The sequence below is a fragment of the Acinetobacter sp. P1332 genome, assembly GCF_044057475.1.
In the GTDB taxonomy this organism is placed as follows: domain Bacteria; phylum Pseudomonadota; class Gammaproteobacteria; order Pseudomonadales; family Moraxellaceae; genus Acinetobacter; species Acinetobacter johnsonii.
Window position 1 is genome coordinate 2,875,530 of record NZ_CP171157.1, and the last position, 57,671, is coordinate 2,933,200.

Genomic DNA, 57,671 nt, shown 5'->3' on the forward strand with positions numbered 1-57,671 from the left:
TCAAAAAAACCAGCACTTTTTCTTTCAACGTACACAGGATTTTTGTTATATCCGTGATGACGAAGAAATAGACATTTCCAGTAATATTCAGCCAAGCTCAGAACAAAAAGAAGCATCTTTTAATGGCGGACTCATTGGATTCGTCAGTTATGATTATGCCGCCCAGCAATACGTTCCGGTTCAAATTAAGTCACAGCCGAGCCTATTTTTAGGTTTATACAGCAGTTATCTACAATGGACTGATGCAGGCTGGCTATTTTGCAGTAGTGATTCACAAGCCGAACGCATTTATCGCAAAATTGAATCGTATTTATTCCAGCCATCTGCCTTAAGCCATCCACTCCAACTCACATCGATCTGCCAAGCACGCTGGACTGAAACCCAATACAAACAAGCCTTTCAGCAAGTACAGGAATACATCAAAGCTGGGGATTGCTATCAAATCAATCTGACACAAGAGTTCACTGCCAAGGCACACGGTCAACTCCTAAGTGCAGTTGAAGCATTTTGGCAATTGACCGATGCACCTTACTCAGGCTATCTCCGTATCGATGATTTTGAACTCTTAAGTTGTTCGCCCGAGTTGTTTATTGATTTTCAAACCCATCGAAAAATCATTACCAAGCCGATTAAAGGCACCATGCCGCGCTTTGCAGATCCAGTCTTAGATGAACAATCTAAACAACGCTTAATGGCTTCGGAAAAAGACCAAGCTGAAAATGTGATGATTGTCGATCTACTGCGTAATGACTTGAGTGTTTATGCAGAAACAGGCTCCGTCAAAACACCTAAACTGTTTAATATTGAAAGCTTTAATCAAGTCCATCATATGGTCAGCGAAGTCGAAGCAACACTGAAAGCAGAAGTTCATCCCTTTCATGTGCTGCTCTCTGCGCTACCTGGCGGGTCTATTACAGGCGCGCCTAAAATTCGAGCAATGCAGATTATTGAAGAACTCGAAGGTGCACCACGTGGAGCCTACTGTGGCTCAATGGGTTATTTTAATCTCGATGGTACTGGTTCTTGGAATATTCTGATTCGTTCTATTCAAAAATTCCAAGATGAGGTTTCGCTTTGGGCTGGCGGTGGAATTACCATTGCATCAGAGTGTGAGGCTGAATACCAAGAATGTTTTGACAAGGTCTCAGCACTGCTTAATTTACTCAATACTTTTGTGCAAACGGACGCTGAATAGTCTCCAAAATAAAAAAAGTGAACCTTCATATTAATGAACGTTCACTTTTCAAAGATCAAAACTATTGAAAGTTTATTTTAAAATATCATTTTTCAATGTATCGACTAAGCGTTGATTTTGTTCATCAGTTCCAACTGTGATACGTAAAAACTGGTTAATACGCGGTTTATTGAAATAACGCACAATAATACCCTGTTCACGTAATTCAGCCGCTAATTCACCTGCATCTTTGCTAGGCAATGATGCAAAGATAAAATTGGCACTCGATGGCAAAACGTTAAAGCCCAGTGCGGTCAATTGTTCAACCAAATGTTCACGGCTTTGAATTATTTTTTGATTTTGTGCTTCGAAGTAAGCTTGATCTTCAAATGAAGCGACCGCAGCAGCTATCGCAAAACGGTCCATTGGATAAGAGTTAAAACTATTCTTCACCGCTTCAAGTGCCGCAATCAAATGCGGTTGAGCAATCGCAAAACCAACCCGTAAACCGGCCAATGAACGAGACTTAGACGTGGTTTGGCACACCACCAAGTTCTCATATTTTTCCACCAAACTGACTGCCGATTCAGCACCAAAGTCTACATAAGCTTCATCAATCACCACCACTGAATTTGGATTGGCCTGAAGTACTTCCTCAATTGCTGCCAAACCAATATCTATACTGGTTGGCGCATTTGGATTGGTGATAATTATGCCGCCATTGGCTTGTTTATAGTCATCCACCACAATTTCAAAGTCATCATTGAGTGGCAAAATTTTGGTTTTGATCCCAAAGAATTGGCTATAAACAGGATAGAAGCTATAGGTAATATCAGGGTAAAGTACAGGCAGCTCTTGCACAAAAAATGCTTTAAAAATATGAGCTAAGACTTCATCTGAACCATTGCCGACAAAAACATTTTCAACCGCAACATTTTGTTGTTTCGCAATCGCCTGCTTTAAAGCAGAAGCATCTGGATCTGGATATAAACGCAATACATCTGCGGAGTTTGCCAAAACCGTTTGAACAGCCTCCACCACTTTTGGTGAGGGTGGATATGGGTTTTCGTTGGTATTGAGCTTCAATAAATTTTGAATTTTCGGTTGTTCACCTGGCACATACGGTTCTAATTCACGTACTTCAGGACTCCAAAAACGCATTTGTTCTGTAGTGATATTTGACATTGACTATCTCATTTATGCACTCAACTTACTTGTATGTAAGCCCTCTCCTTCTAGGAGAGGGTTTGGGAGAGGTTTATGATGTCCCAAACTGAATTAAATATTTTCCTCTCTCCTAACCTCCCCCATAGGGAGAGGAACATTCATTACTGAACACATGAGAGATCTAAATTTATATTATTGATAACGATAACGTGCCGAACGCGCATGCGCATCTAAGTTTTCTTGTTGCGCTAAGATATCCGCGGTTTTCGCCAAAGTTTTCACACCTTGCTCAGAGCACATAATCAAACTTGAACGTTTTTGGAAATCATATACACCCAGCGGCGAGGAAAAGCGTGCCGTACCTGAAGTTGGCAAAACGTGGTTGGGCCCTGCACAATAGTCGCCGATTGCCTCTGGGGTATAACGCCCCATGAAGATTGCGCCTGCATGACGAATATCTTCAGCCATTTCCTGTGCTTCATCTAGGCAAAGCTCTAAATGCTCAGGCGCAACTTGATTAATCAGTTCAACTGCTTCAGCGCGGTCTTTCACAAGCACTAACGCGCCACGATTCGCTATTGAAGTACGCGCAATCTCCGCCTTAGGTAAAGCTTGTAAATGCGCTTCAATAGCCAGTTCTACTTCATTTAACAACTGCTCATCTGGTGTAATAAACACTGCTTGTGCCACAGTATCGTGTTCAGCTTGGGACAATAAATCCATTGCCAGCCACTGTGCGTTATTCACGCCTTCGGCATAAACTAAAATTTCAGATGGCCCTGCAATCATGTCGATACCGACCTGTCCGAATACCGCACGTTTCGCAGCCGCGACAAAACGGTTACCTGGTCCTGTAATCTTATCTACTGCTGGAATCGTTTCTGTACCATAGGCTAAAGCTGCAACTGCTTGCGCTCCACCAATGGTAAAGACACGGCTGACGCCAGCCAAATAAGCAGCTGCTAATACCAATGGATTCAACTCACCATTCGGTGCAGGTACGACCATAATAATTTCAGGTACACCCGCCACATGCGCAGGCACAGCATTCATCAGTACAGAAGACGGATAAGATGCCAAACCACCAGGTACATAAATACCAACGCGATCTAAAGGCGTTACTTTTTGCCCAAGTGTGTTCCCTAAGGCATCCACATAGGTCCAGCCTTCTTGTTTTTGCGCTTGGTGAAACTCACGAATGCGGTTTGCAGCAAGCTCTAACGCCTCGCGGACTTCGGTACTCAAACCCTCAAAAGCGGTTTTTAATTGCTCTTGGGTCAGTTCTAAATCTGAGAATTGATGCGCGGGATGTCGATCGAACTGTTGAGTGAGTTTAAGAACATGAGCATTACCATGCTGACGAACATCAGCGATGATTTGATCTACGGTTTTTAAAAGTTCTGGGTCACTCACGGTTTCAAAAGCCAACAAATCAGCAAAGACTTGTTTAAATTTCTGATCTTGAGTCGATAAACGTCGCATCAATTTATCCACAATGAAAATAAAGGGAAGCTTTAGTTTACCTTGTTTCCTGTATTTTGTGGGCAACAATCCTCCAGCTAAACACAGAGTGTAATGAAAAATTACTTTTAACTTCATCGGGAAATGAATCTGATTCAATATTTTTAAACTAGAATCATTAAACATGACTAAAAAACAGGCAAAACAAGATGGCCCTTACGGACATAGCCACCTACTTTTCAACGGGGCAATTTAGCCGCATCCAACAGCATTTTTCACAAACCATTACATGGGAAATTGTGGGTGAACAACGTCTTTCAGGTTTTGATCAAGTACTGAAGCATTGCCAGTCTATCGAACATTATTTTACGACGGTCGCGCATGAGTTCCATATTCAAGCAATTCATCAAGCGGGTCATCATGTGATTGTTCAAGGTGAAGCACAATTTCATGACACCCAGCAGACATCGCGAATTTCTGCTTGTGATGTCTATACTTTTAATACTTTAAATCAACTGGCTCAAATTAAATCCTATTGTATTTCAACCCAATAAAAATATTAAAAAATGAGCAGGTACAAAAAAACCGCCATCATCGATAGCGGTTTCTTAAACAAAAAAGATGAACTTATTTGTTTTTTAACGCTTCACGTTCAGCGACTGCTGTTTCTAACTGTGCAAGAATTGGGTTTAACAATGCTTGCTTACGTTTGAAACTTGCCTTGTTCACGATCAGACGTGAAGACACTTTACAAATTTCTTCCAAAGGTTCTAAACCATTGGCACGTAAAGTATTCCCAGTATCGACCACGTCAACAATGTAATCGCCCAAACCCACCAACGGTGCAAGTTCCATTGAACCGTACAACTTAATTACATCGACTTGCTCACCTAAGCTTGCATAGTACTGACGGGTTAAGTTTACGTATTTAGTGGCAATTTTTAAACGCCCTTTGGGACGCGCCATGCCAACTTTGCCTGCAGTCATCAGTTTACATACTGCGATTTTTAGATCGAGTGGTTCATAAACGTTTTGCGCGCCATGTTCCATAAGCACGTCTTTACCCGCAACACCGATATCAGCCGCACCATTTTCCACATAGGTGGGTACGTCAGAAGCACGTAAAATTAAAATACGGACTTGTTTATGGGTGGTTGGGAAAATTAACTTGCGTGACTTATCAGGATCTTCCAGTAAGTTAATTCCAGCCGTTTCAAGTAAAGGCAGGGTTTCTTTTAAAATACGACCTTTACTCAATGCCAATGTTAAACCATGATCAAAATTGCCCATTACGTCAAAATTTGGATCATCGTTTCTCATATCGCTCATGAACTTACTCGCTTAATTTGGGCGCCTATACCTTGTAATTTCGCTTCGACATCTTCATAACCGCGATCAATATGATAGATACGATCAATCAGCGTCTCACCATCCGCAGCAAGCGCAGCTAACACTAGCGAGAAAGAAGCGCGTAAATCTGTTGCCATCACAGGTGCAGCAGAAAGTTTCTCTACACCGGTCACAACAGCATCATTACCTTCGACCTGAATATTGGCACCCATACGTGACAATTCAGGTACATGCATAAAACGGTTTTCAAAAATCGTTTCAGAAATGGTGGCAAAACCACGACCAATGGCATTGACTGCCATAATCTGTGCTTGCATATCAGTTGGGAAATCTGGATGTGGAAGCGTTTGGAAACTCACTGCTTTCGGGCGTTTACCCATCATATCCAGTTCAATCCAATCATCACCACGGGTCACTTCCGCGCCCATTTCTTCAAACTTTTCTAAGACCGATTCCATCAACGTTGGATCAGTATGTGTGGTTTTTACACGACCTCCGGTAATGGCCGCAGCAGCCAAATACGAACCTGTTTCAATACGGTCAGCAACCACAGCATATTCACAGCCATGTAGTTTTTCAACACCTGTGACCACTAGGGTATCTGTGTCTAATCCTTCAATTTTTGCACCCATCGCGATCAACATTTTCGCAAGGTCCGTAATTTCAGGTTCACGTGCCGCATTACGAATCGTGGTCACACCTTCTGCCAATGCCGCAGCCATTAAGATATTTTCGGTACCACCCACGGTCACCATATCAAAAATGACTTCGCCACCTTTCAGACGTCCATCAACTTTAGCATGTACATAACCCGCTTCAACTTCAATCTCTGCACCTAAAGCTTCTAAAGCTTTTAAATGTTGATCGACTGGGCGCGAGCCAATCGCACATCCACCCGGCAAAGACACTTTTGCACTACCATAGCGCGCCACCAATGGGCCCAGCACTAAAATAGATGCACGCATAGTTTTCACCAGCTCATACGGTGCAAACTGATTGTCCAGTGTTGAGGTATCCGCAGTAACCGTGTCACCTTCATAGGTCATGGTAATACCTAGACCACCAATCAACTGCACCAAAGTATTTACATCTTTTAAATGCGGTACGTTGGTGAGCTTGGTTGGGGTTTCAGGCAAAATCATTGCTGCAAGCAACGGCAAGGCAGCATTTTTAGCACCCGAAATACGAACTTCGCCTTCGAGCTTCGTGCCACCTTGAATTAAAAATTTATCCATCTAATTTTAAGCTCCGAATAAGCTTGCTTTACGCCATTCTTCTTTAGTCATTGCACGAATAGTCACCGCATGCACTTCGCCACTTGCGATATAAGAATTTAATGGTGCATAAACAGCTTGCTGACGTGCAACAGGGCGTTTGCCTTCGAATTGGTCGTCGACAATACGTAAGTCAAACTTTCCGCCTTGCCCACTAACTGCAACTTCAGCTTCAGGAAAAGCAGCTTTTAAAATTTCAGTGAGCTGTTCACTATTCATCACAAAGACCTCTTATAGGACCAACGGTGTAAAAACCTGCCATTTTACTATAAATCTGAAAAATAAATCATAAACCCGCACACTTTATATATAAAAAAAGAGGTTTTAAAAAACCTCTTTTTGCATAAAAAACAAACTAAATGGCAATAGGTTGGTAAACCTGCTGCATTTTACGGTGCTTATCGAGCTGTCTTTTTAGTTTTTCTGATAATTTTTTAATCGACGTATACATATCATCTGCTGAAGCCTGAGCAAAAAATTCAATGCCTGGTAAACGGATAATTGCTTCTGCAATATGATTGCTACTGCCTTTTTTAGTATGTTTATCGACCTGATGATCCTTGGTTAATTTCACCTGCATACTGTTCACCTGATCAATATGCTTGGTCATTTCTGCAAATTTGCAGCGAATGGTATCTTCAATAGCTGGGGTAATGCTCAAATGATGTCCACGAATTGTTATTTGCATATATCTATCCCTCACCTTCATTAGGATTAATGAGGAAAAGCCAAGACGATTTAATGACTACAAAATAACCAGCACGCATAGAAACATCAAATCATTTTAGCCATTCCTTAAAGAAAAAAGAGGTTCATTATGTTGTCATAATGAACCTCTAGAATAGTCAGATTTTAAATTTTAGATCAAGACTTTTCGTTCAGAAGATGACGGAATATGTAACGATTCGCGATACTTTGCCACTGTCCGACGCGCTACATCAATTCCATCGTCTTTTAAAAGATTGGCAATTGCGTTATCAGACAAAGGTTTACGTGCATTCTCTTCAGCAATCAATTTTTTAATCTTGGCACGAATTGCAGTTGAAGATGCCTCACCGCCTGAAGTAGTCCCCACATGGCTTGAAAAGAAATATTTCAACTCGAACAAGCCTCGTGGCGTCAGCATATATTTGTTGGTTGTCACCCGAGAGACGGTCGACTCATGCAATTCAACTTCTTCTGCAATATCTCGAAGTACCAAAGGCTTCATCCCTTCAGCACCAATTTCTAAAAATGCACGCTGATGTTCAATGATACACGTCGCCACTTTCAGTAAAGTTTTATGTCGTTCATCGACACTTTTAATAAAGTTTTTCGCATCCAACATCTGATTACGTAAGTACTGATTATCTTCACTTTGATCAGCACGCTTAATCATATTGGCATAAAACGAGTTCACACGAAGTTTTGGCATCACATCAGGATTTAAAGCCACTTGCCATTGTTCGTTTTTCTTCATTACCACGACATCAGGAATTTGATAATCCGAGTCTTTATCTTCAAATTCAAGTCCTGGATGCGCTTTTAGCGTTTTCAATAAATCAACCGCACACTTGAGCTGCTCTTGATTTAAACCTGTTTGTTTAATCAGTTTCGCCAGTTCATTGCTGATCAATAGTTCATAGTTTTTCAGCAGATTCATGGCATCATTTCGACATGCGGTCTGCATCGGCAAGGCTTCCAACTGCACCATTAAGCACTCTGCAAGATTCCGCGCCCCAACGCCAAGTGGGTCTAAACGCTGAATATGCTTGAGCACCACAACCACTTCGTCATCTTCGACTTCGTCGTCATAGTCCATGCTTGTTAAAAGATGTTGAACTGAAGTCGTTATTTCTGAAATATCACTGTCTAAAAAACCTTTATCGTCCAACGAGTCAATAATGCAATAAGCAATCAACATATCTACTTGCGAAAAATGCAACAGATTGATTTGCTCGAGCATATGCTCTTTTAAGCCCAAATGACCTTGGCGATTATCTTCTCGTTCTTCAAACTCTGCTGCGCCCAAACTGGTCGGTTGATGGGTGTAAACATCATCCCAGTCGGTATCGACCGGTAAATCATCGGGTAAATGGTCGGCGTTGAGTTCGTTGGTTAAATCTTTCTTATCCTGTTCTTGCTCTTGCACACTGGATAAGCTTTCGATAGATGACTGTTCTTCTACTTTTTCTAAGAGTGGATTGCTGTCGAGTTGAATCTGAATTTCCTGTTCAAGTTCAAGGCTCGATAATTGAAGCAATCGAATAGCTTGTTGTAATTGGGGGGTTAGCGACAAAGAGTTCGAAACTTTCAATCCAACCGATAACTTCATAAAACTCTACTCATCAATACAACTATTTTTAAAGCACGCTTTATAAGCAATTTTTGTGCCGTTTTATTTTTTATAGCATAGAAAATTCAAAAAACCTACATTTTTTGAGCAGATTGTTTTTCATTTCCTACCTAGTTTTAGATTTTATGGATGTATTAATGCATATCAATTATTGAAAAGGCTCATTAAAACCTTCACACAGTCTAAAGTTACACGAAACACTGCATCGGCTACTTTCACTTACTTACAAGAGTCCGTTAAATCAAAACATCGGTATCATTCTGCTTTGTTAGGCTAAGCATAGACATTTTTTAGGTGATTTACATGACTCAAAAAGTATTGTCCATAACCTCAAATATAGGCGTAGAGCATGATGAGCTAATTCAGCCTCTCCATTTTCTACAGTCCAAAGGCATAGAATGCATTCATGCCGCGATTGAAGCTAGTGATGTTCGAACTGTCAAAATGGACTCAGACTCGGCAGCAAGCTATCCTCCAGACGTCGATTTGGATCATGTTCATTATGACGACTACGACTTGCTGATTATCCCCGGCGGTGCAGTTAATGCCGATCTATTACACCAACATCCCAAAGCGCTCGAAATTATCCAAAGTTTTAGCAACCAAGCCAAACCAATCGCTGTGATTTGTCATGCGCCTTTAGTTTTGATTAAAGCTGAACAGATTAAAACTAAGCATCTGACTTCGCATAAAAATATACGACTCGATCTGGAAAATGCAGGTGCTATATGGGTCGATGAAGCCGTTCACACATGTAATGCAGGTGGTTGGACGCTCATCAGCTCACGTAGTTCAGAAGATCTTCCCGCTTTTAATCAAGTGATATTGAAAGAAATTGAATCCAATTCGTCCATTTAAGATGCCATAAAATAAAAAGAGCCTGATATTGATCAGGCTCTTTTATTCATTTTTTAAAAGTCACAGACTTTTTAAGTATTCAATAATTTCTACTTGTTCCGCCATTTCAGCCAATTGAAGCGCAGTGTATTCACCTTTGTAGTGGACATTCGCACCTTTTTCAACCAATAGTTTCACCACTTCTAGATAGCCATTTTCAACCGCTGCTTGAAGTGCGCTATAGCCTTCATCATCGGTCGAGTTCACATCTACACCATTGGCGAGACTTTTTTCTACTTCAGCGAGTTCACCTAAAGAAGCCCAATACACCAGTTCAGGTAAATGCAGTTCATCATCGTTTTCAGGAATTGGGGAGAATGTGTTGAGTTTCATAATAAGTTACCTAATTAAATCGAATTTCAGACCAAAGTGTAATCCTGATAACTGTTCAGATAACTCTTTTAGAACTTCATGAATCTCACTTAACACTTCATTATCGCTTACGTATGATTCGATGATTTCATCGTTCCCATTATGAACAAGTAAGAAAATCTTAGATTTTGATTCACTTTTCGACTCTTTTGGAGTTTTTCCTTTAACAAGATTACATTTTTTAAAAGTAGATTTTTGATAATCTAAATTTTTATCCATACTAATAGGATATCTAAACATAGTTGAATTACTATCATATTCTTCTAGTTTATTAATTAATATAGGTATTTCTTCAGGAATGTCAAACCAGTTACATCCTGTTCTACTATATATAGAATCACGGTTATTTTCTAAAATAATTAAAAAATTTTCAAATAAAGTTCTAATTGAATGGACATTAAATATTTTTTCTCTTTATCATTTTCAACTAATTTTGGGAAATCATCATTTCCAGTTTTTGATTTTTTAAGACTGATCTCATATATGAAAGTAATTGCTGATTTTAGATATAGTTCAATCGAATGCCTATAAAGATATAGAATTGGTAATTTACCTCCACCGATACCAAAACCATTTTTGTATCTTGATTATCATCTAGTGCTTGTGCCGCATAATAGAAAGAATCCGCTGTTGCCTCCAATCCTAAATCTGTCTGCAAAGCTAAAGGTTTTAAATAATCTTCGATCATAATTTCAATAATACTTAATATTTATAATCGATAATATACATCTACTAGATAAGAAAAGCCTACTTTCGGAGGCTTTTCTTTTTAAAGAATCACAACTTATGCTTTAGCTATAGATGCGTCTTTAAGATCAATCTTATCGCTATCACTATCATGCATAATCAGTGCAACCGCAATAGCAGTAATCAATACAGGTAAACCCACAGCAATAAAGTTAAAGTGTGCAGGCAAATTCATCCCCAACAAACTCCCGATTAAAATTGGTCCAATGATTGCACCCATACGACCAATCGCAGACGACCACCCAATCCCAGTTGAACGAACAGCAAGTGGATAGTACTGAGCGACATAGCTATAAAGCAGCATTTGCGAACCAATGGATGCAGCACCCGCCAAGAATACTAAAATATATAAAAGGAATTGATTCGATTGGAAGCCCATCAAGCTCATTACAACAGCACCCATCATGCCCAAGCACATCAGCACAGGTTTCAAATGGAAGCGATCAGCCAAGATCCCTCCACCCACAATACCAATCACAGCACCAATGTTCATCACCATCATAAACATCAAGCTATTGTCCATTGAGTAGCCTGCTGCCATCATTAACTTCGGCAACCAACTGCTTAAAGCATACATTGTCAGTAAGCAGGTGAAGAACGCCACCCAAAACAATAAGGTATTTACCGCACGCCCACGTTTAAATAAGCTCACAACATTTGCAGACTCTGGCACATCAACCTGATGCAACTCAAAAGTTGTATCTTCTTTTACTGTCACCGTTGGTGCTAAACGACGAACAATTTTACGTGCTTCCGCCTGACGGTTTTGTTGCACAATAAAAGTCAAAGACTCGGGCAAAAACTTCCAAATAACTGGTAACAACAACAAAGGAATACCCGCAATAAAGAACATAATTTGCCAACCAAAACTTGGAGTAAACCACGCACCTAGTAATGCAGCCATTACACCACCCACAGCATAACCACTAAACATTGTGGTTACTAAGGTACTACGCATTTTTTGTGGTGCATACTCAGATGTCAGCGCAACAAGGTTTGGCATTACTCCACCAATTCCTAGTCCCGCAAGGAAACGGAGAATTGCAAATTCCGTTGGGTTTGATGCAAAACCACCTGCACAGGTAAGCCCGCTAAAAAGTACAATACAGATCATAATGACTTTTTTACGACCAATTTTATCCGCCAAAGAGCCAAATATCATTGCACCAAACATCATGCCTGCTAAAGCAGTACTTGCAAGCATACCCGCCTGTACAGCACTTAAGCCCCAGTCTTCCATTAATAATGGCAATACCACACCATTAATTGCCAAATCATAACCATCAAATAAAATAATTAGCAGACACCAAGCAACAACTTGAAAATGGAAACCCGAAAATTTTGCACGATCAATAATATCATTCACATTAACTGCTTTAGCTGACATTATTCACCTCCTATGAGCTATTGTTTCATTGCACTTTAACTAGCGCCCTTCAGTTTTTATAATGTGCTAATTCAGCCCAAACAGAAGTCATTCACCAAAGTAATTTGGTGTTATATTCACACAATTTATAGTGATATAAAAATTCAACATTAGTCTAAATAAATGATTTAATTCGCATTAAAAATAAATAAAACCAACCATTAACACTTGTCTTTCTGATATGAAATAAAATAATAATTAACAATAAAGGCCTAATTTAAATTAGATAAAAATATAGTATTTAGTTGATAGTAAAAATTAACTGATAGTAAAAAAGAAAAATAAGTATAGAAAGGTTTATTTAAATAATAATTATGACTATTTAGGATGTTTTATTTAATTACGATAAACCTCAATTAGACGATTGATTCATTTATTATTTAAATCTTTTCAGCATAAAAAAATCCCCCTATCTCATTTGAGATAGGGGGATTTAGAATTAATGAGCTGGCGATGACTTACTCTCACATGGATAACTCCACACTACCATCAGCGCTAAGAGGTTTCACTTCTGAGTTCGGGAAGGGATCAGGTGGTTCACTCTTGCTATTGTCGCCAGCACAACTGTTTATGACTATTCGTTGGGTCTTATTTACACATTGTGTATGCCTAACTTTCATCAAATGAGTTATTAACAGGTATATTTGAGTTGATTTTAACATAAAGCATAGCTTTATGTCTTGCGCTCGGACAAACATAATTAATGTTTGTTTATTCCTCGCTCATGTATCTAGCTTTATAACTAAATCAAGTTGTTTGCAGTGATTTGAACCACAACACCAACTGTTTGGGTGTTGTATAGTCAAGCCTCACGAGCAATTAGTATTGGTCAGCTTCACATATCACTATGCTTCCACATCCAACCTATCAACGTCGTAGTCTTCAACGGCTCTTTAGAGGACATAAAGTCCTAGGGAAATCTTATCTTGAGGTAGGCTTCCCGCTTAGATGCTTTCAGCGGTTATCCCTTCCGAACATAGCTACCCGGCGATGCGACTGGCGTCACAACCGGTACACCAGAGGTTCGTCCACTCTGGTCCTCTCGTACTAGGAGCAGATCCTCTCAAATTTCCAACGCCCACGGTAGATAGGGACCGAACTGTCTCACGACGTTCTAAACCCAGCTCGCGTACCTCTTTAAATGGCGAACAGCCATACCCTTGGGACCTGCTTCAGCCCCAGGATGAGATGAGCCGACATCGAGGTGCCAAACACCGCCGTCGATATGAACTCTTGGGCGGTATCAGCCTGTTATCCCCAGAGTACCTTTTATCCGTTGAGCGATGGCCCTTCCATACAGAACCACCGGATCACTAAGACCTACTTTCGTACCTGCTCGACTTGTGGGTCTCGCAGTTAAGCGCGCTTTTGCCTTTATACTCTACGCGTGATTTCCGACCACGCTGAGCGCACCTTCGTACTCCTCCGTTACTCTTTAGGAGGAGACCGCCCCAGTCAAACTACCCACCAGACATGGTCCTCGTCCCGGATAACGGGACAGAGTTAGAACCTCAATATTACCAGGGTGGTATTTCAAGATTGGCTCCACCGAAACTAGCGTCTCGGTTTCAAAGCCTCCCACCTATCCTACACAAGTAAGATCAAAGTTCAATGTCAAGCTGCAGTAAAGGTTCACGGGGTCTTTCCGTCTAGCCGCGGGTACACCGCATCTTCACGGCGAATTCGATTTCACTGAGTCTCTGCTGGAGACAGCGCCCCCATCATTATGCCATTCGTGCAGGTCGGAACTTACCCGACAAGGAATTTCGCTACCTTAGGACCGTTATAGTTACGGCCGCCGTTTACTGGGGCTTCGATCAAGAGCTTCGCTTACGCTAACCCCATCAATTAACCTTCCAGCACCGGGCAGGCATCACACCCTATACGTCCACTTTCGTGTTTGCAGAGTGCTATGTTTTTAATAAACAGTTGCAGGGGCCTGGTTTCTGTGGCTGCCAATAGCTCAAGGAGTAAATCCTATCACCGTCGGCAGCGTACCTTCTCCCGAAGTTACGGTACCATTTTGCCTAGTTCCTTCAGCAGAGTTCTCTCAAGCGCTTTGGTCTACTCGACCTGACCACCTGTGTCGGTTTCGGGTACGATTCCTATGTAACTGAAGCTTAGAGACTTTTCCTGGAAGCATGGTATCAGCCACTTCACTGTACAAGTACAGCTTGCTATCAGTTCTCAGCATAGAGTACCCCGGATTTGCCTAAGATACATGCCTACAACCTTCCACCTGGACAACCAACGCCAGGCTGACTTAACCTTCTCCGTCCTCTCATCGCATTACATAGAAGTATTGGAATATTAACCAATTTCCCATCGACTACGCCTCTCGGCCTCGCCTTAGGGGTCGACTCACCCAGCCCCGATTAACGTTGGACTGGAACCCTTGGTCTTTCAGCGTGCGAGTTTTTCACTCGCATTGTCGTTACTCACGTCAGCATTCGCACTTCTGATACCTCCAGCATACTTCTCAATACACCTTCATCGGCTTACAGAACGCTCCCCTACCACTTGCAATAAATTGCAAATCCGCAGCTTCGGCATATAGTTTTAGCCCCGTTACATCTTCCGCGCAGGCCGACTCGACTAGTGAGCTATTACGCTTTCTTTAAAGGGTGGCTGCTTCTAAGCCAACCTCCTAGCTGTCTATGCCTTCCCACATCGTTTCCCACTTAACTATAATTTTGGGGCCTTAGCTGGCGGTCTGGATTGTTTTCCTCTTGACTACGGACGTTAGCACCCGCAGTCTGTCTCCCGGATAGTACTCATTGGTATTCGGAGTTTGCATCGGTTTGGTAAGTCGGGATGACCCCCTAGCCGAAACAGTGCTCTACCCCCAATGGTATTCGTCCGAGGCGCTACCTAAATAGCTTTCGGGGAGAACCAGCTATCACCGAGTTTGATTAGCCTTTCACCCCTATCCACAAGTCATCCCCTGGCTTTTCAACGACAGTGGGTTCGGTCCTCCAGTTAGTGTTACCCAACCTTCAACCTGCTCATGGATAGATCACCCGGTTTCGGGTCTACACCCAGCAACTAAACGCCCTATTAAGACTCGATTTCTCTACGGCTCCCCTATGCGGTTAACCTTGCTACTGAATGTAAGTCGCTGACCCATTATACAAAAGGTACGCAGTCACCGAACAAGTCGGCTCCCACTGCTTGTATGCATGCGGTTTCAGGATCTATTTCACTCCCCTCACAGGGGTTCTTTTCGCCTTTCCCTCACGGTACTGGTTCACTATCGGTCAGTCAGGAGTATTTAGCCTTGGAGGATGGTCCCCCCATATTCAGACAAGGTTTCACGTGCCCCGCCCTACTCGACATCATCATATAAGCCCTTTCGTGTACAGGACTATCACCCACTATGGTTGCACTTCCCAGAGCATTCCACTAGAACTTATATGACTTAATGGGCTTTTCCCCGTTCGCTCGCCGCTACTGAGGGAATCTCAATTGATTTCTTTTCCTAAGGGTACTGAGATGTTTCACTTCCCCTCGTTCGCCTCGTATGACTATGTATTCATCATACGATACCTGCCTTATGACAGGTGGGTTTCCCCATTCAGAAATCTCCGGATCACAGGATATTTGCCGCCTCCCCGGAGCTTATCGCAGGCTATTACGTCTTTCATCGCCTCTGACTGCCAAGGCATCCACCACATGCACTTAATTACTTGACTATACAACCCCAAACAGTCGTTAATCCCTACAAGTAGGATTAAGACAGTCTATGATGATTTCTCATCACTTCCTTACAGTTTGTTGCTCTGTGTACTTAAACACTGTACAGCTTCAATTCAATTCACATACCAAAACGCTTGATTCAGTTAATTTCGCTAGTAACTCATTTCTTCAATCTTCATCAATCAGTAATAAATCACTGTTAATGTCGATCTTAAAAACGAGTATGAACAAATTATTTCAACTCAAATATATTCTGTTAATGATTTTTCCAGCCTTCGTCAGGTCAGGAAACTGTGATAAATCACAGAAGTTAATAAGCTTTAACTTACTAAGTTCTATAATCTATGGTGGAGACTAGGAGAGTCGAACTCCTGACCTCCTGCGTGCAAAGCAGGCGCTCTACCAACTAAGCTAAGTCCCCAGCTTATCAATAAGTCAATGTTTCTGTTTTCTGTATTCAGCATTTAACAATGCTTGTTAGTCAGATTTGGTGGGTCTGACAAGACTTGAACTTGTGACCCCACGCTTATCAAGCGTGTGCTCTAACCAACTGAGCTACAGACCCTCAGATACATCGTCATGAAGAACAACTTGTTGTGGATTCTTACCAATCGTCAATCTTTCGTTAAGGAGGTGATCCAGCCGCAGGTTCCCCTACGGCTACCTTGTTACGACTTCACCCCAGTCATCGGCCACACCGTGGTAAGCGTCCTCCTTGCGGTTAGACTACCTACTTCTGGTGCAACAAATTCCCATGGTGTGACGGGCGGTGTGTACAAGGCCCGGGAACGTATTCACCGCGGCATTCTGATCCGCGATTACTAGCGATTCCGACTTCATGGAGTCGAGTTGCAGACTCCAATCCGGACTACGATCGGCTTTTTGAGATTAGCATCCTATCGCTAGGTAGCAACCCTTTGTACCGACCATTGTAGCACGTGTGTAGCCCTGGTCGTAAGGGCCATGATGACTTGACGTCGTCCCCGCCTTCCTCCAGTTTGTCACTGGCAGTATCCTTAAAGTTCCCGGCTTAACCCGCTGGCAAATAAGGAAAAGGGTTGCGCTCGTTGCGGGACTTAACCCAACATCTCACGACACGAGCTGACGACAGCCATGCAGCACCTGTATGTAAGTTCCCGAAGGCACCAATCCATCTCTGGAAAGTTCTTACTATGTCAAGACCAGGTAAGGTTCTTCGCGTTGCATCGAATTAAACCACATGCTCCACCGCTTGTGCGGGCCCCCGTCAATTCATTTGAGTTTTAGTCTTGCGACCGTACTCCCCAGGCGGTCTACTTATCGCGTTAGCTGCGCCACTAAAGCCTCAAAGGCCCCAACGGCTAGTAGACATCGTTTACGGCATGGACTACCAGGGTATCTAATCCTGTTTGCTCCCCATGCTTTCGTACCTCAGCGTCAGTATTAGGCCAGATGGCTGCCTTCGCCATCGGTATTCCTCCAGATCTCTACGCATTTCACCGCTACACCTGGAATTCTACCATCCTCTCCCATACTCTAGCTTCCCAGTATCGAATGCAATTCCTAAGTTAAGCTCAGGGATTTCACATCCGACTTAAAAAGCCGCCTACGCACGCTTTACGCCCAGTAAATCCGATTAACGCTCGCACCCTCTGTATTACCGCGGCTGCTGGCACAGAGTTAGCCGGTGCTTATTCTGCGAGTAACGTCCACTATCCAAGAGTATTAATCTCAGTAGCCTCCTCCTCGCTTAAAGTGCTTTACAACCAAAAGGCCTTCTTCACACACGCGGCATGGCTGGATCAGGCTTTCGCCCATTGTCCAATATTCCCCACTGCTGCCTCCCGTAGGAGTCTGGGCCGTGTCTCAGTCCCAGTGTGGCGGATCATCCTCTCAGACCCGCTACAGATCGTCGCCTTGGTAGGCCTTTACCCCACCAACTAGCTAATCTGACTTAGGCTCATCTATTAGCGCAAGGTCCGAAGATCCCCTGCTTTCCCCCGTAGGGCGTATGCGGTATTAGCATTCCTTTCGGAATGTTGTCCCCCACTAATAGGCAGATTCCTAAGCATTACTCACCCGTCCGCCGCTAGGTCAGGTAGCAAGCTACCCTTCCCCGCTCGACTTGCATGTGTTAAGCCTGCCGCCAGCGTTCAATCTGAGCCATGATCAAACTCTTCAGTTAAAATCATTAGTAGCTTATGGCTACAAATCTTGGCTCATCAATTTTCTGACAAATATTTCTCAAATAAACTTCGAGTAATTTTTACCTTCAATCAATGAAATATTTTCGATCGATCAATCAGTAAAAATCCACACAAGTTGTTCTTCATAATCTCTTAATGATCTTCTTGCTGATTCGTCATCAGCAAGCTAGGTCGGCTATACTACTCTCTTTCAAGAAGAAGTCAACTGGTTTTGTTAATTATTTTTAAACCTATTCAAGACTTCCAGATTTTACCGCTTGGGCTAAATCCTTGTTTCTCAACAAGTTTTAATCAACATCACCGCCGATGGATGTGCATTCTACAGTATTTCCAAACCAACACAACCCCCTTTATTCAATTATTTATAAAAAAACCTCCAACTGTTTACTTATTCAGCAAAATGTCGCTTTTTTACTAACATTTCTTAAAATTTGATTTAACAATGAGCAATAAAGAGCTGTTAAGATAGTTAAAAGATTATTTTTTTAATTCACCTGCTGATTATAAAGTTCCGGAACTCTTTTATATGCAACACATTCGCCACTTATGTGCTGGTCTACTCTTTGTAGGCTTTACAACATTTGCATTTGCTGAAGATGTAGCGCCTACAGCTGCCAGCGAAATAGATACCAGTGCTGATCCGCAAACAGCCCAATCTTCTTCGCTTAAAGAATTAAAGAATATTAAAGCAAAAGATTTAAAAGTAGATGCCAATGCGGCACAACCTGATAATGTAAAAGATCCACTTCAACCTTTAAATAGACAAATTTTTGCCGTCAATGATGCTTTAGACCGTGCGATCGTTCGCCCAATTGCGGTGGAATATAAAGAAAAGATCCCTTCACCGATTCGTGACTCTTATAGTGGCTTCCGTAAAAACCTCGGTGAACCTTGGAATGCGGTAAACCAACTTATACAAGGTCGTCCTGGCCGCGCCGCAAAAACTTTAGGTCGATTTACCATTAATACGGTAACCACTTTAGGCTTTGCAGATCCTGCTTCGCGTTTGGGTTTAGAAACTGAAGATGAAAATTTTGGTACAACCCTTGGCTATTGGGGTGTTCCATCTGGCCCATATCTCGTGCTTCCTATTTTTGGACCCAGTACTTTCCGTGATGGTTTTGGCTTAGTGGTCGATGGCTATGCACGCCCACAAAGATACATTCTAGAAGATGAAGAAGGCCTATATTGGGCTGAACAGACTTTACGTGGTATTGATGTAAGATCACAACTGATTGATATTGAGGGTGCGATTCAAGGCGACAAATATTCTTCAATTCGTGATATTTATTTACAGCGTAAAAACTTCATTATTGCTGAGAAAAAAGGCCAAGAAGCTGAAGGGATGTTTATTGATGATGTCGGTGATGATGATTCATCTAACCCTCCATCCACCAATGAATCGCATCAAATGTTAGATACGGAATAACAATGTATTCCAGCTAGAGTTGAATTTTTTTTCTCTAGCTGTAATTTGCTTGTTATAGTAAAGCAATAGCTTAATGCTAAGGATAAGCCATTTTTTTTATGTATTTCATTCAACCCTCTCGCCATATTCCATGTTTAGAACAGGTGCTAGACACACTACCAAGTGTGCAAATGATTCGCATAGAAGACATTGATCTTTATGACCCGACTATTATTGCTATTGCCGATATCCAAGATTATTTAGATTATAAATGGACACTGCCTACCATTGTCCTTGCCTTTGAAAATGAAGGTAGTGCTTTAGCCCAAGCTTGGGAACTCGGTGCTTTAGCAGGTTGGATGTGGAATAAACTGCCCAGTAACCCACAGCAATCCTTACTCAAAATTGATGCTCAATATAAGCGTAATCAAGACAGTCGCGATCTGCCTTCCGCAGCAGAGTTACAAAAGCGACTTTTACCAAACCCTATAGAACTCCAAAACTACACCGTTGAAACATTTTTTCAGCCTTCTGCTTATTTGTCTGGAGACTGGTTTGATTATTGGAAAATTAGCGATAAAGAAGTGATGTTCTATTTGGCTGATGTATCTGGTCATGGGGTCACCAGTAGCTTATTAACCTCTTGGATGGCGGCTTTTCATGGTCGTGCCAAAACACCGCGTGGGTTAATTAAGAAACTCAATGGTATGTTGGTTCAAGAGAATATTGAAAAGCACATCACCATGATTGCAGGGATTTTAAACCTCGAAACCCATCAACTTCGCTGGTCGAGTGCAGGACATTACCCCCCCGCAATTATCTTTGAGCCAAATCAAGCCCCTAAAATATTACATACCAGTAGTTTTCCTTTAGGCCTTACTGAAGAATTGGAAGTTGAAGAGCATGAATGTGTACTCAACCGTCATGCCCGCTTCATTATTTGTTCCGATGGCGCACTCGAACCCTTCAATGGGGGACTGAATGATCAGTTCACACAATTGGTCTATCATTTGCAAAATCAATCCTTTGAAGCACCAGAGCATGTTGCAGACGATATTGCTATATTAAGTTTACGTCGAATGAATTAACTAAATTATCAATAACTTATTACAATATCCTATCTTCTAAGACTGTTAGATACTTGAGTAAGTATTTGCCCTATGGGATAATTTCCTATCCTTCTCTGCAAATGGCATTTATATGTCAACAGGTCATGTTGAATATGCAAGCTTGAATGGAACGCATATTTTTAAGCTTATTGGCGAAGTGCGTGCCCAATCTTGTATCAGTCTAGACAAACTTTTAAACCGTATTGAACAACAGTCAAATGTTGTTGGTGCAATCGTAGATTTAACCCAAACTACATTCATCGACAGCACTGTGTTAGGCATTTTGGCAAAGTTAGGCTTAAAGCTTAAACAGATCCATAATATCCAAGCTGTCATGTTGTCCACCAACTCTGATATCACTACCTTAGCCAACAGTATGGGGCTAGGGCAGGTTTTTGTGATTTTAAACTACTGTGGCGATCCAAATGTTTGTACCCTCGAACTGATGGAAGAGCACATTACGCATCGTAATATGTTAAACACCGTACTAGATGCGCATAAGACTTTGATGGAACTGAATCAAAGTAATCAAAATATGTTTGAACCTTTGGTCAAACAGTTGCAAAAAGAACAAGACAGTCTCGATCAAGTGTCACAGCAACAAAACGCATAACAACAAATTTTGTAGGCCCATTTATGACTTTACTTTCTGTTGCACAGATGAACTCTCAAAATGACATCGAAGCAAACTTCCTTGTTATTGAGTCTCTCATTCAACAAAGTAAAGCAAATGGTGCTGAACTTATTGTGTTTCCAGAAAACTTCGTTTGTTTTGCTGCAGGCAAACAACGTGAGACAGCAGCACAGTTTGAAGACATTCAAAAGCGTTTAGAAAATCTTGCTCATCAATATCAGATCTGGATCGTCGCGGGTACTCTCCCATGCCCGTTCCGTCCAGATGGTTCTGTTATTGAGGATGGTCGTGTTCGTACAGTCAGTCTTTGCATTAGCCCTGAACGTACTGAAGCACGTTATGACAAAATTCATTTGTTTGACGTACAAGTTGGCGATGCTGTGGGTGGCTACCAAGAATCGAAGTTTTTTGAACCTGGTACAGATGTCGTTGTGGCGAAAACGCCTTTTGGTAATATTGGCTTGATGGTTTGCTATGACTTACGCTTCCCTGAATTGGCTTTAACTTTACGCGCGCGTGGTGCAAATATTTTGACTGCTCCTGCTGCATTTACTTACACCACGGGGCAAATGCACTGGCAGTTATTATTACAAGCCCGTGCGATGGATAGCCAAAGCATCGTGTTAGGCGCAGCGCAACAAGGTTGGCATGGTGAAAAGAGACAAACTTGGGGACATGCAGCAGCAACCAATAGCCGTGGTCAAGTTTTGGATTTAATTCTTAACCCGGGTGCACAGTTGATTACGGTACCGTTTGACTTGGCGGAACAAGTTCAAATTCGTGAAAGCATGCCGTTAATGCAACACCGAAAATTAGTGCAGTTTTAATCACGCTGCGATCGTTTAAGACAAGGTTATTCTTCGCACAAAAACTTTATATTGATTCACTACTGCTCTTTCATGGAGTAGCTCTAGCTCTCATAAAATACATGACTCTAATTTATCTTTAAAATTAATAATCACTCGAATCGCTCTCAGTTTTCATTCACATCGACAAGCCCTGATTGCGAATGTTAAAAAACAACAATAGGATTCTATACCATTGATTTTTAATTAACTAAACCCTCAATTTAAACGCAAGCATACTCTGTATAAATTTACAAAAACACTGCTTATTCTTTCTGCAATTTAGGACAGGATAAGAACTCAAATACAATATTCTGGGAATCACAATGTCTTTAGAAAAAGTAGTTTATACAGCACATGCTAAAGCGACAGGTGGCCGTGATGGTCGCGCAACCTCTTCTGATGGAATTTTAGATGTAAAACTCACGGTCCCTAAAGAAATGGGCGGCGCAGGTGGTGGAACGAACCCTGAACAGCTTTTTGCCGCAGGTTATTCTGCATGTTTTCTAGGTGCAATGAAGTTTGTTGCTAACCGTGACCAATTAAAAATTACACCTGATGTTTATATCGAAGCTGATGTTGGGATTGGTCCGATTCCAACAGGTTTTGGTATTCAAGTGACCCTGAACATTCACTTAGAAGGTTTAGAGCAAGCAGAAGCGCAAAAATTGGTGGATGCAGCACATATCGTTTGCCCTTATTCAAATGCAACGCGTGGCAATATTGATGTGACATTGAATGTAATTGTTTAAGTCATCTTTTCTATCCCGAAGTCATTACTTTGGGATAGATAGTTCATAACTTACAAGGGTTTGGGAATATCTTTTTAAATTTCTTTTGATCATCAATTTCATCTGCCAGCAAAATCAAATTTCCTTTTTGATCAAAATAAGAAGTGCCTTGGAACACCGTATATTGGGCAATATCAAAAATAGGGACATTTTGAAAAATAGGGTGCTGAGTACTGATCAAAGTATGTCTTTTTTTCGAATTTAATTGGCGAGCTGTGATTTTATTGTATTCAGAATCAGTTTCAATTAAACAATTATTCTTCGTATCAATAGCGATAAATTCTTGAGTCGCATCATCTTCTTGTTTATTTCTCGATAGAAAACTATGAGCCTGACATGGGCTACCACATGACATTTGAACATGATAATAATTTTGATTTAAACTCTCAATATTTGGTGATTTCATACCGCCATAAACTTTTTCTTTCTTGCCATGGGTGCTTCTAATGACATCACAAGACCACTCCATTTCATCATTGCATTGTTTATAAAAATTAAAAGTTTCATCTTTTGCAAAACTGAGAGGAGTAAAAAATACCATACCACTCAACACACCAAACAAGGCTAAGGATTTATTCATCATTATAAAGTTCTTTATTTTCATTCTAAAAGTAAAACGGACGCTGCCATAGAAACACATCAGGTAATTTCAGGATAATACAACTACACGCATAACCCGTATCTACTAGTCGATATTCATTACTCTGCCGCTTCATTGGTCACACGCAATACTTCTTCCAGTGTGGTTTTCCCAGCCAACACTTTACGCAAACCATCATCACGAATAGAGCCTGAATGTTGTCGGGCATAACTTTCTAATTCATATTCAGCGGCATTGCCATGAACTAAACGACGCATCTGATCATCCACAGCGACAATTTCATAAATCGCCGTCCGCCCTGTAAAACCTGTATGTGAACAACGTTCACAGCCATTCGGTTGAGGTAACTGAAGTTCTGCTTTTGGATTCAAATGCTGAAACAATTGTGTTTCAAAAGTATCGGCTTCATGCCATGTCACACAGTGACTACATAAGGTTCGCACTAAACGCTGTGCAATGACACCAATCAAAGAACTCGACAGCAAAAACGGCTCAATGCCCATATCTTTTAAACGGGTCACCGCACCAATGGCCGTATTGGTATGCAGTGTAGATAAAACCAAATGCCCTGTGAGCGATGCTTGTACCGCAATTTCAGCCGTTTCCAAGTCACGGATTTCACCCACCATCACCACATCAGGATCTTGACGCAGCATGGCTTTTAAGGCTCTCGCAAAAGTCATATCAACTTTGGTGTTGACTTGCGTCTGTCCAATTCCTTCCAGTTGGTATTCAATCGGGTCTTCGGCGGTCAAAATATTTTTCGAACCATCATTAAGGTCTGAAAGCGCCGCATAAAGCGTTGTGGTTTTACCCGAACCTGTCGGCCCTGTGACCAAAATAATGCCGTGTGGGCGATGCACCAATTGGGTTAAACGCTCATAGTCAGGTTTCAATAAGCCCAAATGGGTCATGTTCAAACGACCAGCTTGTTTATCTAATAAACGCATCACCACACGCTCGCCATGTGATGACGGCAAAGTCGATACACGCACATCCACTTCACGCCCAGCTAAACGCAGTGAAATACGTCCATCTTGCGGAATCCGTTTCTCCGCAATATCCAATTTGGCCATGACTTTAATACGAGACACCAACAGCGGTGCGAGTTCACGGCGTGGCTGCACAATTTCACGTAATTGCCCATCCACACGTAAACGCACCGATAGTTTCTTTTCAAAGGCTTCAATATGAATATCAGATGCGCCAACACGAATGGCTTCAGACAATAACGCATTAATCAAACGAACAATTGGAGCATCATCTTCTTGATCCATCAGATCTTCAGCTTCAGGCACTTGGTCAGCTAAACTAAGTAAATCGGGATGATCTTCTAAACCTGCGGCCACTTGTTGTGATTCACCACTGTCCCCTGCATAGCTACTACTTAAAAGCTGATGGAACTCTTCATCACTACACAGTTGATGTTGTGCTGCCACACCTAAAAAACGACGTGCCTCTTGCAAAGCCAACAACGGCGTACTTTCACGGCGCACAATAAAGGCTTGATCACCTTCGTAACGCAACAGCACGCCATGACGCTTCGCAAAACTATAGGGAATTTGTAATTGTTTAAGCACTTGCATCTTAAAATTATAATAATGATGAAAAATATTATTTTGAGTGTACTCTAAGCATATGACAGCGTGAAGTCTGTTTTTCACTGATTTGCAATATAAGGAAATGTGCTGTTGCCTAATATGAATGAACTGTTTGAATCGGATAGCCCCAATTTAAAATGGTGGGGGGAATACAACTTTGAGTTGAATCAAGCCCGTGCGTGGCAGTTCGGCTCATTACTTTTTCGCCTCACCCGCGGTCTACAAGAGTGGCGTTTAGAGTTCCATCGTCCTCAAGTTCAGTATGACTATGAGCAAAAATGGCATGCGATAGAAGACCCACATTTCGCCTTTCCACACCCCGTTGAAATTAAACGCTACATGTTTAAAAACACCCATCATACGATTCAACTGATGCCACGTTTGGCCGATCGTTCAGTCGTGATTAAACCTGTCGATCCGATTTATATTCCAGCGGGTCAGCGCGGGACGCTGTATATCAGCACTCCGTTATGGATTTCAGGTTTTATTGAAGGTCAGCGAGATCCCCTATTTGATATTCCTGTGATTTTACCCAAAGAAACTTGGTTTGGGCCAAACCACCGTACAGGTGAAATTGCCTACGCTACGGCTGTCGATGGTCGAACTGAATTGCATCAACTCAAACCACGTGCATTTCGTGCAGTGACTCCCATTGAGTTCCACAACACCAGTCACTTACAACTGCGTTTTGACCGCATGAACGTGCCTGTTTCAGCCCTGCCTTTATTTTATAGTGAAAGTACGGATCGACTTTGGACATCGCAAATTAAAGTCTTGCATGAAGGTGCCGATCGACCACCGAGAATCCGTATCGAAAACCGTACGCCTCCGCATGCAGGTAAAGTGATTTATGTGCATCCACCGCGCTCTTCGGCGAGTGCGTTATTTAATATGTTTGATTCATTCTTCTAAGGGGGACAAATGCCAAACTCAAATATTCCCCAAGAAATTACCAGTAGCCTAAAAGGCATTTTTACCAACATCAACACAGAACGATTAACAGAAATCTTAATTGCCTTAGTGCTGTGTTTTGTTGGGTTTCTCTTGGCACGTCTGGTTTCAAATACATTTATCCGAACCATTGGCACCAAGTTTAACGCCCACCAACGACTGGTCTGGCGTCGTGGTATTTTTTACTTTATTTTCCTAATTTTTGTGATGGCCAGCCTCAAAGAAGCTGGTTTTAAACTGAGTGTGTTTTTAGGCGCCGCAGGTATTTTGACGGTTGCTTTGGGTTTTGCCTCACAAACCTCTGCATCCAACTTAATCAGTGGGTTGTTCCTCATTGGTGAAGGTTCTTTTGAAATTGGCGACACCATTTCAATCACCCTTATTCGTGGCAATACCATTGAAGGTGAAGTCATTTCAATTGACCTCCTCTCGGTTAAGCTACTCACTCAGGACAACATTTATGTACGACTGCCGAATGAACAACTGATTCGAGCCCCAGTTCACAACCTCTCTAAGTTTCCAATACGGCGTATTCCCATCACCCTAGCGATTAACTTTCATGAGAACATTATTAAAGTACGTGAAGTGCTGATTGATGTGGCTAATAAATATCCTTTGGTGCTTGCAGACCCTAAACCTGCCGTCACTGTCACCGCCTTTCGTGAGTCTTCGATTGAGTTACTGTTTGCCGTGTGGTGTCAGCAAGAACACTTTTTGCAAGTGCGTGATGAAATGCAGGAACGTATTCGTAATGGTTTCTTAGATAACCAAATCGAAATTCCTGTGCCTAAAATGGGCTTTGTCGATCATCCGCTTTCGCGTCCATTATCCAATGAAGAAATTGATCAATATGCCAATGCACAAGCTTTGAAACGAGAACCGAACATCAAATAAATCTCCTCAGCTCCTTATGATCCATGCAGACATAAGGAGCTGAACTTGTTTAATTGGTCTTTTCCTCAAGTTCAGGCATCGGTGCAATATACGCAATTATCAACATCACCAAACCTGCGCCTAAGAATGAAATCACGCGGGTGAATGTCCCAATGTGAGATAAGTCAAACAAGACCAATTTCAGCGTTACAAGAACTAAAATACACCCACCAAAAATCCACAATGAACGCAAGTTGCGTTTGGTTGCCGTCAGCATGCAAATGAAAGCCAAACTAACCCAAAGCAAAGTAAAGCTCAGTTGCACTAAAGCGTTTTGCCACATTTCCCAGTCATTATAGGGTGTGAGGAAGTAGACATGCAGCGCACGTAGTACCACATAACTACTGAGCCAAAGTAGACTCGACATCATCAAAATGGCACCCAGACTTTTTTCCAAACCCGCTTTCATTTGTAAATTCAGCATCCAAATGAAACCGATCAGCATCGCAATACTGACCAAGTCAAATGGGTTGAAAATGGGTAACCAGTATCCTGCAAAAGCTTGTTGGCTAAAGATCTGAGAACACACAATCCAAAACAACATGAGCACTAAGGTGTTGCGTGCCCGCCAAAACTGTCTCCATCTCGTTTGAGTCGGTTGTGTGTAGCACCATGCAGCAAAGGCCAGCGGTAAAATGACCATGCTCAAATACGGCATACTTGGAATGAGGGTTAAGCTGGTGAGCGCCAAACTCAATAAAGCCCCCAAACTCACCCACTCCACCTCATCCTCCACGCCCTGTAGCGGGCGTAACCACAGCAACGTGAGTAATCCACTCGTTAAAGCAAACAATAGGCGGTCTAAACCAGTCGACCACATAATGATGCCATCATGGCTCAAGCCCACCAAGAAAATGAAGGCAACGGCATACGGCGGAATCAGGCCAATCCATTTGGGTAATAACCATGACCAACTGGCTTTACAGTAGAGCAACCATTCATTCAACACCGTATATAAAAGCACAATAATCAGCAGTGCCATCGTTACCTGACTTTTACTGTCGATTTCATCCAAAAGTAGGATAAACAACATGGTGGTTGCTGAAAGCAGTTGTAAGCAAAAAAAGGCAATGGTGGCAAAAGACAACTGTTGTCTAAAGCGCTCTACGCTGTTGGCAACGACAACCACAGCAAAATAACTCAGACACAGCGCCCAATAGACTTCCGTTGGAAAACGATTGAGCTCCACCACATAGTACAGACTTGAGAGCCCTGCCACGGCCAGTAAGCCCATCGCCAAATAACGACTCAGGGCGGAATTTCGATATAAGGCATACATAAAGATCAGTGCACCCTCAGCACTCCAACCCACCACACCCCACTGATCAGGCAGCAAAATAGGCGGAATCAGCGCCAAGAAGACCAAAGTCAGACTGAGATAACTTTGCGCAATCATCTCAACGCTATGGGCTCTTTTTAGCAGTTGATAAAGCATGGCATAGAGCGCTGCAAAGCCTAGACTAAAGCCTGCCTGCCAAATCGTTTCCTCAAAATACATCACATACAAAAAAGCAAAAGCAACAATGGGTGCAGCAAAAATCAAAGCTACATCCAAAATCGGTTTTAACTTAAACTGAGTTAAATCCTCACGCGCCAACAATTGACTATAACGAAAACTCAACCAAATAAAGACCGCACTATGTGCCAAAACCAACACGGCCAGCATGTCTCGCTCTGACGCTTTACCTTGGTAAAAGGCATAAGCGCCGCCTACGACCACCGTCATTATAAAAGCAATTTGGTTGAGTACTTTCCACGGCCTGAACGTGCTTAAAACCGCGACCGCAATATTGATGACCAAATAATAGGCCACTAGCTCTATCGCAGTGGCATTCCGTACAGGCAAAGTAAAAGGCGCCAAATAAGCAATGATCAGCGCCATCAACGCCAGCTCAATCGACTGCTGTTTTAAACTGAGCCAAAGTGTAACTGCCATAACCACCACAAAGTACAGACTTGCAATCGCTAAACTTGCAATCACACCGTTGTAGTAAGCAAAAAACAAAGTCAAAAATAAACCTGACAGTCCAAGTGCTTCTAAAGCCAAAGCAAAACTGCGGTTTTTGTGCTGAAACACATAACCAAAGACCACAATGCCCACACTTACCGCAGCAACGAGGCTCAGCTTAACCGCGAGACTCAACTGCCAATGTTCGGTGGCAAAGCGTAATAATAAAATAAGCCCAATCAGCAGTACCACAATCGCAACTTTTAAGACAGGATTACCCTGCCAAAGCCAGCGTTTCACTTGCTCACTGAGACTTAAATCATCTGTGTTGTTTAGAATAGTTGGTAAAGAGGGAGCGTTTTCAGATTCTGGGAATCGGTCAGATATCACCTGATGTGGTTGTGCTTGTACGAATAACAATAGATATTCTAGACGACGCAACCATCGAAAGAAAAAGAACAGCCAGCCACTGATCCCCAATCCAATGAGTCCGCCCCATTGCCCCACCATACCGATCAAAATGACGAAAGCAGCAAGGTAAAGCGGCACTTTTGACGTTGGCTGAAAAGCAATGCCCCGTTGTTCCGCCAAGGTCATACTAGGGTTTTCAATGCTATCAACATAGTGCATAACACTCATGATCAAAGCAATTCCACACAATGCACTCAACAGCGGTACGGCCAGAAACCATGCTGCAATAGCAACAATCGTGAGCCCCATTAACCACATCATGCGAATTTCACGCTGTTCAGTTTGCATCCGTTCTCAATCTCTTTTTCTCATCTTCAAATAATACATCAGCTTGTAGTACATCTTTAAGCGCATAACCGTAACCATCTATGCCAACCGGTACATCAATACACTTTGTTCTGTGCCAAAATCACGTACAATAAACGGGTTATTTGGATAAGGAATCTTGCAATGCCACCATTTGTCTTGGTCGATGGCTCATACTTTTTATTTCGTGCTTTTCATGCTTTGCCACCGCTCACCACGTCAACTGGCTTACATACCAATGCAATTCGTGGGGCAATTTCTGCCATCCAAAAACTGATGCGTCGTACCCAGCCAACACATATGGCGGTCATTTTTGATACGCCAGAACCAACTTTTCGTCATGTGCTGTCGCCCATTTATAAAGGTGACCGCCCAAGTATGCCTGAGGAGTTATCAGAGCAAATTCCATATTTGCATGCCTTAATTCGTGCTTTGGGTATCCCCTTGTACATGCTCCCAGGTGCAGAAGCAGATGACATCATCGGGACATTGGCCAAACGTGCGGAAGCCGCGGGACAGCAAGTGCTGATTTCCACAGGCGATAAAGACATGGCACAGTTGGTGACCGATAAAGTCACCTTAGAAGACAGCTTTAAAGACAAGCCGATGGATGTAAATGGCGTGTTTGAAAAGTTTGGGGTGTGGCCAAACCAAATTATTGACTATCTGACCTTAATGGGCGATGCCTCTGACGGCATTATGGGCGTTCCGGGTGTTGGTGCAAAAACTGCGGCAAAACTGTTAACAGAATACGGCTCGATTGGTGGCATTTTAGAAAATGTCGATAAAATTAAAGGCAAAGTCGGTCAAAACATCAAAGAACATACCGATGGAATTGCGCTTGATCACCAACTGGCAAGTATTGTCTGTGACTTAGAGACAGGACTGACCTTTGACGATCTGAAACTCCAAGATCCGAATACCGAAGCCTTGCGTTCACTGTATACCGAGCTTGAATTCCGTCAGCAGTTACAATCGCTCGATCATCCAAACAATCCCAATAGTGCAACCTATAAACAAGCAACACAAGAAATTGTAAAATCGGCGCAGTCTGAAACCGTCATTAATACAGAAGATCAGGCCGTTCAAAGTAGTGTCGATGACCAACTGGGTCAAGCGAACTACCATACTGTGCTCAGTGCGGAACAGTGGGCACAATTATTCAAACGTTTAAGTACAGAAAAACGTTTTGCCTTTGATACTGAAACCACCAGTTTAGACTATCGCGTAGCGCAAATTGTTGGTTTTTCGGTCGCGTTCGATGCGCAAGATGCGTATTACGTTCCACTTGCACATGATTATGAAAATGCACCTGCGCAGTTAGATCGTGAACAGATCTTGGCGCAAATTAAACCTATTTTAGAAGATGAGTCGGTTCAGAAAATTGGTCATCATTTGAAATACGATGCGCATGTCTTAGAAAATCATGGCATTGAGCTAAAAGGCTGGTATTTCGATACCATGTTGGCATCTTATGTACTCAATGCTGTGGCGACTCGTCACGGGATGGATGATGTTTCACGCCTCTACCTCAGCCACTTAACCACCACTTTTGAACAGGTGGCGGGTAAAGGCGCAAAACAGAAAACCTTTAATCAAATTGAGATCGAAACCGCCGCACACTATGCGGCTGAAGATGCACACGTGACCTATCGCCTGTTTGAAGTGCTCGATGCCAAACTACAAAAGCATCCCGAACTGGTCAATATCTTGCACAATGTCGAAATGCCAGTCGCCCGTGTCCTGACCATCATGGAAGAAAACGGCATTGAGCTCGACTTAAGCTTCCTTGACCAACTTGGTATTGAGTTTGCCAATACCATGGCCAATCTTGAAAGCCAGATTACCGAACTAGCAGGACAAAGTTTCAATGTCAGCTCGCCGAAGCAAGTCGGTGAAATTCTGTTTGATAAACTCGGACTTAAGGGCGGCAAAAAAACCGCAACGGGTCAGTACAGTACCTCTGAAAGTGTTTTAGAAAAGATTGACCACCCGATTACCGAGCTGATTTTGGACTATCGTGGGTTATCCAAACTAAAAAGCACCTATACCGATGGCTTATTAAAACAAGCCAACAGTGATACCCATCGTGTGCATACCAGCTACCACCAAGCACTGACCGCAACTGGTCGTCTGTCTTCGACCGACCCCAACTTACAGAACATTCCTGTGCGTGAGGAAATTGGACGTCAAATTCGTAAAGCCTTTATTGCACCACAAGGTCGCGTGCTCTTGGCAGCCGATTATTCACAAATTGAACTGCGTTTAATGGCGCATTTTTCACAAGATGAAGCCTTGGTCGATGCTTTTAATCATGGACAAGATGTACACCGTCGTACAGCGGCTGAAGTCTTAGGTGTCGCACTTGAAGATGTCACGTCAGACCAACGTCGTCAGGCCAAAGCCGTCAACTTCGGTCTACTCTACGGCATGTCTGAGTTTGGCTTAACCCGTCAACTCGGTTTTAGCCGTGAAGAATCGCGTGGCTATATTGCGAAATACTTCCAACGTTATCCGGGCGTGCTCGACTATATGGAACGTACCCGTCAAATTGCACGTGAACAAGGTTTTGTCGAAACCATTTTAGGCCGTCGCTTGTACACGCCTGATATTATGGCAAGCAATAAAATGATCAAACAAGCGGCTGAACGTGCCGCAATTAATGCACCACTGCAAGGTTCTGCTGCAGACATTATTAAAATGGCGATGATTGCTGTTGATCAAATGCTGCCTAAAGATCAAGCCAAAATGCTACTACAAGTACACGATGAATTGGTTTTTGAAGTCGATGAAAGTATTGCAGATGAACTGGCTCTAAAACTAGCAGACGTGATGCAATCTGTTTTGCAAATTTCTGTGCCATTGTTGGTTGAAGTCGGCAAAGGTCGAAACTGGGATGAAGCCCACTAAAACATTTGCGCCTTTCTCCTAGGAGGAAGGCTGATATGGAAGTCATTTGCCTCCTAGAAGAAATATCAACGTCTTCACCTAAAAAATTCAACCACAAAAAAAGGACTCGCAATCGAGTCCTTTTTTTATTCGCTACAATCTTATAAACCAGTGAGCAGAACAATCGCCACTTCATTCATAATCATTTCGGCAATATACAGCGCTAAGAACGCTACGATTGGAGAAAGATCAATCATGCCCATATTGGGCAACAAACGGCGAAACGGTGCCAATAATGGTTCAGCAAGCTCCTGAATCACTTCGATATAAGGCGAGCGTGACTGCGTAAACATCACCACCCAACTTAAAATAATCGTTGCAAAAATCAAGTAACGGCAGAAACGAATCAAGTCCTGAATCATGGTCACAAAAGTTAGAATGACCAAATGCACAGGACTATTTGGCATCGCTCCAGAGAGATACATGACGCCAAAAATTTTCAGTAAGTACAATAAAACCAAAAGCACTAAAGCCGCTAAGTTAACGCGGCCTTTCGCTACATTTGGAAAAATACGACCAAACATATCCACAATTTTTGTGGCTTTTACGGTCGACATCACCACTGGGTTATAAAAGTTAACCGCTGCCAACTGCATGAGAAAGCGGAAGAACACCAGTAAAATTGCAACGTTAATAATGATGCCAAAAATTAGCGCAGAGTTTGCACCCATACTTGAACTTTCCTAAATAAAACGATTATTTGCTACTTTCACTCAGCTCTTGAGCAAGTTCCTGACTGCGCTTTTGAGCAGCAGCCAATGCAGCTTGGATATTTTGTGAAATTTGTGCACGATCAAACACTTCAAGTGCCGCTTGGGTTGTACCATTCGGTGAAGTGACATTTTTACGCAATTCAGCTGGTGTATTTGAGCTCGTGATTGCCATTTGTGCCGCACCCAATGCCGTTTGCAACGTCAATGCCGTTGCTACTTTTTCATCTAGACCGAGGTTTTTACCTGCACGGATCATGCTTTCCATCATATAGAAGAAATACGCAGGACCTGAACCAGACACCGCCGTCACAGCATCAATTTGCGCTTCCTCGCCTACCCATAAAGTCAAGCCTGTTGCAGCCAGTACTTGGCTCGCCAAATCACGGTCTTCTTTATCTACAGCCTCAGTGGCATATAAACCATTCGCACCTGTTTGTACTAAAGCAGGTGTATTGGGCATTACACGAACAATACGATTACTGCCAGCTAATGCAGCAATCGTTGCAATTTCAGCACCCGCAACAATCGAAATAATCAACTTACCGTCAAATAAACCGTTTAATGGCTTTAAAACATTGGCTAAAACTTGAGGTTTAACCGCTAAGACCACGACATCGGCTTCACGAATAGCAGATGCGTTATCCTCAGTCACCACCAAGTCTTTTTCAGCCAATAAATGACGAACTTGTTCAACAGGATCAGAAACCGTAATGCGAGTTGAAGGTAAACCACGTGAAATCAAGCCACCAATGAGGGCTTGAGCCATGTTACCACCGCCGATAAAACAAATATTACGATTCAACACTGCGCTCATGATTATTTCTCTATCCTGAATTTTTTAACTAAGCGATTAAATTTGGTTGCCATCCACCCGCTTCACAATAAGCCGACTCGACCAACCAAAATCCTTTAGGCGTAAAAACACCAAGCATAACATTATCTATGCTTAATATTTGTATTGTATGACGTTGCCACGGAAAAATTTGTGCGCTCTGAATGGCTTTTTTCAACGGCCATGCCCCAACACGTCCATACAAATGCAATTTTTCTCCACCTAAACGTGGTTTTATCTGTAAAGGCTGCTCTAATAATGCAGAAGACAGTCCATATTTTTGTGTTTCAATGCGAAATTTCCCTGAAGCAAATCCATAAGCTTGATCTAAACTAAACCGTTGCTCAATTGACTCAATCGTCTGAAATTGTTCCGCCAAATACTCTGTTTTACTGACACGAAAGAGCTGCTGTTGATAGCGTACATAATAATATTGGTTCCAATGCAATGCGGCTTGGGCATCCACTTTGGATTCAATCACTTCATCAAACAGGCGTTGCACCATATCAAAAGCAGGACGATATAAATCCTCACCTTTCATCCAAGCAGAGAGCAACTGTCGCTGTCTCGGTGCAGATAACTGACGAAATGGGGTTAAGTTTAAAACCGCAGCATTCCCGCAACTGGCCCAGTCTTGCGCCAATACATCGGCCAAAATCGTTTCGGCATCTTGCATTAAATAACTAGTACGCGCCAAAGCTTGCTGCATTTTCGGAAAGCGTTGTTCTAAAATTGGCCACAATTCAGCTCGGCACCATGCACGATCATAACTGGTATCAAAATTGGTTTGGTCTTGAATATTTCTTAGCTGCATCTCAGCGGCCCACAGCTCAATTTGCTGTCTGGGCAAAGCCAATAGCGGGCGCCAAATTGTAAATTCCTCTCGTATGTCGATGCTCTGCATGGCGGCAAGTCCATGAATTCCCGCACCAGAGAGTAAACGGAGTAAAATGGTTTCAGCTTGATCTTGTTGATGATGAGCGAGAACTAAAATTTCATTGGCAAGAAGATGCTTCTGAAAGGCAGCATAACGTGCACTACGTGCTTGGCTTTCTACATTGCCTGTATCAACATCCACCGCTTGAATCACACATGGGACATCCAAGACATAGCATTGTTCTTGAACAAAGCTGCCCCACTGCGGACTGACATCCTGCAATTGATGATCAATATAGATGGCACGAATGCGCTTGGGAAATAAATGAGACATCAAATGGAGTAGCAACATGGAATCCATGCCACCACTACATCCGATTAAAAAATGAGGCTGTTCAGGCGTATCCTGAAACTCAGTTAAGACACTAGCCCTAAATTGTCGCTGCCAAACTTCATTAAACGTTGGTAACGTGCTTCGCATCGTTCATTCGCATCCATTGGTTGCAACTCAGCCAATGCATCTTTTAAAACGGTTTTTAAAGCATGCATGACTTGTTCTGGGTTGAGATGAGCGCCTTCACCTTCATCGACCACATATTCAACAATACCAATTTTCTGTAGTTTTTCAGCAGTCAATGCCAAAGCTTCGCTGGCTTGCTCTGCTTTTTCAGCTGTTTTCCATAAAATAGACGCACAGCCTTCAGGTGAAATGACTGAATAAATACTATGGGATAACATCACCACACGGTCAGCCACACCAATACCCAGTGCACCGCCTGAACCGCCTTCACCGAGTACAGTTGCAATGACAGGCACTTTCAAGCTTGAAAGTTGTGCCAAAGACGTTGCAATTGCTTCAGCCTGACCACGTTCTTCTGCACCCACACCTGGATATGCACCCATGGTATCAATAAATGTAAAGACGGGTAGATTAAAACGTTCAGCCATATCGAGTAAACGTTGTGATTTACGGTAACCTTCTGGGTTACTCATACCAAAGTTATGTTGTAACTTTTCACGCGTACTACGACCACGGTGTTGACCCACAATCATGACTGGCTGACCTTCAAAGCGAGCTAATCCACCGATCATTGCACCATCATCACCAAATAAGCGATCACCATGCAAAGCATCAAATTCGGTAAAAATTTCACTCACATAATCTAAAAATTGCGGACGCTCAGGATGACGTGCAATTTGAACCGTCGTCCATGCTTTGGATTGCGCAGCTTTATTCTTCATAGCTCAACCATAAATCCCTAATTGACCAATTTATTCATCGACAAATTGTTCTGATTGGATATCCAGCTCAACATCCCAATGCTTAAATTGCGCTTGCTCATCATGCAAGTCTGCAACCAGCAAAGGCCATTGCGCGGCATTACCAGAAACACTCAGCTGCCATTGTTGCGCATTGCCTACTGTTAATTCAATGGCAGGAAGCATCTGATCGCTACGACTATGATTGAGTAAAACAGCAAGGCGAAGTAACAAACACAGATAGACTAATTTGTTGCCGCCGACTTTCATCACATCGACACGCGCGTCACTACGCAGCTTACGACGGTGATGGGCCACCAAATGTGATAGATGGTTTTGATCAATTTGCGAGAATCCCGCAATGTCAGAATGTTGCAACAAATATGCGCCATGACGATGGTAGCCCGCATGGCTAATTGCTAAACCAATTTCATGCAGATAAGCTGCACGACGCAGTAAATCACTGTCTTCCGTGGTTAATTTCAGTGAATCCGCCACACCATCGAACAAATGCTGAGCCATGTTCACGACTCGTTCAGCTTGTTTTGGATCGGCGTTATAACGGCCCATTAACGCTTGTACAGAACGATCTCGAATATCCTCATGTTGAAAACGTCCGAGCAAGTCATACATCACCCCTTCGCGTAGGGCACCATCTGAATACACCAATTTATCCAGTTCGAGTACATCAAAAATGGCATACAAAATAGCGATTCCGGCTGGCAAAACTGCTCGACGGTCTTCTTTCAGACCATCAAACTCCATCTCAGCGACATGTTTGTATTTGAGCAATTTTTCTTTGAGCTTATCTAAACCGTCACGGGTGAGCTCTTCTTTTTCATTACTCCAGCCCATATTCACAGTAATTTGACGGCACGCCTTGATGGTTCCACTCGAACCGACCACCGTATCCCAACCCGCTTCTTTATAGGTATTGGCAATACCAGACAGTTCCTTACGTGCTGCAACCACGGCTTTATCAAAACTTTTTTGGTTAATTTCACCATCAACAAAGAAAGCTTTGGTAAATGCTACACAGCCCATTTGTAAAGATTCGGTATGAATGGGCTCAAATTCTTCACCAATAATCAGCTCTGTTGATCCCCCACCGATATCAATCACAAGGCGGCGCCCACTGTTTACCATGGTATGAGATACACCCAAATAAATCAGACGAGCCTCTTCACGACCGGCAATAATTTCGATGTGCTTCGGCAAAATTTCTGCCGCTTTTTGAATAAATTCGTGTCCATTTTTGGCTTGGCGTAGCGCATTGGTCGCCACAATTCTTAAACGATTCGGCTGAACCGAACCTAAACGTCCGACAAATCGAGATAAGCAGGCCAAACCACGTTGCTGTGCGGCTTCTGTTAAGTTTTTATTTTCATCTAAACCCGCTGCTAACTGTACTTTTTCTGACATTGACGCAACTTTTTTCACTTCGCCATGGTCCACTCGCGCAATCGCTAAGTGGAAGCTGTTCGACCCCATATCGATGGCAGCAAGTAACTCTTCATCAATCAAAAAATCAGACATGATTTAATATAAACCTATACAGAATTGTGCTTAGATTAATTCACCTCCATGCAATTTAAAAGCCATTTATGGTGAGAAATTGACGAGCTTTTAAAATTTCGGCATATATGACAATTGTGTTACACGATCAGTAACATCGTGAGCTTCAATTAGACAAATTCAAACTAAAGGTTGAAAATTTAGTAATCCATCTACTCAGTGATAGCAGGCTATGACATACTATTAGCCATAAAACTATCCAAAAATTGAAACTGGAGCTATCCATGTCTGGCAATATCGTAAATACAACTGATACAAACTTCGACGCTGATGTACTTCAATCAGACGTTCCTGTGCTTGTTGACTTCTGGGCAGGCTGGTGTGCGCCATGTAAAGCAATTGCACCTGTATTAGAAGTATTGGCGAACGAATACGAAGGTAAAGTGAAGATTGTTAAGGTTGACGTGACTTCTTGCGAAGCAACAGCTGTGAACTATAACATCCGTAACATTCCTGCATTACTCATGTTCAAAAATGGTGAAGTTGTTGCTCAACAAGTGGGCGCTGCACCAAAATCGAAATTGACTGCTTTCATTGAAGAAAACATTTAAGCATCCGTTTAGATTGAAAATGAAATACGCTGTCTAAACAACAGCGTATTTTTTTCGGCTATAAATTGACAAGTCTGTCTTTCTCTCTTATATTGCATGATCAAGAGATAAAGGATTATTCAATCCTGTCATTTTCTTAAAAGACACAACACATAAGATCGCCGCTCGGCAATACAAATTGTTTTGACACGTTTCTCTTCAAACAATGAATCAGTCCTCTGAATTGTTATAGTTCAAATACAATTGCGTTACTTCATTGCATGTCTGCGGCTAAATGTTGCTTCCTTTTCATCCTGTAATTTAGAATTTTTGATTCTTATCTGACCTCCTATGAATTTAACCGAACTCAAGAAAAAACCGATTGGCGAACTCATCAAAATTGCTGAATTTATGGGCCTCGAAGGAATGGCTCGTAACCGTAAGCAAGACATTATTTTTGCCATCTTAAAGCGCCATGCGATGAATGGCGAAGAGATCTTTGGGGATGGCGTTTTGGAAATTCTGTCAGATGGCTTCGGCTTCTTACGCTCTGCAGCGGGTTCTTACCTTGCAGGCCCAGATGACATTTATGTTAGCCCATCTCAAATTCGTCGTTTCAATCTACGTACTGGTGACACCATTACGGGAACCATTCGCCCACCCAAAGAAGGCGAACGTTATTTTGCACTGTTAAAAGTGAACCAAATTAACTACGACACGCCAGAAAACTCACGTAACAAAATCTTGTTTGAAAACTTAACACCACTTTTCCCAACTGAGCAATTGGTGATGGAACTTGGTAACGGGACGACAGAAGATTTAACTGCACGTGTAGTTGACTTGGTTGCACCTATCGGTAAAGGCCAACGTTCAATTATCGTAGCGCCGCCAAAAGCGGGTAAAACCATGTTGTTACAAAACATCGCTCAGTCGATTGTGCGTAACAACCCTGAGTGCTTCCTGATCGTTCTTCTCATTGACGAACGCCCTGAAGAAGTGACCGAAATGGAACGTACTGTTCGTGGTGAAGTCATTGCGTCAACGTTTGATGAATCTCCTGCTCGTCACGTTCAAGTGGCTGAAATGGTGATTGAAAAAGCAAAACGTTTGGTTGAGCACAAGAAAGACGTTGTGATTCTTCTAGACTCCATTACCCGTTTAGCTCGTGCTTACAATACAGTTGTTCCTTCATCTGGTAAGGTTTTAACTGGTGGTGTGGATGCACATGCGCTGGAACGCCCTAAGCGTTTCTTCGGTGCAGCACGTAATATTGAAGAAGGTGGCTCACTAACCATCATTTCTACAGCCCTGATTGAAACTGGCAGTAAAATGGATGAAGTGATCTACGAAGAATTTAAAGGTACAGGTAACCAAGAAATTACACTGGATCGCCGTATTGCGGAAAAACGTGTCTTCCCTGCGATGAATATCAAAAAGTCTGGCACCCGTCGCGAAGAGCGCTTAATGTCTGAAGACAATCTACGTAAAGTCTGGATTTTACGTAAGTTACTTCACACCCAAGATGAACTTGCAGCAATGGAATTCCTACTTGATCGCATGAAAGAAACCAAAACCAACGATGATTTCTTTGATCAAATGAAGCGTAAAGCGACCAGCTAATCCGACCTGCTTTACCTAAAAAGGCTGTCTTAACGACAGCCTTTTTATTTGGTTGACTTAGCTTACACAAAGCAACATTTCATCCGACTCTCTGTAAACTTATTTGCAAGTTTTTGATAAACAAAAATTTGAAATAAAAAACCTTCATCTTTTTAAATGTTTATTTGGCACTTCTCCAATACAAACCTCATCATTGATTGTTATTTTCTGTTAAAAAAGCCCTGTTTTTAGACCTTTTTTATCAATTTTTTCATCCCAGCTAGTAGCAATTCAAAATGCGCAGTGATAGCATATTTGCAGACCAGTTAGGCTGCTCCTGCATTGTTAGTCCCTAGCAAAATTAGGAACAATAAAAGCACACAACAGACTAACGTCGGTTTTTTTTAATCTCATATTTTAGAGAGTGATGCCATGTTATTCAAAAAAATCGCTATTGCTGCTGCAGTTGCTACTACTTTAGCTTTCGTTGGCTGTGCTAAGAAAGAAGAAGCTCCTGCTGCTGAAGCTGCATCTGAAGTTGCTGCTGCATCTGAAGCTGTTGAAGCTGCATCTGAAGTTGCTGTAGACGCTGCTGCTGCTGCTTCTGAAGCTACTGTTGCTGCTTCTGAAGCTACTGCTGCTGCTTCTGAAGTTGTTGAAGCTGCTGCTTCTGAAGCTGCTCACTAATCTTTTAGATTAGTTAGTAAAAAAAGAGAGCCTATGGCTCTCTTTTTTTATGCTCAAAATTTATCAAAAACAGAGCTCTGCTAGTTGGCAAGAATTAAATCAGCCAAACAATCAGAAAAATTCTAAGCAAAAAAAGCAGATCAATCGATCTGCTCATTTCCCACACGCTGGCGGAATTTCTGCCCTGCGCGGAAGGTCACTACACGGCGTGCAGAAATCGGAATTTCTTCACCCGTTTTCGGGTTACGACCTGGACGTTGACGTTTATCACGCAACTCGAAGTTACCGAAACCAGAAAGTTTAACTTGCTCACCAGAGATTAGCGCTTGGCTAATCTCATCAAAGAACAACTCGACCATTTGCTTAGCTTCACGACGGTTTAAACTCGTGAGCTCACTTAGATGGTCAGCCATTTCCGCTTTTGTTAATGCTGTCATGAAGCCCTCAATGTCGCCTGATAAGTGTTTTCCAACACTTGTAAAATATGATCCATACCGGATTTAATTTCAGCATCTTCAAGCGTACGTGATGGGTGTTGCCAAAGAAGTGCAAATGCCAATGAGCGCTTACCGTCTTCAACGCCTTGCCCAGTGTACACATCGAACAACCAAGTCGAGTCTAAAAGCTCACCACCTGTTTTTTCGATAAGTTGCTGAATTTCACTTACATTTATCTTATCACTAATTAAAAGCGCAATATCACGTCTAACCGACGGAAAACGTGATAATTCTGTAAAATTAGATACATAAGTTTGCAAAACAGCCGATTGATCAAGTTCAGCCACCCAAGTTGTACTCAAATCCAGTGCATCTTCTAAAGATGGATGTAATCGACCAAAGTAACCAATAGATTGACCATTGACTAAAATCTCAGCAGACTGTCCTGGATGCAACCAGCTACGCTCAGAACGAACATAATCTACTTGCACACGACCCGCCGCCAATACTTCTTCAATTTCACCTTTGAAATCAAAGAAATCCATAGCTTGAGGTTTAGCATGCCAAGTTTCTGAAGTTTTTGCACCTGTTGCAATCACTGCAAGGGTAGGAATTTGTTTCAAATCATGAATAGATTCAGCATCTTGATAATCAAACCGTAAACCCAACTCAAAGAAACGCACCCGCTGTTGCTGACGATTGACATTGTATTGCACACACGGAATCAAACTCGACAGCAAAGTTGAACGCATCACGGCCAAATCACTTGAAATCGGGTTAGCCAAAGCCAAAGGATTCACAGCCGCATTGAGTTGCTTTTCAAGTTTCAAATCTGCAAAGCTAAAACTAATCGCTTCTTGGTAGCCGAGCGTCACTAAAGTTTGACGCAATTGAATCATTTCAAATTGGTCTTGATATTGAGCCAATTGCGCTTCAATTTTTGGCAAACTGATTTGAATATTGTCATAACCATGAATACGCGCAACTTCTTCAATCAGGTCTTGGTAGATTGCCATATCATAACGGTGTGAAGGCGGTACGACAGACCACTGACCTTCTGCTTTAACCGTCACAGCACAACCTAAACGGGTTAATGCATCTGCAATAAATGCACCTTCAACCGAATAACCCAACAATTGATCGACTTGAGCTTGTTGTAACTCAATCGCTTCACGCTTTGGCAAAACAGTCGCTTGTTCCGCAGTCGTAATTGGACCGAACTCCCCCCCCGCCAAGTCTGCAATCAATTGTGATGCACGGTGCATCGCGAGCATTGGCAGTTCAAAATCCACGCCACGCTCATAACGCTGCGACGCATCGGTATGCAAACCAAAGCTACGGGCACGACCCGCAATGGCTAATGGTGCAAAGAATGCAGACTCCAAGAAAATGTCTTGAGTGTCATCACCTACAGATGAAGACATGCCACCCATAATGCCTGCAATCGCCAATGCTTTTTCATCATCCGCAATCACCATGACTTTTTCATTCAGCTCCACTTCTTGTTCATTCAGTAGAACCAATTTTTCAGATGCATTCGCTTGGCGAACTTGGACTGAACCTTGAATTTTTGCTGCATCAAAAGCATGGAGCGGTTGACCCAACTCCATCAGTACATAATTGGTAATATCAACCAAAATACTGTGCTGACGAATCCCTGAGCGAACCAAAGCGCGTTCCATCCATTCTGGGGTTGCTGCTTTGGTATTCACGTTTTTAATCACACGACCTAAATAGCGCGGGCAGCCTTCAGTGCTCACCACAACTTTTTTCTCATCAGCAATGGTCGCGGCAACGGCATTAATTTCAGGTGCAGTCACAGTCAGTTGGTTAATTACCCCAATTTCACGGGCAATACCACGAATACTAAAACAGTCACCACGGTTTGGCGTGATGCTGATATCAATGACATGATCATCTAAATTTAAATATTCACGAATATCCACACCGACAGGTGCATCAACGGGCAGCTCTAAAAGGCCATCAATTTTGTCTTCTAGATCAATTTCAGATGCACCACACAACATCCCTTGTGATTCAATGCCACGAAGTTTGCCTTTCTTGATTTTGAAATCGCCTGGAAGCACAGCACCAATGGTTGCCACAGGGGCTTTCATACCAACCCGTACGTTTGGTGCACCACACACTATTTGTAACGGCTCGCCTGAACCAATATTCACAGTGGTCACACGTAAACGGTCTGCATCAGGATGTTGCTCTACCGTCAACACTTCACCAACAACCACGCCAGTGAACGGTTTTGCCGCAGGCGATAAATCATCGACCTCTAAACCCAACATGGTCAGTTGATCAGATAAAGTATTGCTATCAACGGCTGGGTTAACCCATGTACGCAACCAATTTTCGCTAATTTTCATTTTGTTAAAAACCTATAAATCTAAATTTTTGAATCCCCCTCTAACTCCCTCTTTTGGAAAAGAAGGAGAACCCCGAGTCATCACAAACAACTCCTCTCCTTCAAGGAGAGGCTGGGAGAGGTATAAATCTGTTTAAGCAAATTGGCGTAAGAAACGCACATCGTTTTGGTAGAACATACGTAAGTCATTGATGCCATAACGAAGCATCGCAAAACGTTCCACACCTAGACCGAAAGCAAAGCCTTTGTATTTTTCAGGATCAATCCCTGCTGCCTGTAAGACATTTGGATGTACCATGCCACAACCAAGCACTTCTAACCATTTACCACGCTCATCCATAATATCCACTTCAGCGCTTGGCTCTGTGAATGGGAAATAAGATGGACGGAAACGTACTTTTAAGTCTTTTTCAAAGAATTCGTTTAACAGATTGACCAATAAACCTTTCAGTTCTGCAAAGCTAGTATTTTCAGCTACATACAAACCTTCAATTTGATGGAACATTGGCGAATGCGTTTGGTCAGAGTCACAGCGGTATACACGACCTGGGCACACAATACGAATCGGGGGTTGCTGGGTTTCCATGGTACGAATCTGCACACCCGAAGTATGGGTACGTAACAAATGTGTCGCATCAAAATAGAATGTATCGTGCATTGCACGCGCAGGGTGATGCCCTGGAATATTTAAAGCTTCAAAGTTGTGGTAGTCATCTTCAACTTCTGGGCCAGTTTCAATCACAAAACCGGCTTTGGTAAAGAACTGACAAATGCGCTCTTGCACTTGAGTAACAGGGTGAATACTACCAATCGTTTGACCACGACCCGGTAAAGTAATATCCACCGTTTCACTTGCGAGTTTTTGCGCCAACGCCGCTTGTTGTAATTGTGTTTGGCGTTCAGTTAAAGCACCGGTAATCGCTTCGCGAACTGCATGAATTTGCGCACCAAAATTTTTACGCTCTTCAGGGTCCATCTTGCCTAAAGCTTTGGATTGCTCAGCGAGCTGGCTTTTCTTACCCGTAAACTGCACTCGTACTTGATCGAGTGTAGCAAGGTCCTCTGCTGCTGCAATCGCAGCAAGCGCTTCAGTGGTCAGGGCTTCCAGTGACATAGTAACTCTCAAAGCAACAATTTATAAAATTAATAAAACCCCATATTCTATCAGTTTTTAAGCACGTTGATGAAGCTCTACGATCAGGAAAATTTGTTTAGTACATGGTTTTATAAACAGGTTAAGATAGTGTCATCACAGAAGAGAACAACAAACGATGTCGCTTGATCCTATTTGGCAACAACAACTTACTTTAGTTACTTATGGCAATGAATATTTACGCCACAACCTAAGTTTCCAACGTTGGTTAGAACATGCCATTTTTGACCGACATTGCTTTCAGTTTCGTGATCTGAATAGCCAACATTTACTGGCTCAGCATTTTCAGGTCTGGCTTGAAGCCTTAAAAAAACAAGGGGTCAAACAGCTCAGTCTGCATAGTTCAACATTGCTAGCAGACGAAAAGAACCCTAACCCAAATGTTGAACTCCTTGCGACCCCACATATTATTGTGAGCCATCAAGCACAACAAAAAACAGCTTGGATTTTTGGTAAAGAACTGGCTGAATGGTACAGCGCTGAACACGATTTTATAACTCCAAAAACGCAACAAAGCTCAATCCGTAGCGAAAATTTATGGCGTTTTGAACTGAATCACAAGCTCAGCAAACGTATTGAATCGGATTTACAAACGCCGAAATGGGATGAAATCGAAAACTTTACCGAACAAGAACTATTTAGTGCGTCATTTTCACAAGGTTTAGTAGAACCCGAGACAGTAGACTTACCGTACTATGGACAACAAGAGGCCACAGATGAAGCCCACCGTCTCGCTCTTTTACCAACAGACTATACTGCCGATTATGCACATCAAACTCTGTATCGCTTAGATGCGTTATCAGCATTGATCCAGACTAAGATTCAACATCCTTACAATGCAGAAGGCCAAGTGCTCACGCCAGATGAGCAATTGAACCTACGTCATTTTGAGCAAAAGATTGATGATTTAAGTACCAAGTTTATCGTGAAAGTGGCCAATCACTATCAAACCGCGCAGCTCACACCCAAAGACACAACTACACCACTTGATGCTCGCAATCATTCAACACCTAAATTAAGTGCGATAGAGACCAAGCCTCATGAAACACACCACAAATCGGGGAAAACCGGGGTATTTGCTTTAATCATAATTACGATTTTGATCTGTGTAGTTGGCTATTATTTTGGCTTATAAGCTATTAGAGATATATCAAAGCGCTCCTCTCAAAAAGCGCTTTTTTATGGTCTCAATTTCTTCAGGCGGTAATTAGAAGATTGAAGGGCCGGATTTTGATTTGTACCTTATGCTGATTGGCATGTTGATTAATATAATGATTAACCGAAACCACCTCACCCTCTAGCTCCGCATCAGGTCCATACATAATTTTGACTGACTCACCTTTTCTGGGAATCATTTGTAATTCCACCGTGATACTTCCCTGTCCCATCCCAGTAATTTCTGCAAGCATATCCTGCTCCTTTTCTTTTTAATCTTTTTATTTATTAGGCATCGGCCACCTTTGAGATTAAAGCAGATTTATGTAACTAAAGCTTAAAGGTTCACCTTAATCGCTGAGTACGCACTGAGCTTTTTTAATTTAAACGTTATGCTTTTCAACAGCCAACTGATCTAAAAAACGACTCACTTGTTTTGGTGTCTTTAAATGAATCCACTGTATATGTTGATATTCAGGCATCTGCATCATTTTTAAGTATTTCTGTTGGTTTTTAGCATGCGTTTTAATCATCCACCAAATAATCGAATCCCGACCAAACATCCGTAGCAAGCTTTCCCGATTATTCGAGTTTTCCCATAAATCCTGTTGTGCCCATGCCCGCTGAACAGCACGCTTCACAGAACGGTACAGGTTGACTGGAAACGGTAAGTCCAACCAAATGACAGTATCAATTTCCGCCCATTTCACAGGAATGGCACGGGTATAGTTACCATCGATCACATAGCCCTGTATTGCTTTTTGTACTTCTGACTCAATCTTGGCAAAGAACACCTCATCAGGACATTCTTGCCAGTCGTCTAACCAAAACAAATTATCCAACTCGATATAATGCAAATCTAACTTTTCGGCCAAAGCTCTGGAAAATGTAGATTTTCCTGTAGCAGAAGTTCCTACGACATTGATTCTTTTCATTGTACTGGCCTAACGCTGATGCGGTCTTTCTTATCATACCTAATTATGGTTGTATCACAGTCTCACCTTTGACCCATAAAAAAATTTGATTCAAAAAATAATCAGCCATAAAAAAGACCACTAAAAAGCGGTCTTTCTTTAAGTCTTAAAGACTTATGCAGCTAATGCATCTTTAGCTTTAGAAGCTAAAGCAGCGAATGCAACTGCGTCATGCATAGCGATGTCAGCAAGTACGCGACGGTCGATAATCACTTGAGCTTTTTTCAAGCCAGCGATCATACGGCTGTACGATAAACCATTTAGACGAGCACCAGCATTAATACGCGCAATCCATAGAGCACGGAATTGACGTTTTTTCTGACGACGGTCACGGTAAGCGTATTGACCCGCTTTGATTACTGCTTGGAACGCTACGCGATATACGCGTGAACGAGCGCCGTAGTAACCTTTAGCACGAGCAAGAATTTTTTTATGACGGCGATGAGCCTGTACACCACGTTTTACACGAGCCATTTATAATCTCCTTAGATGTATGGGCACATACGACGAACTGAAGCAACGTCACTCACGTGAACCATTACACAGCCGCGTAATTGACGAATACGCTTAGCAGATTTTTTGGTCAAAATGTGGCGTTTGAACGCTTGTTTACGCTTGAAACCGTTAGCAGTAGCTTTAAAACGCTTAGCTGCACCACGGCGAGTTTTCATCTTAGGCATAACAACCTCTTTTGAACACCTGTTCGGAACGTTTGCACCATTGCAAAACGACCTGCAGGTAAGGGAGCGAATATTCTAATCGAACTTTGTCTAAAACAAAAGCAAATAATCAACAATAAAAGCAAGCTTAGTTTATTTCCCGATAAGCTTTAAGCGATGATTTTATAACCGTGGTTTAGTCCAAGTCGTATAATGCCTCATCCATTCCATACTGTACCCTTATGAACGCTACACAGGATGCTTTTGCCGCACTCCGATACCGAGACTTCTCTATTGTTACGCTCAATCAATTTTGTCTGACGCTTGCCATTTTGATTCAGGAAATTATTGTGGCGTATTCTTTGTATAAAATTACCAAAGATCCTCTCACTTTAGGCTTGATTGGTCTGGCAGAAGCAATCCCCTTTATTGCGCTCTCCTTATGGGGCGGTTATTTTGCAGATCGCTTTAATAAGTAAACCATCATGAAAATCTGCTTATTCTTTGCCATTCCTCTACCCTTGGTTTTATGGGGGTTATTTCATGCTTATGGCTTAAAGCACATTGAACTCTCCACCCTGTCATGGGGTGTTTATGCCGTGATCTTTGGCTTAGGAATAATTCGAGGTTTCTATAATCCATCTGCAACATCACTCAAACCCTTTTTAATTCCTCGGGAACTTTATGCCAATGGTGCCACATGGACTACCATTGGTTGGCAAAGCGGGGTGATTATTGGGCCAATGCTGGGTGGATTTATGCTGGCATTTTTAGGCCGTGAAACCAGTTTCATCAGTGTGGCGGTGCTGCTTAGTCTGTGCTTCTTACTCGTCAATCTTTTAAGCAAACGCACTTTTCCTAAAATTGAAACGGAACGTGTACTACAAAGTTTAGGTGAAGGTTTTCGCTTTATTGCTAAAACTAAAATCGTTCTCTGGGCCATCTCACTCGACTTAGTCTCAGTGCTGTTCGGCGGTGTGATCGCTTTACTCCCGATCTTTGCTGAAGATATTTTGAAAATTGGGCCTGAAGGATTGGGCTATTTACGGGCAGCACCTTCGATTGGTGCACTCATCACCATGATTGCGCTGACGCGTTTTCCGCCCACACGACATGCATGGCGCAATATGCTGCTTGCTGTTGCAGGTTTTGGCCTATTCACCTTATTGTTCGCTTACTCAAACTACCTCTGGTTATCTTTGTTTACTCTTGCTATGACGGGTGCATGTTACAGTATTTCAGTGGTAATTCGTCAGACCATTTTACAAATTTATCCTCCTGAGAATATGCGAGGCCGTGTTGCAGCTGTAAATGGCATGTTTGTGTCGAGTAGTAATGAACTGGGAGCATTTGAGTCAGGTCTTGCAGCAAAATATTTAGGCCCTGTGATTGCAACGGTTTTTGGCGGCGGCATGACACTCTTGGTGGTCGCACTGAGTTGGACTAAAACCAAAGACTTATTTGGTGTAGACATCACCCAAGCCGAGCAAAAATAGTTTTAATTTAACAATATAACTTGCGAGTCTTTCTAATTCAGGAAATACTCGCAACAATTATTTAAGTCATGCGCACTGGATGCGTTATAAAAGAAATCGATCATATGAAACCACTCTTCTTGCTCGCATTGTCTACACTGCCCTTTCATCTCAGTCATGCAGCTCAACCACCATTAGAACTCACCATCCAAAAAAGTTCAGCTCAATCGGCGCATTTGACCACGCGTATTCAATGGGTAGATTTTCCCAAACCCCAATATAAAAATAGCGATTTAAATCAAAAAAACCGTGCAGCAATTATTCGTGTGTATGCAGATGAAACAGGTGATGTGACCAAAGCGACAGTCCAAGAAACGACTGGACTCAAAGCTTTAGATGAAAAGCTGGTAAATGCCGTGCTTCAAGCCAAAGTAAAACCGTTTATGGAGGACGACACCGCTTTAGCTGTCATTGGTTATCAAGTTTTTAATTTAAACTTAACCCCAGATGATGCCGAAGCATGTAACTATAGCTTTGACTCGAAAAACTGGCGTGCGCAACAGCAGCAGCAAAAAGTGCCTTTTCAATATCAGGCTCAACCTAAGCTTGCGCTAGATTCAACGCAGTTAAATGATCATGACCGTCAAATTAAATTTAGCTTTAAAGCCGATAAACACGGCAACATCAAGAAGCCTAAAATTATCAAAGGTTCAGGTATCTACGCGCTTGATCAACAGGTTTTACAAGCCGTTGCAAATAGCAAAGTCAGTGTTAAACGCACAGCAAGTACACTGTGGCTCTATAAAAAGTCTAAATTTAAAGATGCGATTGAATTCGATCTAAATGCTTGTCGTTAAAATTTAGCATGACACGAGTTTTCACTCACTCGTGTCATCTCTCTATATAAACTTTAAACCCATTCAGCCAATATAAGCATGTGGCCAGCCGCTCTCAGTACTTGAAAATAATTAGAACTGACTAAACATCCAATACACAAAAAGATAGCGTCCTATTTTCGCAATACTCACCATCACGACAAAACGAACAAAGTTTTCCTTGAGTAGTCCTGCAATGAGGGTAATCGGATCACCAATAACGGGCACCCAACTGAGCAATAAAGACCAAAAACCATATTTTTGATAAATGCCCTGCGCCTGCAACATCTTTTGCTCTGAGACGGGAAACCATTTTTTGTTTTTGTATTGCTCAACTTTCAAGCCGAGCCACCAATTCACACAGCTACCTAAGATATTACCTAGACTGGCAACAGCTACCAACAACCACACTGGATACTGCATCTGAGCCAACAATCCCACCAAGACTACTTCTGACTGTAACGGCAGCAGTGTCGCCGCCCCAAAAGCAGAAAGGAAAAGTAGTCCTAAGGCCCACATCATTTTATGATTTTAAACCCAGCTTTTTCTTGGTTGAGCTATAGGCAAAACTTGACCAGATCAATGCCAGAATCAACAAAGACCAACGTGACCATGAATATTTATCGGCAAGCGGTTCAATTGCAGCACGCAGTACCACCTGATCTTTAGTATTCAGCAGTTCAATGATTTTTTGAATGTGTACCGCTTCAGCTACAAATAGCATCAAACATCCTGCAATCCCCACAATAATACTGAGATAGATTTTAGGATTCGCTTCAATAATGCGGGTTAAATTGAGGAAAAACTCTTTTTTCATTACTACCTACTAACTTTCAATTTTTAAAACCACAAAAATGTTCTGTAAGTATGAGATATTAACATACTGAAGAATTTTTCTTAGAAAGGATAAAGTCCTTTAACACAGCAAACAAAAGATAGGGGTATATCAAGTGGATGAGTGGGATAAATATCAAGAAGAAATGAAATTTAAATATCCTAAAGTTTTTGAGAACGCTTTAAAAATCCAATCTTTGTACCCGGAAACTGATCGTGGCGCTGCATTAATTGTCGCAGCAGTACTTGAGGAGCAATTAACACTAATTTTGTACTCTTTTTTACGAGATTCAAAATCTGCAAAAATACTACTAGATGGATTTAATGCTCCTATAGGTCAATTTTCATCAAAAATTCATCTATGTCACGCATTAGGCTTAATTGAGGATGATGAATATAAGCAACTTGAAGGATTAAGAAAAATTCGCAATAAGTTTGCACATAGTTTCGAAAATATAGATTTTGATACTCAACAAATTAAAGACTTAATTAACGGCAATCTTATTGAACTTCCCCCAAACTCATCAACACGCAAACTATTTCATAACTGGTTTATTAATCTTAACCATGATTTACTCTATCGCTCAAATGAGGTGTTAACAGATAAACGAAATTCTAAAACATATAAATTTAAACATATTAAAAATATAAATTTTGTGGAAGTGGATGGTTTTTAATCACCCACCTTAGACTTTAAACTTTTACTGCCAACGCACGCTGAACTGCAGGACGCGCTTGAATACGCTCCATATACGCCTTCACATTTGGATAGTCATTTATATCAATTTGTTGCCATTCATAACGCAAAATCCATGGGAAAATTGCCATATCCGCTATCGAATACTCTCCAGCTACATAGTTTTGACCAAAAAGCTGATTATCTAGTACAGCATACAAACGCTTGGTTTCATTGACATAGCGTTCAGTCGCATACGCAATACGCTCGGGTGCAAATTTACTGAAGTGATGGTTCTGTCCAAGCATTGGACCAAAACCACCCATTTGCCACATCAACCACTGCTCAACTTCAACACGAGACTGTTCATCGCTTGGATAAAACTGTCCTGTTTTACGCCCTAAGTACTGCAAAATCGCCCCTGACTCAAACACAGAAATGGCTTCACCTTTAGGACCATCTTGATCCACAATCGCAGGGATTTTATTGTTGGGTGAAATGCGTAGAAAGTCGGGTTGAAACTGATCATTTTCTAAAATATTGATGGGAAAGACTTGATACTCCAAACCCATCTCTTCTAATGCAATGCTAATTTTATGTCCGTTGGGTGTTCCCCAATAGTACAAATCGATCATTCTTATTTCCTGAGTTTATTCACTTATTTTGGATACACGATATCATAATTAAACATGACTATTTTTATGTAATTTTATATATTATTTAGCGCTTATTCGAATAAAAAATGACTTAACAACATGAATAAAATCATTGATATTCCAAGCCCAATCGATCTTAAAGATCCGCTACATGCGACACAGTGGGCAAAGGAAGCAAACCTTAAACGACCTTACCGCATCGAGTTCTTCGAACACTATATTTCTCAAATTTTAAATCATCCAAAGCCAGATGTCCGTATTTTAGAATTAGGTTCAGGCCCTGGTTTCTTTGCATATGAGCTCTTAAGTAGACGAGCTAATATTCATTATACAGCCGTCGATTTTTCAGCGGCTATGCATAACTTAGCCAAACAACGCTTAGCTGCTATTCCCCATACATCCGTAGATTTTATCATCGCTGATTTTAAACAGCAGGATTGGTATACAGTTCTGAATGGTCAACGCTTTGACTATGTCGTGATTCATCAAGCTTTACATGAACTTCGCCATAAAGCATATGCTTATGAGTTTCATAAGAGTATTGCACAGCAAGTTATCCAACCCCATGGCTCCTACTTCATGACCGATCACTTGGCCCAACCTGATGGAAATATGAAGAATCTCGAACTGTATATGACCAAAGATGAACACATGCAAAGCTTAAGTAACGCTAACTTTAGGGATATTCAGATTGGACTTGAGATAGACGGCTTATGCACTTTGCAAGCAACTTTATAAGATCATAATCAAATTGGTTAGTAGCCTTCTCTTGATATTGCAATAAAAAAAGCACTGCATAGGCAGTGCTTTTTTAAGATCAATGGATCATTACTTTTTCTTTTTAGGACCAAGCAACATACCCATTTGACGACCTTCCATTTTTGGTGATTGCTCAACAACACCAATTTCAGCCACATCTGCTTCAACTTTTTGAAGTTGAGCCAAACCAAGCTGTTGGTGCGCCATTTCACGACCACGGAAACGAAGAGTAATTTTTACTTTGTTGCCTTCTTCAAGGAACTTAGTGATTGCACGTAGTTTTACGTTGTAATCACCAACATCAGTACCCGGGCGGAGTTTGATTTCTTTCACCTGTACTTGATGCTGTTTTTTCTTCGCTTCTTTCTGCTTTTGCTTTAGATCAAACAAATGCTTGTTGAAGTCCATGATTTTACAAACAGGCGGTTCAGCGTTTGCTACGATCTCAACAAGATCAAGCTCAACACTTTCAGCAGCGCGTAATGCTTCTGCCAAGCTAACAATACCTTTTTGCTCACCATTTTCGTCTACAAGACGGACTTCTTTCGCACGAATTTCATCATTCAAAGCAGGACGGTTTGATTTGTTACCGCCCTGTTGATTACGGTCAGGCTGTTTAATCGCTGTTACTCCACAATGTACCGGCCGCGTTCGGCAACGGCTGCTTTTACTAGGTCAACGAAAGCGTCGATTGACATAGTACCCAAATTTGTTCCAGAGCGGGTACGCACGTTCACTGTACCTTCCTCTACCTCACGGTCCCCAAGTACCAGTAAGTAAGGAATACGCTCTAATGTACGTTCACGAATCTTAAAGCCGATTTTCTCATTTCTCAAGTCTGAAATCGCACGGAGACCGTTTTCTTTAAGTTTAGCGACGACTGACTCACATGCTTCCGCTTGTGAATCGGTAATGTTCATCACACATGCTTGGATTGGTGTTAACCAAGGTGGCATAAAGCCCGCATAGTGTTCGATTAGTATACCAATAAAACGTTCAAAACTGCCAAGTATTGCACGGTGCAACATTACAGGTTGATCACGATCATTGTCTTCAGTGACATATGACGCATCTAAACGTTCTGGCAAATTGAAGTCACATTGGATTGTACCACATTGCCATACACGGCCTAAGCAGTCTTTCAGTGAGAATTCAATTTTCGGACCATAGAATGCGCCTTCACCTGGTTGAAGTTCCCACTCCAAACCAGCAGCATCTAAAGCATCTGCTAAAGATTTTTCAGCCATATCCCAAAGTGCATCATCACCCACACGTTTTTCTGGACGTGTAGACAACTTCATTTGCACGTCTTCGAAACCAAAGTCTTTATACACATCTAAAGTCAGTTGAATGAAGTCAGCCACTTCTTGACCAATTTGCTCTTTTGTACAGAAAATGTGTGCATCATCTTGAGTAAAGCCACGAACACGCATAATGCCGTGCAATGAACCCGATGGTTCGTTACGGTGACACGAACCGAACTCAGCCAAACGAATTGGCAAATCACGGTATGATTTTAAACCTTGGTTGAACACTTGTACGTGACAAGGACAGTTCATCGGCTTAATTGCATAGTTACGGCTTTCTGAATGTGTCGTGAACATACCATCTGCATAGTTTGCAGCATGGCCTGATTTTTCCCAAAGCGTGAAATCAACCACTTGCGGGGTACGAATTTCGAGGTAGCCATTATCTTGCTGAACTTTACGCATGTATTGTTCAAGTACTTGATAAATGGTCCAACCGTTTGGATGCCAGAACACCATACCTGGTGCTTCTTCTTGCATATGGAACAGGTCTAAAGCTTTACCAATTTTACGGTGGTCACGCTTTTCAGCTTCTTCAATACGTTTGATATACGCTGCAAGCTGTTTTTTGTCTGCCCACGCTGTACCATAAATACGTTGTAACTGTTCATTCTTCGCATCGCCGCGCCAATAAGCGCCTGACATTTTAGTCAGCTTGAATGCTTTTAAAAATTTAGTATTTGGCACGTGTGGACCACGGCACATATCCAAATAATCTTGATGGTAGTACAAGCCCATTTCTGTTTCTTCAGGCATGTCTGCAATCAAGCGTAATTTATAATCTTCACCACGCGCTGTGAATTCTGCAATCACCTCATCACGTGGTGTCATTTTTTTGATGACATCATAGTCTTGATCGATGAGCTTTTTCATGCGCTCTTCAATGGCTACCATGTCTTCTGGTGTAAATGGCTTTGCACTAAAAATATCGTAATAAAAGCCATCTTCAATGACAGGACCAATCACCATTTTCGCTTCAGGGAACAATTGCTTAACCGCATGTCCCACTAAGTGAGCGCAAGAGTGACGAATGATTTCGACACCTTCTTCGTCTTTAGGCGTAATAATTTGAAGGCTGGCATCCGTGGTAATCAAATCAGATGCATCGACTAAACGACCATCGACTTTTCCTGCAACTGTATTTTTCGCAAGACCCGGACCGATGCTCAGTGCAACGTCCATCACAGATACAGCTTGATCAAATTGTTTTTGATCGCCATTTGGCAAAGTGATAATTGGCATAAAAAATCCTTAAGGAGTGATGCCCCGTACCATGGAGCATGTCACCGCGAGATTATGATCGAGGTAAAACCTCAAAAGATAAAAACGGTGGATAAATAAAATCAGTCGAATTTTACACGTGTTATCCACAGGATTAAACCTTTTCCCCTAGAAAATTCACGTTTCAGCGCATTTTGAATTCATTTGCCAATCCATCAGCCTCCCTAAAATGAGGGGGATTGATGTTCCGCAATCCTTATCGCTACATTTTATAATGACTCTATCGGTCACTTTGTATTGAACAATGCAGCAACACAAGCATACACACTTTGCTTAAAAAGCAGGCTAAAATCTAACTAAAAGGGTTTATATCGCACAGAATCCATAGATTCAGTTTAGATAAACTAAACAAAGAAATTCAATAAATTCATCTAAAAAGCGCAACTCGACTAAAGCATAAATGCAAGATGGCTGAAAAATGCATATCTTTTAAGCAATGGAAAAAATAATACCAAATTCAGGAGTGATCAACATGGTGAGTGCGTATGATGAGTTACCAAGAACCCCCGCAAACTTTGTAGCTTTGTCACCGCTGCGTTATTTAGAACGAGCTGCTTATATTTACCCTCATCAAGATGCCATCATTCATGGGCACCGCCATATTTCATGGCGTGAAACTTACCTTCGCTGTCGCCAATTTGCCTCACAGTTACAAAAATTGGGAATCACAAAAAACGATACTGTCTCTGTTTTGCTGCCCAATGTCCCTGCAATGATCGAAGCACATTTTGCAGTCCCAATGGCAGGTGCTGTGCTCAACACATTGAACACGCGCTTAGATGCCAAAACCATCGCATTTATGCTTGATCATGCAGAAACCAAAGTCTTATTGGTGGATCCAGAGTTTGCATCGGTTGCACAAGAAGCCTTGGCTTTGGTCGGACGCGATATTTTCGTGATTGATGTAGATGATGCTGAGTACGAAAACTGTTTTGCAGCTCCCATTGGTCAAATCGAGTATGAAGACTGGTTAACCGAAGGCGATGAGAACTTTGAATGGCATTTACCTCAAGATGAATGGGATGCCATCAGCCTTAACTACACCTCTGGCACCACAGGCAACCCAAAAGGCGTGGTTTATCACCACCGTGGCGCTTATATTAATGCGGCCAGTAACATCATTGCTTGCGGCATGACACCACGTGCGACCTACTTGTGGACCTTACCTTTATTCCACTGTAACGGCTGGTGCTTTGCATGGACTATGGCAGCCAATGGTGGCACCAACATCTGTTTACGTAAAATTGACCCTGAACTCATTTTTAAACTCATCACTGAGCACAAAGTCGATTATTTCTGCGGTGCGCCGATTGTGTTATCAATGCTGATCAATACTCCAGAAGAGCAACGGATTCACTTTGAGCATCGCGTTGAAGTGATGGTGGCAGGTGCTGCACCTCCTGCTGCAATTATTGAGGGCATGCGTCATATTGGCATCAATGTCACCCATGTCTACGGTCTCACTGAAACCTATGGTCCTTCTGCGCTTTGTGCCTCTCAAGCAGGTTGGTCTGACTTATCGATTCAAGAACAAGCGCAGCTGCACTCACGCCAAGGTGTACCGTACCCACTGCAAGATGGTATGAAAGTCCTTGATCCAGATACCATGCAACCTGTACCGCATGATGGTCAAACCATGGGCGAAATTATGTTCCGTGGCAACATTGTGATGAAAGGCTACCTCAAAAACCCTGAGGCGACCGCAGAAGCGTTCACTGGTGGTTGGTTTCATACAGGCGATCTTGCAGTCTGCCAACCCGATGGCTATGCCAAAATTACTGATCGCTCAAAAGATGTGATCATTTCTGGAGGCGAGAATATTTCATCACTAGAAGTCGAAGAAATTCTCTATCAACATCCTGCTATTTTAACGGCTGCGGTGGTCGCGAAACCCGATCCTCGCTGGCAAGAAGTGCCCTGTGCATTTATTGAACTCAAAGCTGGGAAAGAAACCACACCTGAGGAAATCATTGAATTCTGTAAGCAACATCTGGCACGTTTTAAAGTACCGAAAGATGTAGTGATTACAGAAATTCCAAAAACGTCGACAGGCAAGTTACAAAAATTTGTTCTACGCGATTGGGCCAAAGAGCGTGCAACGGGCGAGTTTAGCTATACATTCAGCAGTCTATACAAGCAAATATTCTCACATAAAAAAAGCGACCTTGAAGGTCGCTTTTTTATGTCTAAATGACTTAATTATCTGAAATTAAAGCCACTTGCTGAATGTAGTTAAACAACTTCAAACGCGAAGCTTTAAGTTGTTCTTCATCCGCCTGCTGTTTCATATCACGGTGAATACGCAATACATGCTGACGAATGGTATGACGTTCCGCGGCATTATAAGTT

General features: G+C 42.2%; 50 protein-coding genes, 2 tRNA genes, 3 rRNA genes and 2 pseudogenes (2 of these 57 cut by a window edge). 20 read left to right on the top strand and 37 right to left on the bottom strand.

Annotation, left to right across the window (positions count from 1 at the left end):
* Nucleotides 1–1,195: the 3' portion of an aminodeoxychorismate synthase component I gene (pabB, locus tag ACFN7Z_RS14240; protein ID WP_159151787.1), read on the top strand. 155 nt of this gene lie to the left of the window's left edge; only the last 1,195 of its 1,350 coding nucleotides appear in the window; its start codon lies off the left edge, out of view; it ends in the stop codon at nucleotides 1,193–1,195.
* A gap of 72 nt (nucleotides 1,196–1,267) precedes the next feature.
* On the opposite strand, the gene hisC is transcribed toward pabB, so the two are convergent.
* Nucleotides 1,268–2,359 (bottom strand): histidinol-phosphate transaminase, encoded by a 1,092-nt coding sequence (gene hisC, locus ACFN7Z_RS14245; protein ID WP_159151788.1) that lies wholly within the window; start codon nucleotides 2,357–2,359, stop codon nucleotides 1,268–1,270.
* A gap of 174 nt (nucleotides 2,360–2,533) precedes the next feature.
* Entirely contained in the window at nucleotides 2,534–3,835 is a 1,302-nt protein-coding gene (hisD, locus tag ACFN7Z_RS14250) for a histidinol dehydrogenase (protein WP_029574948.1), read from the bottom strand.
* Nucleotides 3,836–4,011: 176 nt separating this feature from the next.
* On the opposite strand from hisD, the gene ACFN7Z_RS14255 reads away from it, so the two are divergent.
* Nucleotides 4,012–4,356, top strand: a complete 345-nt coding sequence (locus tag ACFN7Z_RS14255) for a nuclear transport factor 2 family protein (protein WP_010325966.1) — start codon at nucleotides 4,012–4,014, stop codon at nucleotides 4,354–4,356.
* Nucleotides 4,357–4,429: 73 nt separating this feature from the next.
* Here ACFN7Z_RS14255 and hisG read toward each other — a convergent pair whose 3' ends face one another.
* The 5 genes from hisG to ACFN7Z_RS14280 form a co-directional block, all read right to left on the bottom strand.
* Nucleotides 4,430–5,131: an ATP phosphoribosyltransferase gene (hisG, locus tag ACFN7Z_RS14260; protein WP_010325965.1), complete on the bottom strand. Its 702-nt coding sequence runs from the start codon at nucleotides 5,129–5,131 to the stop codon at nucleotides 4,430–4,432.
* Nucleotides 5,128–6,387 (bottom strand): UDP-N-acetylglucosamine 1-carboxyvinyltransferase, encoded by a 1,260-nt coding sequence (murA, locus tag ACFN7Z_RS14265; protein ID WP_005400214.1) that lies wholly within the window; start codon nucleotides 6,385–6,387, stop codon nucleotides 5,128–5,130. Before murA ends, hisG begins: the two co-directional genes overlap by 4 nt.
* Before the next feature lie 6 nt (nucleotides 6,388–6,393).
* Nucleotides 6,394–6,645 carry a BolA family iron metabolism protein IbaG gene (gene ibaG, locus ACFN7Z_RS14270; RefSeq protein ID WP_004695019.1) on the bottom strand — a complete coding sequence of 84 codons (252 nt, stop codon included), beginning with the start codon at nucleotides 6,643–6,645 and terminating at the stop codon, nucleotides 6,394–6,396.
* A gap of 136 nt (nucleotides 6,646–6,781) precedes the next feature.
* Nucleotides 6,782–7,114: a ribosome hibernation-promoting factor, HPF/YfiA family gene (gene hpf / locus ACFN7Z_RS14275; RefSeq protein ID WP_004695021.1), complete on the bottom strand. Its 333-nt coding sequence runs from the start codon at nucleotides 7,112–7,114 to the stop codon at nucleotides 6,782–6,784.
* A gap of 171 nt (nucleotides 7,115–7,285) precedes the next feature.
* On the bottom strand, nucleotides 7,286–8,740 hold the full coding sequence (locus tag ACFN7Z_RS14280; RefSeq protein WP_005400217.1) for an RNA polymerase factor sigma-54: 1,455 nt from the start codon (nucleotides 8,738–8,740) through the stop codon (nucleotides 7,286–7,288).
* Nucleotides 8,741–9,064: 324 nt separating this feature from the next.
* Here ACFN7Z_RS14280 and ACFN7Z_RS14285 point away from each other — a divergent pair, with 324 nt between their 5' ends.
* Nucleotides 9,065–9,619, top strand: coding sequence for a protease (locus ACFN7Z_RS14285; RefSeq protein WP_010325964.1), 555 nt, complete (start codon nucleotides 9,065–9,067; stop codon nucleotides 9,617–9,619).
* Between the two features lie 60 nt (nucleotides 9,620–9,679).
* Here the strand turns inward: ACFN7Z_RS14285 and ACFN7Z_RS14290 are convergent, their stop codons facing one another.
* The 9 genes from ACFN7Z_RS14290 to ACFN7Z_RS14330 all read right to left on the bottom strand — a co-directional run bounded on the left by ACFN7Z_RS14290 (nucleotide 9,680) and on the right by ACFN7Z_RS14330 (nucleotide 18,063).
* On the bottom strand, nucleotides 9,680–9,991 hold the full coding sequence (locus ACFN7Z_RS14290; RefSeq protein ID WP_010325963.1) for an ankyrin repeat domain-containing protein: 312 nt from the start codon (nucleotides 9,989–9,991) through the stop codon (nucleotides 9,680–9,682).
* Nucleotides 9,992–9,997: 6 nt separating this feature from the next.
* Nucleotides 9,998–10,249, bottom strand: coding sequence for a hypothetical protein (locus ACFN7Z_RS14295; RefSeq protein WP_010325962.1), 252 nt, complete (start codon nucleotides 10,247–10,249; stop codon nucleotides 9,998–10,000).
* Nucleotides 10,250–10,532: 283 nt separating this feature from the next.
* On the bottom strand, nucleotides 10,533–10,718 hold the full coding sequence (locus ACFN7Z_RS14300) for a hypothetical protein (protein ID WP_010325961.1): 186 nt from the start codon (nucleotides 10,716–10,718) through the stop codon (nucleotides 10,533–10,535).
* 96 nt (nucleotides 10,719–10,814) lie between these two features.
* Nucleotides 10,815–12,164 (bottom strand): aromatic acid/H+ symport family MFS transporter, encoded by a 1,350-nt coding sequence (locus ACFN7Z_RS14305; protein WP_010325960.1) that lies wholly within the window; start codon nucleotides 12,162–12,164, stop codon nucleotides 10,815–10,817.
* A gap of 484 nt (nucleotides 12,165–12,648) precedes the next feature.
* Nucleotides 12,649–12,763 (bottom strand): 5S ribosomal RNA (gene rrf, locus ACFN7Z_RS14310).
* A 238-nt stretch (nucleotides 12,764–13,001) separates the two neighbouring features.
* Nucleotides 13,002–15,895, bottom strand: a 23S ribosomal RNA gene (locus ACFN7Z_RS14315).
* A gap of 349 nt (nucleotides 15,896–16,244) precedes the next feature.
* Nucleotides 16,245–16,320, bottom strand: a tRNA-Ala gene (locus ACFN7Z_RS14320).
* Between the two features lie 67 nt (nucleotides 16,321–16,387).
* Nucleotides 16,388–16,464, bottom strand: a tRNA-Ile gene (locus ACFN7Z_RS14325).
* Between the two features lie 61 nt (nucleotides 16,465–16,525).
* Nucleotides 16,526–18,063, bottom strand: a 16S ribosomal RNA gene (locus tag ACFN7Z_RS14330).
* The 16S, 23S and 5S rRNA genes sit together here with 2 tRNA genes alongside, the layout of an rRNA operon.
* Nucleotides 18,064–18,611: 548 nt before the next feature.
* Between ACFN7Z_RS14330 and ACFN7Z_RS14335 the strand changes: the two genes are divergently transcribed.
* From ACFN7Z_RS14335 to ACFN7Z_RS14355, 5 genes are all read left to right on the top strand, one after another.
* Nucleotides 18,612–19,514 (top strand): VacJ family lipoprotein, encoded by a 903-nt coding sequence (locus ACFN7Z_RS14335; protein WP_010325959.1) that lies wholly within the window; start codon nucleotides 18,612–18,614, stop codon nucleotides 19,512–19,514.
* Nucleotides 19,515–19,612: 98 nt separating this feature from the next.
* Complete coding sequence (gene gigA / locus ACFN7Z_RS14340; protein ID WP_010325958.1) at nucleotides 19,613–20,581, top strand: RsbU family protein phosphatase GigA; 969 nt, start codon at nucleotides 19,613–19,615, stop codon at nucleotides 20,579–20,581.
* Between the two features lie 112 nt (nucleotides 20,582–20,693).
* Nucleotides 20,694–21,215, top strand: a complete 522-nt coding sequence (gigB, locus tag ACFN7Z_RS14345; protein WP_004692241.1) for an anti-anti-sigma factor GigB — start codon at nucleotides 20,694–20,696, stop codon at nucleotides 21,213–21,215.
* Nucleotides 21,216–21,238: 23 nt separating this feature from the next.
* Nucleotides 21,239–22,063: a carbon-nitrogen hydrolase family protein gene (locus tag ACFN7Z_RS14350; protein WP_010325957.1), complete on the top strand. Its 825-nt coding sequence runs from the start codon at nucleotides 21,239–21,241 to the stop codon at nucleotides 22,061–22,063.
* A gap of 344 nt (nucleotides 22,064–22,407) precedes the next feature.
* On the top strand, nucleotides 22,408–22,833 hold the full coding sequence (locus tag ACFN7Z_RS14355) for an organic hydroperoxide resistance protein (protein ID WP_010325956.1): 426 nt from the start codon (nucleotides 22,408–22,410) through the stop codon (nucleotides 22,831–22,833).
* 43 nt (nucleotides 22,834–22,876) lie between these two features.
* Here the strand turns inward: ACFN7Z_RS14355 and ACFN7Z_RS14360 are convergent, their stop codons facing one another.
* Together ACFN7Z_RS14360 and gspE are read right to left on the bottom strand one after the other, a co-directional pair.
* The gene (locus tag ACFN7Z_RS14360) at nucleotides 22,877–23,455 is read right to left on the bottom strand and encodes a hypothetical protein (protein WP_010325955.1); all 579 of its coding nucleotides are present in this window, start codon (nucleotides 23,453–23,455) and stop codon (nucleotides 22,877–22,879) included.
* 116 nt (nucleotides 23,456–23,571) lie between these two features.
* Nucleotides 23,572–25,059 carry a type II secretion system ATPase GspE gene (gspE, locus tag ACFN7Z_RS14365; protein WP_010325954.1) on the bottom strand — a complete coding sequence of 496 codons (1,488 nt, stop codon included), beginning with the start codon at nucleotides 25,057–25,059 and terminating at the stop codon, nucleotides 23,572–23,574.
* A gap of 114 nt (nucleotides 25,060–25,173) precedes the next feature.
* Here gspE and ACFN7Z_RS14370 point away from each other — a divergent pair, with 114 nt between their 5' ends.
* Together ACFN7Z_RS14370 and ACFN7Z_RS14375 are read left to right on the top strand one after the other, a co-directional pair.
* Nucleotides 25,174–25,986, top strand: coding sequence for a hypothetical protein (locus ACFN7Z_RS14370; protein WP_010325953.1), 813 nt, complete (start codon nucleotides 25,174–25,176; stop codon nucleotides 25,984–25,986).
* A 9-nt stretch (nucleotides 25,987–25,995) separates the two neighbouring features.
* On the top strand, nucleotides 25,996–26,919 hold the full coding sequence (locus ACFN7Z_RS14375; protein ID WP_004692251.1) for a mechanosensitive ion channel family protein: 924 nt from the start codon (nucleotides 25,996–25,998) through the stop codon (nucleotides 26,917–26,919).
* Nucleotides 26,920–26,968: 49 nt separating this feature from the next.
* Here the strand turns inward: ACFN7Z_RS14375 and ACFN7Z_RS14380 are convergent, their stop codons facing one another.
* Nucleotides 26,969–29,665 carry a DUF2339 domain-containing protein gene (locus ACFN7Z_RS14380; protein ID WP_010325952.1) on the bottom strand — a complete coding sequence of 899 codons (2,697 nt, stop codon included), beginning with the start codon at nucleotides 29,663–29,665 and terminating at the stop codon, nucleotides 26,969–26,971.
* A 162-nt stretch (nucleotides 29,666–29,827) separates the two neighbouring features.
* On the opposite strand from ACFN7Z_RS14380, the gene polA reads away from it, so the two are divergent.
* Nucleotides 29,828–32,593, top strand: a complete 2,766-nt coding sequence (polA, locus tag ACFN7Z_RS14385) for a DNA polymerase I (protein ID WP_010325951.1) — start codon at nucleotides 29,828–29,830, stop codon at nucleotides 32,591–32,593.
* A 140-nt stretch (nucleotides 32,594–32,733) separates the two neighbouring features.
* Here the strand turns inward: polA and ACFN7Z_RS14390 are convergent, their stop codons facing one another.
* Genes ACFN7Z_RS14390 through ppx form a run of 5 tightly spaced genes read right to left on the bottom strand, consistent with a single transcriptional unit; the run spans nucleotide 32,734 to nucleotide 37,849 of the window.
* Nucleotides 32,734–33,303, bottom strand: coding sequence for a YggT family protein (locus ACFN7Z_RS14390; RefSeq protein WP_004979206.1), 570 nt, complete (start codon nucleotides 33,301–33,303; stop codon nucleotides 32,734–32,736).
* Between the two features lie 25 nt (nucleotides 33,304–33,328).
* Nucleotides 33,329–34,159 carry a pyrroline-5-carboxylate reductase gene (gene proC, locus ACFN7Z_RS14395; protein WP_010325950.1) on the bottom strand — a complete coding sequence of 277 codons (831 nt, stop codon included), beginning with the start codon at nucleotides 34,157–34,159 and terminating at the stop codon, nucleotides 33,329–33,331.
* A gap of 28 nt (nucleotides 34,160–34,187) precedes the next feature.
* Entirely contained in the window at nucleotides 34,188–35,534 is a 1,347-nt protein-coding gene (tilS, locus tag ACFN7Z_RS14400) for a tRNA lysidine(34) synthetase TilS (protein WP_081241747.1), read from the bottom strand.
* Nucleotides 35,471–36,295 carry an acetyl-CoA carboxylase carboxyltransferase subunit alpha gene (locus ACFN7Z_RS14405; protein WP_004692261.1) on the bottom strand — a complete coding sequence of 275 codons (825 nt, stop codon included), beginning with the start codon at nucleotides 36,293–36,295 and terminating at the stop codon, nucleotides 35,471–35,473. Before ACFN7Z_RS14405 ends, tilS begins: the two co-directional genes overlap by 64 nt.
* Before the next feature lie 30 nt (nucleotides 36,296–36,325).
* Entirely contained in the window at nucleotides 36,326–37,849 is a 1,524-nt protein-coding gene (gene ppx, locus ACFN7Z_RS14410; protein WP_004692262.1) for an exopolyphosphatase, read from the bottom strand.
* A 263-nt stretch (nucleotides 37,850–38,112) separates the two neighbouring features.
* On the opposite strand from ppx, the gene trxA reads away from it, so the two are divergent.
* The 3 genes from trxA to ACFN7Z_RS14425 all read left to right on the top strand — a co-directional run bounded on the left by trxA (nucleotide 38,113) and on the right by ACFN7Z_RS14425 (nucleotide 40,704).
* Complete coding sequence (gene trxA, locus ACFN7Z_RS14415; RefSeq protein WP_004692264.1) at nucleotides 38,113–38,439, top strand: thioredoxin; 327 nt, start codon at nucleotides 38,113–38,115, stop codon at nucleotides 38,437–38,439.
* Between the two features lie 330 nt (nucleotides 38,440–38,769).
* Nucleotides 38,770–40,038, top strand: coding sequence for a transcription termination factor Rho (rho, locus tag ACFN7Z_RS14420; RefSeq protein WP_004692266.1), 1,269 nt, complete (start codon nucleotides 38,770–38,772; stop codon nucleotides 40,036–40,038).
* 411 nt (nucleotides 40,039–40,449) lie between these two features.
* Entirely contained in the window at nucleotides 40,450–40,704 is a 255-nt protein-coding gene (locus ACFN7Z_RS14425; RefSeq protein WP_010325948.1) for a hypothetical protein, read from the top strand.
* A gap of 140 nt (nucleotides 40,705–40,844) precedes the next feature.
* Here ACFN7Z_RS14425 and ACFN7Z_RS14430 read toward each other — a convergent pair whose 3' ends face one another.
* The 3 genes from ACFN7Z_RS14430 to pheS form a co-directional block, all read right to left on the bottom strand.
* Nucleotides 40,845–41,141 carry an integration host factor subunit alpha gene (locus ACFN7Z_RS14430; RefSeq protein ID WP_004649746.1) on the bottom strand — a complete coding sequence of 99 codons (297 nt, stop codon included), beginning with the start codon at nucleotides 41,139–41,141 and terminating at the stop codon, nucleotides 40,845–40,847.
* The gene (gene pheT / locus ACFN7Z_RS14435; RefSeq protein ID WP_010325947.1) at nucleotides 41,138–43,519 is read right to left on the bottom strand and encodes a phenylalanine--tRNA ligase subunit beta; all 2,382 of its coding nucleotides are present in this window, start codon (nucleotides 43,517–43,519) and stop codon (nucleotides 41,138–41,140) included. Before pheT ends, ACFN7Z_RS14430 begins: the two co-directional genes overlap by 4 nt.
* Before the next feature lie 132 nt (nucleotides 43,520–43,651).
* Nucleotides 43,652–44,632, bottom strand: a complete 981-nt coding sequence (gene pheS / locus ACFN7Z_RS14440; RefSeq protein ID WP_004979194.1) for a phenylalanine--tRNA ligase subunit alpha — start codon at nucleotides 44,630–44,632, stop codon at nucleotides 43,652–43,654.
* Nucleotides 44,633–44,789: 157 nt separating this feature from the next.
* On the opposite strand from pheS, the gene ACFN7Z_RS14445 reads away from it, so the two are divergent.
* Nucleotides 44,790–45,806: a hypothetical protein gene (locus ACFN7Z_RS14445; protein WP_010325946.1), complete on the top strand. Its 1,017-nt coding sequence runs from the start codon at nucleotides 44,790–44,792 to the stop codon at nucleotides 45,804–45,806.
* A 61-nt stretch (nucleotides 45,807–45,867) separates the two neighbouring features.
* Here the strand turns inward: ACFN7Z_RS14445 and ACFN7Z_RS14450 are convergent, their stop codons facing one another.
* From ACFN7Z_RS14450 to rpmI, 4 genes are all read right to left on the bottom strand, one after another.
* Nucleotides 45,868–46,080, bottom strand: coding sequence for a hypothetical protein (locus tag ACFN7Z_RS14450; RefSeq protein ID WP_004692273.1), 213 nt, complete (start codon nucleotides 46,078–46,080; stop codon nucleotides 45,868–45,870).
* A 129-nt stretch (nucleotides 46,081–46,209) separates the two neighbouring features.
* Nucleotides 46,210–46,761, bottom strand: coding sequence for an adenylate kinase (locus ACFN7Z_RS14455; RefSeq protein ID WP_010325945.1), 552 nt, complete (start codon nucleotides 46,759–46,761; stop codon nucleotides 46,210–46,212).
* A gap of 153 nt (nucleotides 46,762–46,914) precedes the next feature.
* Nucleotides 46,915–47,274, bottom strand: a complete 360-nt coding sequence (gene rplT / locus ACFN7Z_RS14460; RefSeq protein WP_004692276.1) for a 50S ribosomal protein L20 — start codon at nucleotides 47,272–47,274, stop codon at nucleotides 46,915–46,917.
* 11 nt (nucleotides 47,275–47,285) lie between these two features.
* Nucleotides 47,286–47,480: a 50S ribosomal protein L35 gene (rpmI, locus tag ACFN7Z_RS14465; RefSeq protein WP_004278281.1), complete on the bottom strand. Its 195-nt coding sequence runs from the start codon at nucleotides 47,478–47,480 to the stop codon at nucleotides 47,286–47,288.
* 221 nt (nucleotides 47,481–47,701) lie between these two features.
* On the opposite strand from rpmI, the pseudogene ACFN7Z_RS14470 reads away from it, so the two are divergent.
* Together ACFN7Z_RS14470 and ACFN7Z_RS14475 are read left to right on the top strand one after the other, a co-directional pair.
* A pseudogene (locus ACFN7Z_RS14470) lies at nucleotides 47,702–48,955 on the top strand (MFS transporter).
* Between the two features lie 104 nt (nucleotides 48,956–49,059).
* Nucleotides 49,060–49,791, top strand: a complete 732-nt coding sequence (locus ACFN7Z_RS14475) for an energy transducer TonB (protein ID WP_010325944.1) — start codon at nucleotides 49,060–49,062, stop codon at nucleotides 49,789–49,791.
* Between the two features lie 111 nt (nucleotides 49,792–49,902).
* On the opposite strand, the gene ACFN7Z_RS14480 is transcribed toward ACFN7Z_RS14475, so the two are convergent.
* Together ACFN7Z_RS14480 and ACFN7Z_RS14485 are read right to left on the bottom strand one after the other, a co-directional pair.
* A complete protein-coding gene (locus tag ACFN7Z_RS14480) occupies nucleotides 49,903–50,331 on the bottom strand; it encodes a YqaA family protein (RefSeq protein WP_010325943.1) in 429 nt (142 codons plus the stop codon).
* A 1-nt stretch (nucleotide 50,332) separates the two neighbouring features.
* A complete protein-coding gene (locus ACFN7Z_RS14485) occupies nucleotides 50,333–50,626 on the bottom strand; it encodes a hypothetical protein (protein WP_010325942.1) in 294 nt (97 codons plus the stop codon).
* A gap of 133 nt (nucleotides 50,627–50,759) precedes the next feature.
* Between ACFN7Z_RS14485 and ACFN7Z_RS14490 the strand changes: the two genes are divergently transcribed.
* Nucleotides 50,760–51,320, top strand: coding sequence for a hypothetical protein (locus tag ACFN7Z_RS14490; RefSeq protein WP_010325941.1), 561 nt, complete (start codon nucleotides 50,760–50,762; stop codon nucleotides 51,318–51,320).
* Between the two features lie 16 nt (nucleotides 51,321–51,336).
* Here ACFN7Z_RS14490 and ACFN7Z_RS14495 read toward each other — a convergent pair whose 3' ends face one another.
* Nucleotides 51,337–51,954: a glutathione S-transferase family protein gene (locus ACFN7Z_RS14495; protein WP_010325940.1), complete on the bottom strand. Its 618-nt coding sequence runs from the start codon at nucleotides 51,952–51,954 to the stop codon at nucleotides 51,337–51,339.
* A gap of 120 nt (nucleotides 51,955–52,074) precedes the next feature.
* On the opposite strand from ACFN7Z_RS14495, the gene ACFN7Z_RS14500 reads away from it, so the two are divergent.
* Nucleotides 52,075–52,713, top strand: a complete 639-nt coding sequence (locus ACFN7Z_RS14500) for a class I SAM-dependent methyltransferase (protein ID WP_010325939.1) — start codon at nucleotides 52,075–52,077, stop codon at nucleotides 52,711–52,713.
* A gap of 90 nt (nucleotides 52,714–52,803) precedes the next feature.
* Here ACFN7Z_RS14500 and infC read toward each other — a convergent pair whose 3' ends face one another.
* Together infC and thrS are read right to left on the bottom strand one after the other, a co-directional pair.
* The gene (infC, locus tag ACFN7Z_RS14505; protein WP_010325938.1) at nucleotides 52,804–53,301 is read right to left on the bottom strand and encodes a translation initiation factor IF-3; all 498 of its coding nucleotides are present in this window, start codon (nucleotides 53,299–53,301) and stop codon (nucleotides 52,804–52,806) included.
* Nucleotides 53,302–53,360: 59 nt separating this feature from the next.
* Nucleotides 53,361–55,283: a threonine--tRNA ligase gene (gene thrS / locus ACFN7Z_RS14510; protein ID WP_010325937.1), complete on the bottom strand. Its 1,923-nt coding sequence runs from the start codon at nucleotides 55,281–55,283 to the stop codon at nucleotides 53,361–53,363.
* Nucleotides 55,284–55,794: 511 nt separating this feature from the next.
* Here thrS and ACFN7Z_RS14515 point away from each other — a divergent pair.
* A pseudogene (locus ACFN7Z_RS14515) lies at nucleotides 55,795–57,420 on the top strand (acyl-CoA synthetase); the annotation flags it as partial.
* Between the two features lie 97 nt (nucleotides 57,421–57,517).
* Here the strand turns inward: ACFN7Z_RS14515 and yjgA are convergent.
* Nucleotides 57,518–57,671: the final stretch of a ribosome biogenesis factor YjgA gene (gene yjgA, locus ACFN7Z_RS14520; protein WP_005400753.1), read on the bottom strand. 380 nt of this gene lie beyond the right edge of the window; 154 of the gene's 534 nt are visible here — the last part of the coding sequence; its start codon lies off the right edge, out of view; its stop codon occupies nucleotides 57,518–57,520.

Bases quoted from the DNA above. Each gene is read 5' to 3' on its own strand.
- hisC (WP_159151788.1), bottom strand. From the start codon at position 2,359: ATGTCAAATATCACTACAGAACAAATGCGTTTTTGGAGTCCTGAAGTA.
- ACFN7Z_RS14255 (WP_010325966.1), top strand. From the start codon at position 4,012: ATGGCCCTTACGGACATAGCCACCTACTTTTCAACGGGGCAATTTAGC.
- hisG (WP_010325965.1), bottom strand. From the start codon at position 5,131: ATGAGCGATATGAGAAACGATGATCCAAATTTTGACGTAATGGGCAAT.
- murA (WP_005400214.1), bottom strand. From the start codon at position 6,387: ATGGATAAATTTTTAATTCAAGGTGGCACGAAGCTCGAAGGCGAAGTT.
- ibaG (WP_004695019.1), bottom strand. From the start codon at position 6,645: ATGAATAGTGAACAGCTCACTGAAATTTTAAAAGCTGCTTTTCCTGAA.
- hpf (WP_004695021.1), bottom strand. From the start codon at position 7,114: ATGCAAATAACAATTCGTGGACATCATTTGAGCATTACCCCAGCTATT.
- ACFN7Z_RS14280 (WP_005400217.1), bottom strand. From the start codon at position 8,740: ATGAAGTTATCGGTTGGATTGAAAGTTTCGAACTCTTTGTCGCTAACC.
- ACFN7Z_RS14285 (WP_010325964.1), top strand. From the start codon at position 9,065: ATGACTCAAAAAGTATTGTCCATAACCTCAAATATAGGCGTAGAGCAT.
- ACFN7Z_RS14290 (WP_010325963.1), bottom strand. From the start codon at position 9,991: ATGAAACTCAACACATTCTCCCCAATTCCTGAAAACGATGATGAACTG.
- ACFN7Z_RS14295 (WP_010325962.1), bottom strand. From the start codon at position 10,249: ATGGATAAAAATTTAGATTATCAAAAATCTACTTTTAAAAAATGTAAT.
- ACFN7Z_RS14300 (WP_010325961.1), bottom strand. From the start codon at position 10,718: ATGATCGAAGATTATTTAAAACCTTTAGCTTTGCAGACAGATTTAGGA.
- ACFN7Z_RS14305 (WP_010325960.1), bottom strand. From the start codon at position 12,164: ATGTCAGCTAAAGCAGTTAATGTGAATGATATTATTGATCGTGCAAAA.
- ACFN7Z_RS14335 (WP_010325959.1), top strand. From the start codon at position 18,612: ATGCAACACATTCGCCACTTATGTGCTGGTCTACTCTTTGTAGGCTTT.
- gigA (WP_010325958.1), top strand. From the start codon at position 19,613: ATGTATTTCATTCAACCCTCTCGCCATATTCCATGTTTAGAACAGGTG.
- gigB (WP_004692241.1), top strand. From the start codon at position 20,694: ATGTCAACAGGTCATGTTGAATATGCAAGCTTGAATGGAACGCATATT.
- ACFN7Z_RS14350 (WP_010325957.1), top strand. From the start codon at position 21,239: ATGACTTTACTTTCTGTTGCACAGATGAACTCTCAAAATGACATCGAA.
- ACFN7Z_RS14355 (WP_010325956.1), top strand. From the start codon at position 22,408: ATGTCTTTAGAAAAAGTAGTTTATACAGCACATGCTAAAGCGACAGGT.
- ACFN7Z_RS14360 (WP_010325955.1), bottom strand. From the start codon at position 23,455: ATGATGAATAAATCCTTAGCCTTGTTTGGTGTGTTGAGTGGTATGGTA.
- gspE (WP_010325954.1), bottom strand. From the start codon at position 25,059: ATGCAAGTGCTTAAACAATTACAAATTCCCTATAGTTTTGCGAAGCGT.
- ACFN7Z_RS14370 (WP_010325953.1), top strand. From the start codon at position 25,174: ATGAATGAACTGTTTGAATCGGATAGCCCCAATTTAAAATGGTGGGGG.
- ACFN7Z_RS14375 (WP_004692251.1), top strand. From the start codon at position 25,996: ATGCCAAACTCAAATATTCCCCAAGAAATTACCAGTAGCCTAAAAGGC.
- ACFN7Z_RS14380 (WP_010325952.1), bottom strand. From the start codon at position 29,665: ATGCAAACTGAACAGCGTGAAATTCGCATGATGTGGTTAATGGGGCTC.
- polA (WP_010325951.1), top strand. From the start codon at position 29,828: ATGCCACCATTTGTCTTGGTCGATGGCTCATACTTTTTATTTCGTGCT.
- ACFN7Z_RS14390 (WP_004979206.1), bottom strand. From the start codon at position 33,303: ATGGGTGCAAACTCTGCGCTAATTTTTGGCATCATTATTAACGTTGCA.
- proC (WP_010325950.1), bottom strand. From the start codon at position 34,159: ATGAGCGCAGTGTTGAATCGTAATATTTGTTTTATCGGCGGTGGTAAC.
- tilS (WP_081241747.1), bottom strand. From the start codon at position 35,534: ATGCGAAGCACGTTACCAACGTTTAATGAAGTTTGGCAGCGACAATTT.
- ACFN7Z_RS14405 (WP_004692261.1), bottom strand. From the start codon at position 36,295: ATGAAGAATAAAGCTGCGCAATCCAAAGCATGGACGACGGTTCAAATT.
- ppx (WP_004692262.1), bottom strand. From the start codon at position 37,849: ATGTCTGATTTTTTGATTGATGAAGAGTTACTTGCTGCCATCGATATG.
- trxA (WP_004692264.1), top strand. From the start codon at position 38,113: ATGTCTGGCAATATCGTAAATACAACTGATACAAACTTCGACGCTGAT.
- rho (WP_004692266.1), top strand. From the start codon at position 38,770: ATGAATTTAACCGAACTCAAGAAAAAACCGATTGGCGAACTCATCAAA.
- ACFN7Z_RS14425 (WP_010325948.1), top strand. From the start codon at position 40,450: ATGTTATTCAAAAAAATCGCTATTGCTGCTGCAGTTGCTACTACTTTA.
- ACFN7Z_RS14430 (WP_004649746.1), bottom strand. From the start codon at position 41,141: ATGACAGCATTAACAAAAGCGGAAATGGCTGACCATCTAAGTGAGCTC.
- pheT (WP_010325947.1), bottom strand. From the start codon at position 43,519: ATGAAAATTAGCGAAAATTGGTTGCGTACATGGGTTAACCCAGCCGTT.
- pheS (WP_004979194.1), bottom strand. From the start codon at position 44,632: ATGTCACTGGAAGCCCTGACCACTGAAGCGCTTGCTGCGATTGCAGCA.
- ACFN7Z_RS14445 (WP_010325946.1), top strand. From the start codon at position 44,790: ATGTCGCTTGATCCTATTTGGCAACAACAACTTACTTTAGTTACTTAT.
- ACFN7Z_RS14450 (WP_004692273.1), bottom strand. From the start codon at position 46,080: ATGCTTGCAGAAATTACTGGGATGGGACAGGGAAGTATCACGGTGGAA.
- ACFN7Z_RS14455 (WP_010325945.1), bottom strand. From the start codon at position 46,761: ATGAAAAGAATCAATGTCGTAGGAACTTCTGCTACAGGAAAATCTACA.
- rplT (WP_004692276.1), bottom strand. From the start codon at position 47,274: ATGGCTCGTGTAAAACGTGGTGTACAGGCTCATCGCCGTCATAAAAAA.
- rpmI (WP_004278281.1), bottom strand. From the start codon at position 47,480: ATGCCTAAGATGAAAACTCGCCGTGGTGCAGCTAAGCGTTTTAAAGCT.
- ACFN7Z_RS14475 (WP_010325944.1), top strand. From the start codon at position 49,060: ATGAAACCACTCTTCTTGCTCGCATTGTCTACACTGCCCTTTCATCTC.
- ACFN7Z_RS14480 (WP_010325943.1), bottom strand. From the start codon at position 50,331: ATGATGTGGGCCTTAGGACTACTTTTCCTTTCTGCTTTTGGGGCGGCG.
- ACFN7Z_RS14485 (WP_010325942.1), bottom strand. From the start codon at position 50,626: ATGAAAAAAGAGTTTTTCCTCAATTTAACCCGCATTATTGAAGCGAAT.
- ACFN7Z_RS14495 (WP_010325940.1), bottom strand. From the start codon at position 51,954: ATGATCGATTTGTACTATTGGGGAACACCCAACGGACATAAAATTAGC.
- ACFN7Z_RS14500 (WP_010325939.1), top strand. From the start codon at position 52,075: ATGAATAAAATCATTGATATTCCAAGCCCAATCGATCTTAAAGATCCG.
- thrS (WP_010325937.1), bottom strand. From the start codon at position 55,283: ATGCCAATTATCACTTTGCCAAATGGCGATCAAAAACAATTTGATCAA.